The 57,671-nt window shown below is 60.8% G+C and carries 47 protein-coding genes and 4 tRNA genes (1 of these 51 running past the window's edge); 18 read left to right on the top strand and 33 right to left on the bottom strand.

The window, feature by feature from the left end:
- From ACLEJR_RS19665 to rluD, 8 genes are all read right to left on the bottom strand, one after another.
- Positions 1-1,225 carry the 5' portion of a methyl-accepting chemotaxis protein gene (locus ACLEJR_RS19665; protein WP_440815911.1) on the bottom strand. It extends 401 nt beyond the left edge of the window, so the window shows 1,225 of its 1,626 coding nt (coding positions 1-1,225); it begins with the start codon at positions 1,223-1,225; its stop codon lies beyond the left edge, outside the window.
- Between the two features lie 146 nt (positions 1,226-1,371).
- Positions 1,372-1,448: transfer RNA gene (locus ACLEJR_RS19660), tRNA-Pro, on the bottom strand.
- Between the two features lie 94 nt (positions 1,449-1,542).
- Positions 1,543-1,618 (bottom strand) — tRNA-Lys (locus tag ACLEJR_RS19655).
- Between the two features lie 5 nt (positions 1,619-1,623).
- Positions 1,624-1,700, bottom strand: a tRNA-Pro gene (locus ACLEJR_RS19650).
- A gap of 7 nt (positions 1,701-1,707) precedes the next feature.
- Positions 1,708-1,783 (bottom strand) — tRNA-Asn (locus ACLEJR_RS19645).
- Between the two features lie 308 nt (positions 1,784-2,091).
- Positions 2,092-4,656 carry an ATP-dependent chaperone ClpB gene (gene clpB / locus ACLEJR_RS19640; RefSeq protein WP_440815908.1) on the bottom strand — a complete coding sequence of 855 codons (2,565 nt, stop codon included), beginning with the start codon at positions 4,654-4,656 and terminating at the stop codon, positions 2,092-2,094.
- Between the two features lie 336 nt (positions 4,657-4,992).
- Positions 4,993-5,718 carry a peptidoglycan editing factor PgeF gene (pgeF, locus tag ACLEJR_RS19635; RefSeq protein WP_440815906.1) on the bottom strand — a complete coding sequence of 242 codons (726 nt, stop codon included), beginning with the start codon at positions 5,716-5,718 and terminating at the stop codon, positions 4,993-4,995.
- A complete protein-coding gene (gene rluD, locus ACLEJR_RS19630; RefSeq protein ID WP_440815903.1) occupies positions 5,715-6,677 on the bottom strand; it encodes a 23S rRNA pseudouridine(1911/1915/1917) synthase RluD in 963 nt (320 codons plus the stop codon). The genes pgeF and rluD overlap by 4 nt, the downstream gene beginning before the upstream one ends.
- Positions 6,678-6,828: 151 nt before the next feature.
- Here rluD and ACLEJR_RS19625 point away from each other — a divergent pair, with 151 nt between their 5' ends.
- The 4 genes from ACLEJR_RS19625 (at position 6,829) to ACLEJR_RS19610 (ending at position 11,118) form a co-directional block, all read left to right on the top strand.
- Entirely contained in the window at positions 6,829-7,845 is a 1,017-nt protein-coding gene (locus ACLEJR_RS19625) for an outer membrane protein assembly factor BamD (protein WP_440797742.1), read from the top strand.
- A 126-nt stretch (positions 7,846-7,971) separates the two neighbouring features.
- Positions 7,972-8,205 carry a PP0621 family protein gene (locus ACLEJR_RS19620; RefSeq protein ID WP_440815900.1) on the top strand — a complete coding sequence of 78 codons (234 nt, stop codon included), beginning with the start codon at positions 7,972-7,974 and terminating at the stop codon, positions 8,203-8,205.
- Positions 8,195-9,781: a two-component system sensor histidine kinase NtrB gene (locus tag ACLEJR_RS19615; RefSeq protein ID WP_440797746.1), complete on the top strand. Its 1,587-nt coding sequence runs from the start codon at positions 8,195-8,197 to the stop codon at positions 9,779-9,781. Before ACLEJR_RS19620 ends, ACLEJR_RS19615 begins: the two co-directional genes overlap by 11 nt.
- Positions 9,778-11,118 (top strand): sigma-54-dependent transcriptional regulator, encoded by a 1,341-nt coding sequence (locus tag ACLEJR_RS19610; RefSeq protein WP_440815899.1) that lies wholly within the window; start codon positions 9,778-9,780, stop codon positions 11,116-11,118. The genes ACLEJR_RS19615 and ACLEJR_RS19610 overlap by 4 nt, the downstream gene beginning before the upstream one ends.
- 756 nt (positions 11,119-11,874) lie before the next feature.
- Here ACLEJR_RS19610 and thiO read toward each other — a convergent pair.
- From thiO to ACLEJR_RS19575, 7 genes are read right to left on the bottom strand one after another with little or no spacing between them, the layout of a single operon-like run.
- Complete coding sequence (thiO, locus tag ACLEJR_RS19605; protein WP_440797751.1) at positions 11,875-12,975, bottom strand: glycine oxidase ThiO; 1,101 nt, start codon at positions 12,973-12,975, stop codon at positions 11,875-11,877.
- Positions 12,976-13,030: 55 nt separating this feature from the next.
- Positions 13,031-13,432, bottom strand: a complete 402-nt coding sequence (locus ACLEJR_RS19600) for a type IV pilin protein (RefSeq protein WP_440797753.1) — start codon at positions 13,430-13,432, stop codon at positions 13,031-13,033.
- 8 nt (positions 13,433-13,440) lie between these two features.
- Positions 13,441-16,560 (bottom strand): pilus assembly protein, encoded by a 3,120-nt coding sequence (locus tag ACLEJR_RS19595; RefSeq protein WP_440815897.1) that lies wholly within the window; start codon positions 16,558-16,560, stop codon positions 13,441-13,443.
- Positions 16,547-17,026 carry a pilus assembly PilX family protein gene (locus ACLEJR_RS19590; RefSeq protein WP_440815894.1) on the bottom strand — a complete coding sequence of 160 codons (480 nt, stop codon included), beginning with the start codon at positions 17,024-17,026 and terminating at the stop codon, positions 16,547-16,549. The genes ACLEJR_RS19595 and ACLEJR_RS19590 overlap by 14 nt, the downstream gene beginning before the upstream one ends.
- Before the next feature lie 10 nt (positions 17,027-17,036).
- Positions 17,037-17,762 (bottom strand): PilW family protein, encoded by a 726-nt coding sequence (locus tag ACLEJR_RS19585; protein WP_440815891.1) that lies wholly within the window; start codon positions 17,760-17,762, stop codon positions 17,037-17,039.
- Positions 17,759-18,223 carry a type IV pilus modification protein PilV gene (gene pilV, locus ACLEJR_RS19580; protein ID WP_440797761.1) on the bottom strand — a complete coding sequence of 155 codons (465 nt, stop codon included), beginning with the start codon at positions 18,221-18,223 and terminating at the stop codon, positions 17,759-17,761. Before pilV ends, ACLEJR_RS19585 begins: the two co-directional genes overlap by 4 nt.
- The gene (locus tag ACLEJR_RS19575; protein WP_440815889.1) at positions 18,220-18,693 is read right to left on the bottom strand and encodes a GspH/FimT family pseudopilin; all 474 of its coding nucleotides are present in this window, start codon (positions 18,691-18,693) and stop codon (positions 18,220-18,222) included. The genes pilV and ACLEJR_RS19575 overlap by 4 nt, the downstream gene beginning before the upstream one ends.
- 213 nt (positions 18,694-18,906) lie before the next feature.
- On the opposite strand from ACLEJR_RS19575, the gene ACLEJR_RS19570 reads away from it, so the two are divergent.
- Positions 18,907-19,422 carry a GspH/FimT family pseudopilin gene (locus tag ACLEJR_RS19570; RefSeq protein WP_440815887.1) on the top strand — a complete coding sequence of 172 codons (516 nt, stop codon included), beginning with the start codon at positions 18,907-18,909 and terminating at the stop codon, positions 19,420-19,422.
- On the opposite strand, the gene ispH is transcribed toward ACLEJR_RS19570, so the two are convergent.
- The 6 genes from ispH to murJ form a co-directional block, all read right to left on the bottom strand.
- Entirely contained in the window at positions 19,399-20,346 is a 948-nt protein-coding gene (gene ispH, locus ACLEJR_RS19565) for a 4-hydroxy-3-methylbut-2-enyl diphosphate reductase (protein ID WP_440797767.1), read from the bottom strand. The two genes, ACLEJR_RS19570 and ispH, sit on opposite strands and share 24 nt — an antisense overlap.
- Before the next feature lie 169 nt (positions 20,347-20,515).
- Positions 20,516-20,953 (bottom strand): FKBP-type peptidyl-prolyl cis-trans isomerase, encoded by a 438-nt coding sequence (fkpB, locus tag ACLEJR_RS19560; protein ID WP_440797769.1) that lies wholly within the window; start codon positions 20,951-20,953, stop codon positions 20,516-20,518.
- On the bottom strand, positions 20,946-21,458 hold the full coding sequence (gene lspA, locus ACLEJR_RS19555; protein WP_440797771.1) for a signal peptidase II: 513 nt from the start codon (positions 21,456-21,458) through the stop codon (positions 20,946-20,948). The genes fkpB and lspA overlap by 8 nt, the downstream gene beginning before the upstream one ends.
- Positions 21,451-24,282 (bottom strand): isoleucine--tRNA ligase, encoded by a 2,832-nt coding sequence (ileS, locus tag ACLEJR_RS19550; RefSeq protein WP_440797773.1) that lies wholly within the window; start codon positions 24,280-24,282, stop codon positions 21,451-21,453. The genes lspA and ileS overlap by 8 nt, the downstream gene beginning before the upstream one ends.
- A gap of 13 nt (positions 24,283-24,295) precedes the next feature.
- On the bottom strand, positions 24,296-25,234 hold the full coding sequence (ribF, locus tag ACLEJR_RS19545) for a bifunctional riboflavin kinase/FAD synthetase (protein WP_440815885.1): 939 nt from the start codon (positions 25,232-25,234) through the stop codon (positions 24,296-24,298).
- A gap of 129 nt (positions 25,235-25,363) precedes the next feature.
- A complete protein-coding gene (gene murJ / locus ACLEJR_RS19540) occupies positions 25,364-26,902 on the bottom strand; it encodes a murein biosynthesis integral membrane protein MurJ (RefSeq protein WP_440815883.1) in 1,539 nt (512 codons plus the stop codon).
- 253 nt (positions 26,903-27,155) lie between these two features.
- Between murJ and rpsT the strand changes: the two genes are divergently transcribed.
- Positions 27,156-27,434, top strand: coding sequence for a 30S ribosomal protein S20 (rpsT, locus tag ACLEJR_RS19535; protein WP_020798646.1), 279 nt, complete (start codon positions 27,156-27,158; stop codon positions 27,432-27,434).
- A gap of 179 nt (positions 27,435-27,613) precedes the next feature.
- Here the strand turns inward: rpsT and ACLEJR_RS19530 are convergent, their stop codons facing one another.
- The 6 genes from ACLEJR_RS19530 to rplU form a co-directional block, all read right to left on the bottom strand.
- Positions 27,614-29,650: a toxin-antitoxin system YwqK family antitoxin gene (locus ACLEJR_RS19530; protein WP_440815881.1), complete on the bottom strand. Its 2,037-nt coding sequence runs from the start codon at positions 29,648-29,650 to the stop codon at positions 27,614-27,616.
- Between the two features lie 80 nt (positions 29,651-29,730).
- Positions 29,731-30,186 (bottom strand): CreA family protein, encoded by a 456-nt coding sequence (locus ACLEJR_RS19525; protein ID WP_440797780.1) that lies wholly within the window; start codon positions 30,184-30,186, stop codon positions 29,731-29,733.
- Positions 30,187-30,195: 9 nt separating this feature from the next.
- Complete coding sequence (gene proB / locus ACLEJR_RS19520; RefSeq protein WP_440797782.1) at positions 30,196-31,314, bottom strand: glutamate 5-kinase; 1,119 nt, start codon at positions 31,312-31,314, stop codon at positions 30,196-30,198.
- Between the two features lie 275 nt (positions 31,315-31,589).
- The gene (gene cgtA / locus ACLEJR_RS19515) at positions 31,590-32,813 is read right to left on the bottom strand and encodes an Obg family GTPase CgtA (RefSeq protein WP_440815878.1); all 1,224 of its coding nucleotides are present in this window, start codon (positions 32,811-32,813) and stop codon (positions 31,590-31,592) included.
- A 190-nt stretch (positions 32,814-33,003) separates the two neighbouring features.
- Entirely contained in the window at positions 33,004-33,261 is a 258-nt protein-coding gene (gene rpmA / locus ACLEJR_RS19510) for a 50S ribosomal protein L27 (protein WP_003205738.1), read from the bottom strand.
- Positions 33,262-33,296: 35 nt separating this feature from the next.
- Positions 33,297-33,611 carry a 50S ribosomal protein L21 gene (gene rplU, locus ACLEJR_RS19505; protein WP_003176051.1) on the bottom strand — a complete coding sequence of 105 codons (315 nt, stop codon included), beginning with the start codon at positions 33,609-33,611 and terminating at the stop codon, positions 33,297-33,299.
- Positions 33,612-33,850: 239 nt separating this feature from the next.
- Between rplU and ACLEJR_RS19500 the strand changes: the two genes are divergently transcribed.
- The 3 genes from ACLEJR_RS19500 (at position 33,851) to ACLEJR_RS19490 (ending at position 35,817) form a co-directional block, all read left to right on the top strand.
- A complete protein-coding gene (locus ACLEJR_RS19500) occupies positions 33,851-34,819 on the top strand; it encodes a polyprenyl synthetase family protein (RefSeq protein ID WP_440797787.1) in 969 nt (322 codons plus the stop codon).
- 193 nt (positions 34,820-35,012) lie between these two features.
- On the top strand, positions 35,013-35,354 hold the full coding sequence (locus ACLEJR_RS19495) for a zinc ribbon domain-containing protein YjdM (RefSeq protein ID WP_440797789.1): 342 nt from the start codon (positions 35,013-35,015) through the stop codon (positions 35,352-35,354).
- 205 nt (positions 35,355-35,559) lie between these two features.
- On the top strand, positions 35,560-35,817 hold the full coding sequence (locus ACLEJR_RS19490; RefSeq protein WP_440815875.1) for a PA4570 family protein: 258 nt from the start codon (positions 35,560-35,562) through the stop codon (positions 35,815-35,817).
- Positions 35,818-35,952: 135 nt separating this feature from the next.
- Here ACLEJR_RS19490 and ACLEJR_RS19485 read toward each other — a convergent pair whose 3' ends face one another.
- The 4 genes from ACLEJR_RS19485 to ACLEJR_RS19470 form a co-directional block, all read right to left on the bottom strand.
- Complete coding sequence (locus tag ACLEJR_RS19485) at positions 35,953-36,570, bottom strand: FKBP-type peptidyl-prolyl cis-trans isomerase (RefSeq protein WP_042731943.1); 618 nt, start codon at positions 36,568-36,570, stop codon at positions 35,953-35,955.
- A 202-nt stretch (positions 36,571-36,772) separates the two neighbouring features.
- On the bottom strand, positions 36,773-37,261 hold the full coding sequence (locus ACLEJR_RS19480; protein WP_042731944.1) for a TIGR00645 family protein: 489 nt from the start codon (positions 37,259-37,261) through the stop codon (positions 36,773-36,775).
- A 121-nt stretch (positions 37,262-37,382) separates the two neighbouring features.
- Positions 37,383-37,724: a PA4575 family protein gene (locus ACLEJR_RS19475; RefSeq protein ID WP_440797793.1), complete on the bottom strand. Its 342-nt coding sequence runs from the start codon at positions 37,722-37,724 to the stop codon at positions 37,383-37,385.
- Positions 37,725-38,081: 357 nt separating this feature from the next.
- Positions 38,082-40,520, bottom strand: coding sequence for a Lon protease family protein (locus ACLEJR_RS19470; protein ID WP_440797795.1), 2,439 nt, complete (start codon positions 40,518-40,520; stop codon positions 38,082-38,084).
- A 282-nt stretch (positions 40,521-40,802) separates the two neighbouring features.
- Between ACLEJR_RS19470 and ACLEJR_RS19465 the strand changes: the two genes are divergently transcribed.
- The 6 genes from ACLEJR_RS19465 (at position 40,803) to lanM (ending at position 48,067) form a co-directional block, all read left to right on the top strand.
- On the top strand, positions 40,803-41,291 hold the full coding sequence (locus ACLEJR_RS19465) for a DUF3015 domain-containing protein (protein ID WP_440797797.1): 489 nt from the start codon (positions 40,803-40,805) through the stop codon (positions 41,289-41,291).
- Positions 41,292-41,377: 86 nt separating this feature from the next.
- Positions 41,378-43,231, top strand: a complete 1,854-nt coding sequence (locus tag ACLEJR_RS19460; protein WP_440815873.1) for an Lnb N-terminal periplasmic domain-containing protein — start codon at positions 41,378-41,380, stop codon at positions 43,229-43,231.
- 112 nt (positions 43,232-43,343) lie between these two features.
- On the top strand, positions 43,344-43,700 hold the full coding sequence (locus ACLEJR_RS19455; protein WP_440797801.1) for a hypothetical protein: 357 nt from the start codon (positions 43,344-43,346) through the stop codon (positions 43,698-43,700).
- Between the two features lie 70 nt (positions 43,701-43,770).
- On the top strand, positions 43,771-44,262 hold the full coding sequence (locus ACLEJR_RS19450) for a GreA/GreB family elongation factor (protein WP_440797802.1): 492 nt from the start codon (positions 43,771-43,773) through the stop codon (positions 44,260-44,262).
- Positions 44,263-44,738: 476 nt separating this feature from the next.
- Entirely contained in the window at positions 44,739-44,900 is a 162-nt protein-coding gene (locus ACLEJR_RS19445; RefSeq protein WP_440797804.1) for a hypothetical protein, read from the top strand.
- Between the two features lie 83 nt (positions 44,901-44,983).
- Positions 44,984-48,067: a type 2 lanthipeptide synthetase LanM gene (gene lanM / locus ACLEJR_RS19440; RefSeq protein WP_440815870.1), complete on the top strand. Its 3,084-nt coding sequence runs from the start codon at positions 44,984-44,986 to the stop codon at positions 48,065-48,067.
- 196 nt (positions 48,068-48,263) lie between these two features.
- Here lanM and ettA read toward each other — a convergent pair whose 3' ends face one another.
- Positions 48,264-49,928 carry an energy-dependent translational throttle protein EttA gene (gene ettA, locus ACLEJR_RS19435; RefSeq protein WP_440797807.1) on the bottom strand — a complete coding sequence of 555 codons (1,665 nt, stop codon included), beginning with the start codon at positions 49,926-49,928 and terminating at the stop codon, positions 48,264-48,266.
- A gap of 271 nt (positions 49,929-50,199) precedes the next feature.
- Between ettA and ACLEJR_RS19430 the strand changes: the two genes are divergently transcribed.
- From ACLEJR_RS19430 to ACLEJR_RS19420, 3 genes are all read left to right on the top strand, one after another.
- Positions 50,200-54,048, top strand: coding sequence for a sensor domain-containing protein (locus ACLEJR_RS19430; protein WP_440797809.1), 3,849 nt, complete (start codon positions 50,200-50,202; stop codon positions 54,046-54,048).
- A gap of 235 nt (positions 54,049-54,283) precedes the next feature.
- Complete coding sequence (gene glyA / locus ACLEJR_RS19425; RefSeq protein WP_053153674.1) at positions 54,284-55,537, top strand: serine hydroxymethyltransferase; 1,254 nt, start codon at positions 54,284-54,286, stop codon at positions 55,535-55,537.
- A 199-nt stretch (positions 55,538-55,736) separates the two neighbouring features.
- Positions 55,737-56,267 carry a hypothetical protein gene (locus ACLEJR_RS19420; protein ID WP_440815868.1) on the top strand — a complete coding sequence of 177 codons (531 nt, stop codon included), beginning with the start codon at positions 55,737-55,739 and terminating at the stop codon, positions 56,265-56,267.
- 118 nt (positions 56,268-56,385) lie between these two features.
- On the opposite strand, the gene yjiA is transcribed toward ACLEJR_RS19420, so the two are convergent.
- The gene (gene yjiA, locus ACLEJR_RS19415) at positions 56,386-57,354 is read right to left on the bottom strand and encodes a GTPase (protein WP_440815866.1); all 969 of its coding nucleotides are present in this window, start codon (positions 57,352-57,354) and stop codon (positions 56,386-56,388) included.
- Positions 57,355-57,671 lie beyond the last annotated feature (317 nt).

Raw genomic sequence — 57,671 nt, 5'->3', positions numbered from 1 at the left:
CCACCGCAAACCCGCGACCGCTTTCCCCGGCCCGGGCCGCCTCGATGGCGGCGTTGAGGGCCAGCAGATTGGTCTGCTCGGCGATGGCCCGAATCACGTCCAGCACCTTGCCGATATCCTGTGACTGGTTCGCCAGGGACTGCACCAACCCACCCGTCACCTCCACGTCGTTGGCAAGTGCGCCAATTGCGTCCACCGTGTCGCTGACCCGCTGCTGGCCCAGGGACGCCGACTCACTGGATTGACGCGTGGCGTCGGAGGTGGACACCGCGTTGCGCGCCACCTCTTCCACGGCCGTGGTCATTTCGGTGACGGCCGTGGCGGCCTGCTCGATTTCGTTGTTCTGCTGTTGCAGGCTCTGGGTGCTGTCGAGGGTCACGACGTTCAGTTCATCGGCCGCCGTCGCCAGCTGCGTCGCCGACCCGCTGATGCTCTGCAACGTATCGCGCAGATTCTGCTGCATTGTGGCCAGGGCCTTGAGCAAGCGGCTCACTTCGTCGTTGCCATGGGTTTCGATCGGCCGGGTCAGGTCACCTTCAGCCACGCTCTCTGCGGCGTGCAGCGCCTCCCCCAGGGGCTTGACGATGCTGCGGGTCAACAACATCGCCAGGGCCACCGTCGCCAGGGCGGCCAGGACGATGAACAGGCTGACGATCATGCGGGAATTGGCGTAGTGCTCCTGGGACTTCTGGCTCTCGATGGCGACCTGCTTGGAGAACAGCTCCGCCAGATCGTTGAGCTGTTTGCCGGAACCGTCCACCACGGTCTTCATGTCCACCAACAGCAGCTTGATCAGTTCGTCCCGACGCCCCTGTTCCGCGAGGATAAACGATTGAGCGATACCCGCACGGTAGGCAGCGAAGGTCTGCTTGAACTGGTCGTAGAGCGCTTTGCCTTCGGGGGTCACAACGAGTTTTTCGTAATTGGCGATTTTTTCGCTCAGTTCCTTGTCGCGGACGTCCATTTGCCCACGGTAGACCGAGGTATTTTTCGGATCCTGGTCCAGGGCCATGCGCAGGGAGATGGTGCGAATGCGCAGCATCCATTCGCGAATTTCGTCACCGCCACGAATACTCGGCAGCCACTGGGTTTCCACCGCCACTTCGCTGTCGCGGATGCTCGACATCTGCCCCAGCGCAAATACCCCGAGCAAGGCCACCAACAGGGCAATCAAGGCAAAACCCAACGCGGCACGGCGCGCAATATTCAACTGACGGAGAAACATAATGGAATGCCTTTTTATTGTTGGCGTGAAGTGGGTTCGAGGCCCTATCCGCGGTTTATCGGCTAGTTGTACGACAACTTGAAGCCTTGGGCTTTTTCGCAGGCAAAAAAAAATCCCCGTATCTTTCGATACGGGGATCTTCAATATGGTCGGGGTAAGGGGATTCGAACTCCTGACATCCTGCTCCCAAAGCAGGCGCGCTACCGGACTGCGCTATACCCCGGTAAAAAAAAGGCGACCTCTGCAAGTCGCCTTCCTCGATCAGCGCTTTTGGCCTCTGATCTTAAGATTCGATTCCAGCGAACTGGTCTCAAAAATGGTGGGTCGTGTGGGATTCGAACCTACGACCAATTGGTTAAAAGCCAACTGCTCTACCAACTGAGCTAACGACCCAAATATGGTCGGGGTAAGGGGATTCGAACTCCTGACATCCTGCTCCCAAAGCAGGCGCGCTACCGGACTGCGCTATACCCCGATTGAAATGGCTCCGTGACCAGGACTCGAACCTGGGACCCAATGATTAACAGTCATTTGCTCTACCGACTGAGCTATCACGGAACTGATATTTCAAGTTACAACGTTGAAGCTTGTCGAATCTCGCCTCAACCTCTTCGACCCGTCTGCATCGCTGCGTTCGTGTGTCTGAGGCGCGCTATTCTACAATCTTCAAAACCGCTGTCAACCCCCTAAATTGCTTTCAAGACAATGATTTGCAACTTATTTTGGATTGCTTCCCAGTGAGAAGTAACCCTTCGGGTGACTGACTGCGGGGCGCACTTTACAAGCCTTTTCCTTTGAGTTCAACGGCCTGATGAAAAAAATGGCCTCGCAACGCGAGGCCATTTGGTCAGCGCACGTGCAGACCGTCAGTTGAAGACGATTTCGTCGTTTTCCACCGTGCCGGTCACGGTTTCCCCCGGCATGAAACGACCGGACAGAATCAGTTGCGCCAGCGGGTTCTCGATCCAGCGCTGGATCGCCCGTTTCAGCGGCCGGGCGCCATACACCGGGTCGTAGCCCACCGCAATCAGCTTGTCCAAGGCCTCGTCGCTCAATTGCAGCTTGAGCTCGCGCTCGGTGAGACGACTGCGCAGGCGACCCAGCTGAATCTCGGTGATGCCGGCAATCTGATCGCGAGCCAACGGCTCGAAAATCACCACTTCGTCGACCCGGTTGATGAACTCCGGCCGGAAGTGGGTGGAAATCGCATCCATTACCGCAGCACGCTGCGCTTCGCGGTCGCCCACCAGCTCCTGGATCTGCGCCGAGCCGAGGTTGGAGGTCATCACGATCACCGTGTTGCGGAAATCCACCGTACGCCCGTGGCTGTCGGTCAGGCGACCGTCCTCCAGCACTTGCAGCAAGATATTGAACACGTCCGGATGAGCCTTCTCGACCTCGTCGAGCAGGATCACCGAGTATGGCTTGCGACGCACCGCCTCGGTCAGGTAACCGCCCTCTTCGTAACCGACGTAACCCGGTGGTGCACCGATCAGCCTGGCCACGGAGTGTTTCTCCATGAACTCGGACATGTCGATGCGCACCATGGCCTCTTCAGTGTCGAAGAGAAATTCGGCCAGCGCCTTGCACAGCTCGGTTTTACCAACACCGGTCGGGCCGAGGAACATGAACGAGCCGCTCGGACGGTTAGGGTCCGACAAGCCGGCGCGGGACCGGCGCACGGCGTTGGCCACCGCCACTACCGCTTCTTCCTGGCCGATCACGCGCTGGTGCAGCAGGCTTTCCATCTTCAACAGCTTGTCACGCTCGCCTTCGAGCATCTTCGACACCGGGATCCCGGTCCACTTCGAGACCACCTCGGCAATCTCTTCTTCGGTGACCTTGCTGCGCAACAACTGGTTTTCGCTCTTGCCGTGCTGGTCGACCATTTGCAGGCTGCGCTCCAGATCCGGGATCACCCCATACTGCAACTCGGCCATGCGGTTGAGATCACCTTTGCGGCGGGCCGCTTCCAGTTCCTGGCGGGACTGTTCGATCTTCTGCTGGATCTGCGCCGAACCCTGGACTTCGGCCTTTTCCGAGTTCCAGACTTCCTCGAGATCGGAATACTCACGTTCGTGACGAACGATTTCTTCCTGCAACTTCTCAAGACGTTTCTTCGCCGCTTCGTCGCTTTCCTTTTTCAGGGCCTGGGATTCGACCTTGAGTTGAATCAGGCGCCGCTCCAGGCGATCCAGCACTTCGGGCTTGGAGTCGATTTCCATGCGGATGCGGCTGGCGGCCTCGTCGATCAGGTCGATAGCCTTGTCCGGCAACTGACGGTCGGTGATGTAGCGATGACTCAGCTTGGCCGCCGCGATGATCGCACCATCGGTGATCGCCACCTTGTGGTGCACCTCATAGCGCTCTTTCAGGCCGCGCAGGATGGCGATGGTGTCTTCTTCGCTCGGCTCGTCCACCAGCACTTTCTGGAAGCGCCGCTCGAGGGCCGCGTCCTTTTCAATGTACTGGCGGTATTCATTGAGAGTGGTCGCGCCGACGCAGTGCAACTCGCCACGAGCCAGCGCGGGCTTGAGCATGTTGCCGGCGTCCATCGAGCCCTCGCCCTTGCCCGCACCGACCATGGTGTGCAATTCGTCGATGAACAGGATGATCTGTCCTTCCTGCTTCGACAGTTCATTGAGCAGGGCCTTGAGCCGCTCTTCAAACTCGCCACGGTACTTGGCACCGGCAATCAGTGCCCCCATGTCCAGGGACAGCAGGCGCTTACCCTTGAGACCATCCGGCACCTCGCCATTGATGATGCGCTGGGCCAGGCCTTCGGCGATGGCAGTTTTACCCACGCCCGGCTCACCGATCAGCACCGGGTTGTTCTTGGTACGCCGTTGCAATACCTGGATCGTGCGGCGGATTTCGTCGTCACGGCCGATCACCGGGTCGAGCTTGCCCTCTTCGGCGCGCTTGGTCAGGTCGACGGTGTACTTGTCCAGTGCCTGACGGGACTCCTCGTGGTTGGCGTCGTTCACCGCCTCGCCGCCACGCAGATTGTTGATGGCATTTTCCAGGGCCTTCTTGCTCACACCCTGGCCGAGCAACAGTTTGCCCAGCTTGCTGTTCTCGTCCATGGCAGCGAGCAGCACCAGTTCGCTGGAAATGAACTGGTCGCCCTTCTGCTGGGCCAGACGGTCGGCCTGGTTGAGCAGGCGCGCCAGGTCCTGGGACATGTTCACATCGCCAGTGGGGTTCTGGATCTTGGGCAAATGGTCGAGTTCTTTCGCCAGCTCTTTGCGCAGGCTGTTGACGTCAAAGCCCACCTGCATCAGCAGGGGCTTGATGGAACCGCCTTGCTGTTCGAGCATGGCCTGCATCAAATGCGCCGGCTCGATACCGGGGTGGTCCAGGCCGACCGCCAGTGATTGGGCGTCGGACAGGGCCAATTGCAGTTTGCTGGTTAAACGGTCAATACGCATAGGGTCACCTTCCTTTTGAGCAGGCCGGACCTGAAAACCGTCCTGAATGAAGAAACCTGCCAGATACCGTTATAGATGTGGTCGATTCTGGAAGTTTCAAGCGGCGCTCTGTTGACGCAGATCAGTCAGTGAAGACCTGTTGGGCGAACCCACTGCGTCAGGTTGGTAACAGGTTAGCTGACACACCGCGTCGCGAGCAGGCTCGCTCCCACAAGGGATTGCGGCATAGACGAAGGCTCAGTCATCCGGAAACCCGTGGGAGCGAGCCAGCTCGCGATTGCGGTCTTACATTCGATACCACCATCGCTGAAACGGACTGGGTCAGCCGGACAACCTCTATTGCTCGATCCAGACCAGGGATGCGAAGCGACCGGTGCGCGGATTGCGCCGGTAGGAAAAGAAGCGCGGATCGGACACGGTGCACAAACCGCCACCATAGACCGCCGTGACCCCGCGCGCGGCCAGGCGCAGTCGCGCAAGGGCATAGATGTCGGCGAGGAATTTGCCGACGTTGTGGCTGGGCACGAAGGCTTTCGCGGCCTCGGGCTGAACGGCCATGAACGCTTCACGCACCTCGGCGCCAACTTCGAAGGCCTGCGGGCCGATGGCCGGGCCGAGCCAGGCGAGGATTTGATCCGCTGGCATCGCAAGCCTATCGAGGGTGGCCTCCAGCACGCCGTTCACCAGCCCGCGCCAACCGGCATGAGCCGCCGCGACGCGGGTGCCGGCGCGGTTGCAGAACAGCACGGGCAGACAGTCCGCCGTCATCGCCGTGCAAGCGATACCCGGCGTGGCGGTCCAGCTGGCATCGGCGGTCATGACCTGTGCCGGGTCGGCCTCGACCACCTCGATCCCGTGGACCTGTTGCAGCCAGGCCGGACGCATGGCGAATCGGCCAGTAAGCCGGCGGCGGTTTTTAGCGACGGCCTGCGGATCATCGTCCACATGGTTGCCAAGGTTGAGGCTGTCGAACGGCGCCAGGCTGACGCCGCCCGCACGGGTGGTAACGCAGGCCTTGACCCGGTCCGGCGCGGGCCAGTCGGGTATCAGCCAGTCACTCATCCGACGAACGCCTCGCGATCCTGCTTGAGCAATGTCAGCAGCCAGACGAAGTCATCCGGCAAGGGTGATTCCCAGCTCATGCGCTTACCGCTGGTCGGATGATCCAGCTCCAGGAACCGCGCGTGCAGGGCCTGTCGCGGGAAGTTCTTCAGCGATTCGACCATCGTTGCGCTGGCAGCCGGCGGAATGCGGAAACGACCGCCGTAGGCCGGATCGCCCACCAATGGGAAGTTGATATGGGCCATGTGCACGCGGATCTGGTGGGTACGACCGGTTTCCAGCTTGACCCGCACGTGGGTGTGGGAGCGGAAGCGTTCAAGCACGCGGTAATGGCTGACTGCCGGCTTGCCGCCTTCCATCACGGCCATGCGCTGGCGCTGCTGGCCATGACGACCGATCGGCGCGTTGATCTTGCCACCGGCGGTGACCACGCCAATCACGATGCATTCATAGATACGGCTGACGCTGCGGCTTTGCAGTTGTGCAACCAGCTGTGTCTGGGCCTGGATGGTCTTGGCGACCACCATCAGGCCGGTGGTGTCCTTGTCCAGGCGATGGACGATGCCGGCACGTGGGACATTGATGATGTCCGGCACGTGGTGCAGCAAGGCATTCAACAAGGTGCCATCGGCATGGCCGGCGGCCGGGTGCACCACCAGGCCGGCCGGTTTGTTGATGACCAGGATGTCGTCATCTTCGTAGACGATGTCCAGGGCGATGTCCTGGGCAACCCATTCACCCTGGGCCTCCTGCTCGGCGGTCAGCTCGAGGATGGCGCCGCCGTGGACGATGTCGCGCGGGCGCACGACCGCCCCATCCACCGTCAGGCGGCCGTCCTTGATCCAGGCGGAAAGGCGCGAGCGCGAATGCTCGTCGAAGAGTTGGGCGGCGACTTGATCGAGGCGTTGGCCGCCCAATTCGGACGGCACCTCTGCGCGGAGTTCTATTTTATCGGACATGCTCGGACTGGGCGTCGGCACAGCCTTTGGTTTCGGCTGCGCGCTTGTGGTTAAATACGGCGTCTTTTGCCCCGAGGCTTTTCAACGGGGCGCTCATCATAACAGGACGGCCCCGCCCAAGACAGCGGCCGTCATAGGGACGCAAGCCGCCATGCAAGTGAAACACCTGCTGCTGATCGCCATCCTCGCATTGACCGCTGCTTGCTCATCGAAGGAAGTCGTAGACGAAAACCTGAGCGAAGTCGAACTGTACCAACAGGCTCAGAAAGACCTGGACAACAACAGCTACACCAGCGCCACCGCCAAGCTCAAGGCCCTGGAGTCGCGTTATCCGTTCGGTCGCTACGCCGATCAGGCTCAACTGGAGCTGATCTACGCCAACTACAAGAACGCCGAGCCGGAAGCTGCCAAGTCCGCCGCCGAGCGTTTCATTCGTCTACATCCGCAGCACCCGAACGTCGATTACGCTTACTACCTCAAGGGCCTGACCTCCTTCGACCAGGACGTCGGCCTGCTGGCGCGCTTCCTGCCGCTGGACATGACCAAGCGTGACCCGGGCGCCGCGCGCGACTCCTACAATGAGTTCGCCCAGCTGACCAGCCGCTTCCCCAACAGTCGCTACTCGCCGGACGCCAAGCAGCGCATGATCTACCTGCGCAACCTGCTGGCCTCCTACGAGATCCACGTGGCCGACTACTACCTGACCCGTCAGGCCTACGTCGCCGCCGCCAACCGTGGCCGCTACGTAGTGGAAAACTTCCAGGAAACCCCTTCGGTGGGCGACGGCCTGGCGGTGATGACCGAAGCCTACCAGCGCCTGCACCTGGACGACCTGGCGGCCACCAGCCTGGAAACCCTGAAGCTGAACTACCCGGACCACCCATCGCTGGTGGACGGCCAGTTCACGCCGCGGGTCGACGAGGCCGACAACCGCTCGTGGCTGAGCAAGGCGACCCTGGGCCTGATCGAATCCCGTCCACCGCTGCCGCCGGGCGAAACCCGCGCCAACCAGGACGTTCAGCGTCAGTTCCAGGACGCCAAGGAAGCCATTCCGAACGAGCTCAAGCCCAAGGACGAAAACGGCGACGTGATCGAGGAAGAAGAGCCGCAGAACGAGTCCAGCGACCGGTCCTGGTTCAGCCACCTGACCTTCGGCCTGTTCGACTGACGCCGAGGCAGCAGTCATAAAGGGAGACCCGGCGGTCTCCCTTTTTTGTGCCTGTGTTTTATTGCGCTGGGCGCCGTTCCTGTCCTTGGCTAAAATGCCGGATCATCAGCCGAAAAGCCGCCCATCATGCTTCGTTTACTGTTCTGGATCGCCCTGATTGCCGCCGCGGTATGGTTCTGGCGCAAGTACAAGGGCGCGTCCGCCGCCCCTCGCACCTCCCGCGAGCGCGACGCAACGCCGATGGTCCGCTGCGCCCAGTGCGGCGTACACCTGCCCCGCGACCGGGCGCTGGCCCTGGAACAACAGTGGTATTGCAGCCAGGCTCATCTTGAGCAAGGCCCGGATCCTCGTGGCCACTGAGGCTTCGAGCCCGCGCCTCAAACAGACGCAGCGCCTGCTGCGTCTCTATCACCTGTACCGCCTGAGCATCGGCATCACACTGGTGCTGCTGATTTCCAGCAACATGGACAACCGGTTGCTGGAATTCGCCAACGACGACCTGCTGCGCAGTGGCAGCTGGTTGTATCTTGTGCTGAATATCCTGCTGGTGGTGTTCCTCGAAAACACCCGCCACCCTGCCCGTCTGTTCGGCCTGACGCTTGCCGATGTGCTGTTGCTCTCATGGCTGTTCTATGTCGCGGGCGGCGCCCCCAGCGCCATCGGCAACCTGATCATCGTCTCGGTCGCCATCGGCAATACGCTGCTGCGTGGCCGGCTGGGCTTGCTGATCGCGGCCGTGGCGACGCTCGGCATCGTAGGCTCCAGCTTCTTCCTGGGTTTGAGCGACTCGAACCGTCCCAGCAACTATCTACAGGCCGGCACCCTGGGGGCGTTGTGCTTCGCCGCAGCCCTGTTGGTGCAAGGCCTTAACCGACGCCTGGAAGCCAGCGAAACCCTGGCCGAGCGACGGGCCAGCGAAGTGGTCGGCCTGGAAGCGCTCAATGCCTTGATCCTGCAGCGCATGCGCACCGGCATTCTGGTCCTCGATCGTCAGCGCCGGGTGCAACTGGCCAACGAGAGCGCGCTGCACCTGTTGGGCATGCACGACCTGGTCGGCCAGCAGATCGACGACTATTCCAGCGCTCTGGTCGAGCGGCTGCAATTGTGGCTGAACAACCCCAGCCTGCGGCCACCCAGCCTGACCGTCAGCGGCACCGGCCTGACCTTGCAGCCGAGTTTCATTGCCCTGGGGTACGACGACCAGCGCCAGATCCTGGTCTTTCTCGAAGACCAGGCCCAGGTTGCCCAGCAGGCCCAGCAATTGAAACTGGCGTCGCTGGGACGACTCACCGCCGGCATCTCCCATGAAATCCGCAATCCGCTGGGGGCGATCAGCCACGCAGCGCAACTGCTGCGTGAGTCCGAGGAACTGAACGCTGCGGATCGGCGTCTGACGCAGATTATTCAAGATCACTCCCAACGAATGAATCGCGTCATTGAAAATGTCCTGCAACTGTCCCGCCGCCAGACCTCCACGCCCCAGCGCCTGGACCTGCGCACCTGGCTCGAACAATTCGTGCGCCGGACACGCGAGCATGCGGGCGAACAGCAATTGCACCTGAGCATAGACCCAGGCGACTACGTCACGTTGATGGACCCGGACCAACTGACCCAAGTGCTCGACAACCTGCTGCGCAACGCCTGGCGCCACAGCGCGATGCTCCATGAACCGGCCGAGGCCTGGCTGAAACTGTTCATCGACCCCCATAGCCAGTTGTCCACCCTGGACATCATCGACAATGGCCCCGGTGTGACGCCGCAGCAGCAGGCGCACCTGTTCGAACCCTTCTTCACCACCAGCAGCCAGGGCACCGGCCTTGGGCTCTATCTGTCCCGTGAGCTGTGCGAAAGCAACCAGGCCCGCCTAGACTTCAAACCACGCCAAGGCGGCGGTTGCTTTCGCATCACCTTTGCTCACGGACGGAAACAGATTTGATTACTCGCTCCCGGCAACGAATCCTGATCGTCGATGACGAACCGGACATCCGCGAACTCCTGGACATCACCCTGGGAAGGATGAAACTCGACACCCGCAGCGCCAAGAACCTCGCCGAAGCCCAGGGTCTGCTGGCAGACGAGGCATTCGACCTGTGCCTGACCGACATGCGCCTGCCCGACGGCACCGGCCTGGAACTGGTGCAACACATCCAGCAGCGCTACCCGCAATTGCCGGTGGCGATGATCACCGCCTACGGCAGCCTGGAAACCGCCATCGACGCCCTCAAGGCCGGTGCTTTCGACTTCCTGACCAAGCCGGTCGACCTGGCGCGCCTGCGCGAGCTGGTCAACAGCGCCCTGCGCTTGCCGGTCGCAACGCCGACCACGACCATCGAACGTTGTCTGCTGGGCGACTCACCGCCGATGCGCAACGTGCGCAAGCAGATCGAAAAACTCGCCCGCAGCCAGGCACCGGTGTACATCAGCGGGGAATCGGGTTGCGGCAAGGAACTGGTCGCGCGGTTGATCCATGACCAGGGCCCTCGTTCAAGCCAGGCGTTCGTGCCGGTCAACTGTGGGGCGATTCCCACGGAGTTGGTGGAAAGCGAATTCTTTGGTCATCGAAAAGGCAGCTTCAGCGGCGCCATCGAAGACAAACCCGGGTTGTTCCAGGCCGCTCAGGGCGGAACCCTGTTTCTCGATGAAGTGGCCGACCTGCCGTTGGCGATGCAAGTGAAGCTGCTGCGAGCGATCCAGGAAAAGGCCGTGCGCGCCGTCGGCGGCCAGCAGGAGGAAGTGGTGGATGTGCGCATCCTCTGCGCCACCCACAAAGACCTCGACGCCGAAGTCAGCGCCGGGCGCTTCCGCCAGGACCTGTACTACCGACTGAATGTGATCGAACTGCGCGTCCCGCCCCTGCGCGAGCGCCGCGAAGACATCGAACCGCTGGCCAACCATATGCTTCAGCGCCTGGCGACCAACACGGGCAGCCCGGCAGTCAAGCTGCATCCCAAAGCCCTCGAAGCCCTGCTGAACTACCGTTTTCCCGGCAACGTGCGCGAGCTGGAGAACATGCTCGAACGGGCCTACACCCTGTGCGAGTACCAACAGATCGAAGCCGACGACCTGCGCCTGGCCGAGGGCAGCAATGGGGATACAGCCAATCCTGAACTGACTCAGGTCGACAACCTGGAAGACTACCTGGAAAACGTCGAACGCAGACTCATCCTCCAGGCCCTGGAAGAAACCCGCTGGAACCGCACGGCGGCGGCGCAACGCTTGAAACTATCGTTTCGGTCAATGCGGTATCGGTTGAAGAAGTTGGGGTTGGATTAGTGCCGCCCCAAAACTGACCGTCCCCCCGTGGCGAGGGAGCTTTGCTCCCGCTGGGCTGCGAAGCAGACCCGAATCCTCACACCTCGGTGTGCCAGATGGATCTTCGTCGCTGCTCATTGGGGCTGCTGCGCAGCCCAGCGGGAGCAAGCTCCCTCGCCACGGGGTCAGTGTTTGCCCTGGGAATTCGGTGGAGCCGTGTTCCCTAGACTTCAGTCACCAGGACTCCCTCATCCAGCACTCGATTAGCCAGCAATTCGCCCAGTTCAATCAATACGTCGTCGCGAGCCATCCAGATAGGCCGCCTCGCTTTTGCTTTGCTTTTGCTTTTGATCTGGGCGCCCCGTTAACCACAAGGGCCGAACGCAGGTGTTGCGTAGTGGGCATCCCGGCATGGATGCCGGGATAGCCGCGCAGGGCCATGGAGGGCCCATCGCGGCGGGCCCACGGAGCAATGCCGGAGTGAGGGAACACCGAGCGTAAGCGAGGTGCCCAGTGGTGGGGCAAGAGCGTTTTGCTTACTTTTGCGCTTCTCAAAAGTGAGCCGCCGTCAGGGCGGAACCCTAAGCCGCCGTTACCGCAGAAATGGATATGTACTCGGTCAACAGAACCGCGACCGACAATCAGGCCGCCATCGCGAGCAAGCTCGCTCCCACAATTGAATCAGCGTACGACCGAGAGAGATAGGTCAACTGTCTTCGCGAGCAAGCTTTGCTCCCACGGAGTGCTCCCCCAAAGTGAAAGGCCACCCGCCTGCCCCTACAACCGCCCCGCCGGCGCATAAGGCGCAGGATCAATCACCGGCTCCCGCCCCAACATCACATCGACAAACAACTGACACGAAGCCGGCGCCAACACCAACCCATTGCGATAATGCCCGCAATTCAGCCACAAGCCCGCAAACCCCGGCACTTCGCCGATGTACGGAATACCCTCCGGCGATCCGGGTCGCAATCCGGCCCAGTGCCCCACCACCTCAGCCTCGGCCAGCGCCGGGATCAGCTGTTGCGCCGAGGCCTTCAGACTCTCCAGCGCAACATCGGTCGGCGTCTTGTCGAAACCTTCATGCTCCAGGGTGCTACCGACCAGAATATGCCCATCGCGACGCGGTATCGCATAGCGCCCCTTGGCCAGGACCATGCTCGACAGGAAATCCGACGCGCACTTGTACAGAATCATTTGCCCCTTGACCGGTTCGACTGGCAATTTGAGCCCCAACGTCTTGAGCAACTCACCGCTCCAGGCTCCCGCAGCCAGCACCACCTGATCGCCCCGGATTGGTCCTGTCGAACTGTCCACCCCGACCACCCGATCAGCGTCGCGTATGAAGCCACTGACTTCACAGTGCTCATGCAGCGTGACATTGGGCAGGGCTTGCAACGCCGCCTTCAGGGACTTCACCAACCGCGGATTGCGCACGTTGGCAACGTCGGCCATGTAAATCGCCCGAGAAAAGCCCGCGCCCAGCACCGGCACCGCATCATGGACCGCCGAGACATCCACGGCGCGCAGCGGTCGGCCTTCCCGCTCGGCCCAGGCCAGCGCCTCGTCCTGGTCATCCAGGTCCAGCCAATACAGCCCGGTGACATGCACCTGCGGGTCGATGCCGGTGGCGGCGAACAGCCGCTGCCCCAGTTGTGGATAAAAATCCTGCGACCAATGCGCCAGCGCCGTGACCGCCGGGCTGTAGCGCCAGGGGTACAGTGGCGAGACGATTCCACCGCCGGCCCAGGACGCTTCCTGGCCGACGCCGGAGCGCTCCAGCAACACCACGGATTGCCCTTCGGACGCCAGATTGAACGCCGTCAGCAGGCCAATGACTCCGCCGCCGACAATCACCACCTGCTGTTGCTTGGTCATGTTTTGATTCGACTCATAAGACAGAGGACGCAAGACCGCGCCCGAATAAGAAAACTCAGCGACCCCAGCAATCCTTGGTGGTCAGCCCCGCAGCAGCGTTGATCATGCCGCGCGCGCCGGTGTTGTTGAGGGTGAAATCACCGCATTTGTCCGTGGCCATGGACGAGCCACTCTTTCGCACGGCGGTCAGGGTGAAGCTCTGGTCCGCCAGCGTCTGGTTGATGGTGTAGAAGTCGTTCCCGCTACTCAGGCCGGTCGCGTTGGTGTAGACGTTGTTCTTGGAGTAATAACGCTCGAGGATCTGCGCCTGCTCCGACAACAGCCCGGCAATTTCGGTGCGTCGGCCCTTCTTCATGTATTCGGTCAGGCTTGGATAGCCGACGGTGACCAAGATACCGATGATCGCGATCACGATCATGATTTCGATCAAGGTGAAACCCCGGTTGGATCTGCGCATACCTTACCTCACTGTACTTGCCGCCACATGATGCGGCGGCTGCCGCCGACTGTTTTCTCCAGCAGGTTGGTAATGCCGCCGCTGGAGTCGTTCACGATCATGTTGGTGGCCCCGCTGGTATTGACCACCGCACTCAAGGTCGGGATACCGCCGCTGAACACCACGCCCGCCGAAATCGTGTCGAGGTTGCTGAGCGTGCCGTCTCCATTGGTGTCGAGCACTGCGTAGTTGAGCATCTTACCGTTGAACGCATCCAATTCGATCAGTTTGCCGGTACCGAAGGCAGCACAAGGGTCGGTGGTGTCCACTGCGGCGGTGGTAAAGACCACGCGCCCAAGCACCAGATTGGCCGGGTTGATCACCCGCTCGCCGGTCAGCACATTGTTATAGATCAGGGGCAGGTACCAGCCTTTCTTGGCAGGGTACGTCACGTCAGTCTGGCTGGTGGTCACGAACTGCCCGGTGCTGCCGGAAAACACACCGGTGATCGATTGGGCCTGCAAGCTCGACACGGTGATCTGCCCAGCACCACCCGTGGCGTCCCAGATCGAGTAGAACGCCTGCAGATCCTTGGTGAGTTTGTCGGTCGCCTCATTGAATTTACCGGTGCCGAAAAACACCTGGGTGCCGCCCTGGGGGTTGTCCGCCAGCAGCGGCTGCACGGTGATCGGCTGGGTGGCACCGCCGGGTGCGGTGAACAATGGCTGGCCGGCAAACGCCAGCCCCCAGGCGGCCGGGGAAGTGCCGCTGAGGTCGAACTTCCACATCCGTCCCTTCAGGTCGCCACCGTAAGCGGCTTGCACCACGTTCTGCGAGTTGACCCGAAGCTTGACCGAGGACAGCCCGTTATCGGTTTCGCTACTGTTGATGACGATCTTGCGGATCAACGAACCGTCCCGGATATCCACCACGTATAGCGCCGCCACACCACTGTTGCTGCCGTATCCGTTGGCAATGAACGCCGCCCAACGACCGTCCGCCAGGCGTGCGACTTCCGGACGAGCGTAGGCATAACCCAGGTCGTTGAACGTGTTGGCGGTGCTGGCCACCGCCGGTGCGCCGATTTCCCACAAGGCCCGGAGCACATTGCCTGCCGCCGCATCGAACAACTGCACCGCATAGAAAGTCCTTCCGCCTGCCCCTGTCCCGCCCAGGGCCAAGGTCTTCCAGACGCTGCCTGCCTGCGCATCAAAGACGCCGACCTGGCCGTCCACCAGGAACTGGTGTCCCACCCCATTGATGTAAGTGGGTTCCGCGATACTTTCCAGGGAAGGCAATACGCTCGATGGCATATAGGCGTAACGCCGCGTGCCGTTGGCGCTGTTGATGACACTGAAGAAACCATCGTTGGCGTTTACCACCAGGCTGGCGCTCATGTTCGTTGCCTTGGTCGCCAGGTAGGTGCTGTAGCTGGTGTCGTTGAGCAGGTCTGCGGCGGTCTGGTCGTTGGGCGATGCTTGCACCAGCGGCGAATTGATGATGTCCCCCAGCAACGCGCTGCGTACCTTCAAACCGGTCTTGTTGACGCCCTTGCTCCACTCCACCAGGTCATTGCCGGTAACACCCGTGGGCAGGTTCTGGTTGAGGATGGCCTGCTGGGTGGGCGAGAAGTTGCCATAGGCCAAGGTCACCGGGGCATTGGTCGCAGTGTTCCAGGATTGGTAGATGGGGGCGGTGGCACCGGGCACGATGGCGGTGTCGGTGGTCCACTGCACCGCTGCGGTGTTGACAGTACCGGTGGTGTTGAAACCAAACGCCCGGATGGTCCCGCGCCAGTCCTTGGGATCGTAGGTGGTCTGGTAGAAGCTTGAGGTACTGGATAACGAAGCGCCGTTGGTGGCGCCACCGCCCCCCGACCCGGCCTTGGAGGTAATGTCACTCAGGGCCGAAGACAAGGCCGAACTCAGGCCCTCGCTGTCGCTTGCCTGGTAGTACCGACCGGCGCCATAGCGGGCGGCGTCGGACAACATCTGGTTGGTGGCGGTGAAACCCACGGTATAAGTGTTGAGGTACTGGCGAGGGAAATCCCCTGAGTTCCAGCTTTTGCCGGTGGCGTCGTTGCCAGTGGAGCGCATGTCGATGTCGAAGGCGAACTTGGCGATGTCGTCCAGGTAAAGCGTATCGCCCTCCCCGTCGCCGTTGGGATTGCCGCCATCGTTGCTGCTGATCCCATCCCAGTTCGGCAAGCGGGCACCGCCCGCCGGGGTGCCCTGCGGATCATTGGTGGGGAAGGTCCGGTCATAGGTGGGCAGACCGTCGGTGATCACCACGCCGAAGTTCTTCTGGCAACGGTACTGGATCGGACTGGTGTAGGTGGCTGGCGTGCCGTTGTAGTAGGGCGCGATGCCCCGGAAATATCGTGTGACCTCGTAGTAGCTTTCGGCGAGCGGGGTATTCGCCACGGCCCCCAGCCCGTTAATGGCATTGATCAGCGCGGTGTAGTTGGCATTGGCCTGGGTCTGGGTCACGCTGCCGCTGACGGGAGCCAGGTCACTGACCGCCCGGGCGATATAGCCCCCCGGACCGGAGTTGGTGCTGCTGGGAGGGTTGAAGGTGGCCAGGCCAATGCGCAACGCGCGGTTGCTGGTCACCAGGTCCGTGGAAACATCCCGCGCCACGTTGATCCGATAGTCGTTGGGGATCGTGCCGGTGGTGAAATCGCGGCTCGTGCCGTTGGCGAGCGTCAACAGATACGACAGGTAGTTTGCCGAATAGCGGGTGTTGCCACCGCCCACCGGGTCCGGCAGCCTCAGGCAGACCCGCCCGAGATTGCTGCGATAAAACCCGTACCAGTTGCCAGCGGTCGAACAGCCCCCACGCAACAGACTCCCCAGCAACACGTTGCTGTTTTCCATATCCATCTCGGCGATGCTGTTGCAGCTTGTGCTGGACTCACAGGTGTACACAGTGGGTCGCGCCACCGTCGGGTCGAACCCTGATGCCCAGATGATGTTGTTCATGCTTCCCGAGTCATCGATCAGCAACATCACGTTTGGCGTAACCGCACCCGCACTCAGCAATGGCGAATCCGAGGGCGTGAATGCGTAGGCCGGAGCCGTCAGATAAAGGCTGAGCAACGCGCCCAGGATCATCTGCTTCCAGCTGCGGCGCGCCTCAGTATTTCGCATAAATGCTCTCCACTACGCTGCGCTGGTTATTGCCTATCACCGCTACCGCCGTGATCCGGTAAAGCGTCGCCGATGTATTGCTGGGGACGTTGACCGCCGTGAGGGTAGTGCCGATGTTCTGCACGCCATAGAACCCGCCAGGGACGGCCACCCAGGTAACGCCGGAAGTAGAGTTGCGCCCGGCTGCCGTCAGGGTCGCCGACTCGGCAGGCGGTGCACATTGAATCGCGGTGGAACAGACCGGCAGGGAATAGGTCTCGACCTGTACGGCGCTCTCGCCCATCCGCAGCGCCGCCTCGGCAAGCTGGAAGGACTGGTTGCGCTGCATGACGCTGCTGGTCATTTTTTCCTGGAGTGTGGCGCTCTGCATCGACGACAGGCCGATCAGCGTCAGCAACAACAGGAACACCAGGCTGACCAACAAGGCCATGCCACGCTGCTTGGATCTCTGAGGCGTCGGGTTCATGACAAGCCCCTCACAACAGCCGGTTGCGCAACGCGGCAACCACGCTGTAGGTCTGATCGCGCACGGCGTTCTTCGGATCGAAGAGCGTCAACGTCAAGCGCACGCTGCGGATCAGTGCAGGGTCGGACGGGTTGCTGTTGTAGCTCGACGCTGCGATGTCCGTGGCACTGCTCGCCACGCCGAACATCACGTTGAAGGATCGGACGTTATCCACCAGCACAGCCATGGTCGGGTTGGCAGGCCCGCCGGGTGTCTGTACGCCCATCAGCAGCTGGTTATTGCTGAAACTGTAGATCAGTCGCCTGATCGGAAAGGCCATCTGCCCGGCCGCCGGCGCCCTAACGCCGGTATAGGCAGTGGCCGAGGTGCGACAATCGGAAACCACGGTCCAGGTGGGCGTCCCGCCACTGTTGCCTACATCCGCTGCCACCAGGGTCAGTTTGAGGTTGGCATTGTCCCAACGGATCGGGGTGATCTGGCTGGCGTTGAAATCCCCCGCCGAGGAGGCGTCGGTGATGTTTGCCAGGCAGCCGAACATGCCCACCATGCGCAGCTCCTGGAGCATCTTGCTCAGGGCGAACCGGGCATCTTCCTGCATCACCGCTGCGGCGCCCTGGCTGACATAAGTGTTCTTGGCAGCGATGAAAACCTGCACGACGCCCAGTACGACAATCAGGCTGAGTACCAGCGCGATCATCAGTTCGATCAGGCCGAACCCCCGGCTGCGCCTGTTCATGGCGACGGCGCCGCGATCGGGTCGACGGCAACGCGACTGGTCAGCACAAAGCTGCGTCGCGCATCGGCCGCATTAGTGGTATTGGCCGCTCGCGCATCATCCCAGGAAATGGTGATGGTGTAGACCCGCTGGTTCAAGGCAACGGTGCCGGTGGCCGTGGCACCGCCAAAGGCAATGATGTTGGTCTTGAAATCGTAGAGGTCCTGGTCCCTTGCCACGTTGAGATTGGGCGAACCGGGCGGCGTGATAGTGTAGTCGGCGCCGGAATTGGCGCGAATGCGGTCCAGCAGGTCGTAGGCGATGAAACTGGCCTGGCTGGTCATGCGCGAGCTGTCGGTGTATTTGAGCGCATTGAGCTGGATCATCGCCGCCCCCAGCAGCCCCACGCCGAGGATCAGCACGGCCACCAGCACCTCGATCAGCGTCATGCCTTCCTGTGCCTTTTTACTGCAATCCGTCATCCGCAACTTCCACCCAATACGATTCTTCCATTGAGGCAAACACTCAGCGTCCTGCTTTGCGCCCCGCGCACGTAATTGAAGCTCACCGCAGTGGACGGCGCCGATAAGCCGCCCAGGTTGTTGAAATCAATGCTGGTCACATCAGAGGTTAGCGTCAGAGTCACGCCGCTGCCCATCGCTGGAACAACCCGCAATACATTGGCCGGCGTGCCAGTACTGTCGTAGACCGACAATTCGCCGCTCCAGACACCGCCCAGGGTCGTGGGGCGTATGCGGATGGTGGTGCCTCGGTCGATCGCTTCCATTCGTGCAAAATTCAGCGCCCGCCGCAGATCGCCAATCTCGGTATCGGCCTTGGTGCCTTGCATCGAGCCGGTAAACGCCGGCACCGCCAGGGTGATCAGGATCAGCAGCACGCCGATCGCCACCAGCACCTCGATCAGCGTGAAACCTTTTGTACGAAGATCCATCGATGCCCTCCGTTGCCGTCGGCTATACCTGCTTTTACAACGCTAGAACAAACCGGTGCCTGTGGCGAGCAAGCCCGCTCCCGCTCGGCGGCTGGCGGCTGTTCTTTTTGGGCTGCTGCGCAGCCAGCGGGAGCAAGCTCCCTCGCCACAGAAGCTCTGCGCCACAATTGCTCGCACATCTCGCCGTTTCACGCTCTCCAGGGAGGAGACATCATGCACCAACAGGGTTTCAGCCTGATCGAACTGCTCATGGGACTGGCGATTGCCACGATTGTTCTGTCATGGGCGGGATCCAGTTATAAGACACTCATCGAATCCATCGAGCGCAAAGACGCCGCCCGGCTGCTGGCCAGCGGCTTGCGCACCGCGCGAAGCGAAGCCATCACGCGCAACCGGACGGTGGCATTCAGAGGGATAGACAACGATTGGAGCCAAGGGTGGCAAATCATCCTGGACGGTGATGACCAGGCGTTGCTGACACAGCGCAGCAGCGGCGCTCGTATCATTGGCAACTGGGCAATGAAGCGTTCGGTCAGGTTCGCCAGCCATGGTCAGGCAGTATGGCGCAGTGGCGCCTTTCACTCGGGAACGCTCCATGTTTGTGAAAAACAGGGTCCGATCAGCCACCATCAAGTCGTACTGGCACCCACCGGGCGCGTCAGCCTGCGCAGCCATGCAGCCGAGCAGGCCTTGTGCGAAAAAGGCTTAAAGCAGCGAGCGGACCCGTAGTTCCTTGGGCATGGAGAACGTGATGTTTTCCTCACGTCCGGCCAGCTCATCGGCACCGGTCGCGCCCCAGGCCTGCAATTGCTGGATGACCCCGCGCACCAGCACTTCCGGCGCTGACGCACCGGCGGTGATGCCGATCCGCTCGACGCCATCGAACCAGCTGCGTTGCATGTCTTCGGCGCCGTCGATCAGGTAGGCCGGGGTGGACATGCGCTCGGCCAGCTCACGCAGGCGGTTGGAGTTGGAGCTGTTCGGGCTACCGACCACCAGGACCACATCGCATTCATTGGCCAGTTGTTTGACCGCGTCCTGGCGATTCTGCGTGGCATAGCAGATATCGTCCTTGCGTGGTCCGCCGATGGCCGGGAAACGCGCACGCAAGGCGTCGATCACCCGGCTGGTGTCGTCCATGGACAAGGTGGTCTGGGTGACAAAGGCCAGGCTCTCGGGATTACGTACCTGCAGGGCCGCAACGTCTTCCTCGTCCTCGACCAGGTAGATCGCGCCACCGTTACTGGCGTCGTACTGGCCCATGGTGCCTTCGACTTCCGGGTGCCCTTCGTGGCCGATCAGGATGCACTCGCGACCGTCACGACTATAGCGCGCCACCTCAATGTGCACCTTGGTCACCAATGGGCAGGTCGCGTCGAACACCTTCAGGCCACGCCCGGCGGCTTCGGTACGCACCGCCTGGGAAACGCCATGGGCGCTGAATATCACGATGACGTCGTCCGGCACCTGGTCCAGTTCCTCGACGAAAATAGCCCCGCGACTGCGCAGGTCCTCGACGACGAATTTGTTGTGGACCACTTCGTGACGCACATAGATCGGCGGCCCGAAGACTTCCAGGGCGCGGTTGACGATTTCGATCGCCCGGTCCACACCGGCGCAGAAGCCACGGGGGTTGGCGAGTTTGATTTGCATGCTGTGCCTCGTGTCTGGCCTGTTGATCGAACGAAGGGCTCGAACACAATGGAAATACCTTGTGGGAGCGGGCTTGCTCGCGAAGAGGACCTGACATCCAACAATGATGTTGGCTGACAGACCGTATTCGCGAGCAAGCCCGCTCCCACACTTGACCGCATTCGGCCAGTTACAGAGCCTTGACCTCAAGAATCTCCACTTCGAAATTCAAGGTCTTGCCCGCCAGTGGATGGTTGAAATCCACGGTCACCTGAGCGTCGTCGAACGCCTTCACCACACCCGGCAATTCAGTGTTGGCCGCATCGTTGAAGATCACCAGCAACCCTTCGGACAGTTCCATGTCCTGGAATTGGGAGCGTGGCATGGTCTGCACGTTTTGCGGGTTGGGCTGACCAAAGGCATTTTCCGGCGGTACGACCACGGTGCGCTTGTCGCCGGCCTTGAAACCGAAGATCGCCGCCTCGAAGCCTGGCAACAGGTTACCGTCGCCCACCTTGAACACCGCCGGCGCCTTGTCGAAGGTGCTGTCGACGGTGTCACCGTTTTCCAGGTGCAGGGCGAAGTGCAGCTTCACTTCGGTGTTTTGAGCGATACGCTGCTCAGTCATGGACGGCCTCTCCGGTTTTCTTGCTCTTGAACATGTCCAGGGCGAGCATCACGGCGCCCACGGTAATAGCGCTGTCGGCAAAGTTGAACGCCGGGAAATACCAGCGGTTCTGCCAGTGCACCAGGATGAAATCGATCACATGACCCAGGGCGATGCGGTCGTACAGATTGCCCAGCGCGCCACCGAGCACCAGCGCCAGCGCCACGGCCAGCCAGGTCTCGTTGCGCCCCAAGCGCTTGAGCCAGACCACCAGCACGCCGCTGACGACGATGGCGATCAGCGCGAACAACCAGCGCTGCCAGCCGGAACTGTCGGCCAGGAAGCTGAACGCCGCGCCGGTGTTGTAGGCCAGCGTCCAGCTGAAGTAATCAGGGATGATCACAATCTGCTGGTACATCGTCAGCGAGTTCTCGAAGTAGAACTTGCTGGCCTGGTCGATGACCAGTACCAGCACGCTCAACCAGAGCCAGCCCAGCCGTCCGAAACGACCCGCTGCGTTAGGCATAGTGGCGAACCTCGCCGCTGCCGCTGATGTTGTCGACGCAGCGACCGCAGATTTCCGGATGCTCCGGGTTCACGCCGACGTCTTCACGGCAGTGCCAGCAACGGGCGCACTTGACGAAACTCGACTTGACCACCTTGAGTTTCAGGCCGGCCACTTCGGTCACCACCGCATCGGCCGGCGCCTGCACCAACGGCGCGACACTGGCAGTGGAGGTGATCAGCACGAAGCGCAGCTCGTTGCCCAGTTTCGCCAGGTCGGCGCTCAGGGCCTCTTCGGCATAAAGGGTTACTTCAGCCTGCAGGTTGCCACCGACAGCCTTGGCCGCGCGCTGGATCTCCATTTCCTTGTTGACTGCCGCCTTGACCGCCATGATCCGGTCCCAGTATGCACGGTCCAGCTCGAAACCTTGCGGCAACTCGGTCAGGCCTTCGTACCAGGTGTTGAGCATCACCGACTCGTTGCGCTCGCCCGGCAGGTACTCCCACAGTTCGTCGGCGGTGAACGCCAGGATCGGCGCGATCCAGCGCACCAGCGCCTCGCTGATGTGGAACAGCGCGCTCTGGCAGGAGCGGCGTGCCTGGCTGTTGGCACCGGTGGTGTACTGGCGATCCTTGATGATGTCGAGGTAGAAACCACCCAGCTCCTGCACGCAGAAATTGTGGATCTTGGAGTAGACGTTCCAGAAGCGATATTCGCCGTAATGCTCCTGCAACTCGCGTTGCAGCAACAGGGTACGGTCCACGGCCCAACGGTCCAGCGCGAGCATGTCCTCGGCCGGCAGCAGGTCCGTGGCTGGGTTGAAACCGGTCAGGTTCGAGAGCAGGAAGCGCGCAGTGTTACGGATACGCCGATAGGCATCCGCGCTGCGTTGCAGGATCTGCTCGGAAACGGCCATTTCGCCAGAGTAGTCGGTGGACGCGACCCACAGGCGCATGATGTCGGCGCCCAGGGTGTCGTTGACCTTCTGCGGCGCAATCACGTTGCCCAGGGACTTGGACATCTTGCGACCGGCCTCGTCGACGGTAAAACCGTGGGTCAGCAACTCGCGGTACGGCGCGTGGTCGTCGATGGCGCAACCGGTCAGCAAGGACGAATGGAACCAGCCGCGGTGCTGGTCCGAACCTTCAAGGTACAGGTCGGCACGCGGGCCGGTCTCGTGGCCCATCGGGTGCGAGCCGCGCAGCACGTGCCAGTGGGTGGTGCCGGAATCGAACCAGACGTCCAGGGTGTCGCTGATCTTGTCGTACAGCGGCGCTTCGTCGCCCAGCAGCTCGGCGGCGTCCATCTTGAACCAGGCTTCGATGCCTTCGACTTCGACGCGTTTGGCGACCTCTTCCATCAGCTCGACAGTGCGCGGGTGCAGCTCACCGCTTTCCTTGTTCAGGAAGAACGGGATCGGCACGCCCCAGTTGCGCTGGCGGGAGATGCACCAGTCCGGACGGTTGGCGATCATCGAGTGCAGGCGCGCCTGGCCCCAGGCCGGGACGAACTTGGTGTCTTCGATGGCCTTGAGCGAGCGTTGGCGCAGGGTGTCGCCATTGGCGGGCTGCTTGTCCATGCCGATGAACCACTGTGCGGTGGCGCGGTAGATCAGCGGGGTCTTGTGGCGCCAGCAGTGCATGTAGCTGTGTTCGATGACGGTGGTGTGCAGCAGCGCACCGACTTCGGTCAGCTTGTCGACGATGGCCGGGTTGGCTTTCCAGATGAACTGGCCGCCGAAGAATTCCAGCGATGGCACGTACACGCCATTGCTTTGCACCGGGTTGAGGATGTCGTCGTTGACCATGCCGTATTTCTTGCAGGTCACGAAGTCGTCCACGCCATAGGCCGGTGCGGAGTGAACCACGCCGGTGCCGGCGCCCAGTTCCACGTAGTCGGCCAGGTAGACCGGCGACAGGCGGTCATAGAACGGGTGACGGAAATTGATCAGTTCCAGCGCCGAGCCGGGAGCGGTGGCCAGCACCGAGCCTTCCAGACCGTAGCGGGACAGGCAGGATTCGACCAGTTCTTCGGCCAGCACCAGCAGCTTGTCGCCCACATCGACCAGAGCGTAGTTGAACTCCGGATGAACGTTCAGCGCCTGGTTGGCCGGAATGGTCCATGGAGTGGTGGTCCAGATCACGATGGAGGCCGGCTTGCCCAACTTGCCCAGGCCGAACGCGGCGGCCAGCTTGTCTTCATCGGCGATCGGGAAGGCCACATCGATGGTCGAGGACTTCTTATTCTCGTACTCGACTTCCGCCTCGGCCAGGGCCGAACCGCAATCGAAGCACCAGTTCACCGGCTTGAGGCCCTTGAACACGAAACCACCCTCGACGATCTTCGCCAAGGCACGGATTTCGCCAGCTTCGTTCTTGAAATCCATGGTCTTGTACGGGTTGGCGAAGTCGCCCAGCACGCCGAGACGGATGAACTCGGACTTCTGCCCCTCGATCTGCTCGGTGGCGTAGGCACGGCACAGTTCGCGGGTCTTGTCCGCGCCCAGGTTCTTGCCGTGGGTGACTTCCACCTTGTGCTCGATCGGCAGGCCATGGCAGTCCCAGCCCGGAACATAAGGCGCGTCAAAACCCGACAGGGTCTTGGAGCGGATGATCATGTCCTTGAGAATCTTGTTCAGCGCGTGACCGATATGAATGGTGCCGTTGGCATACGGAGGGCCGTCGTGCAGGACGAACTTCGGACGATCCTTGCCAATTTCGCGCAACTTACCGTACAGGCCAATGCTGTCCCAACGCTGCAGAATCTGTGGTTCGCGCTGAGGCAGGCCGGCCTTCATAGGGAAGGCGGTGTCCGGAAGGTTTAGCGTGGCTTTATAGTCGGTCATTTAAGGCTCTTCATTAGCGATTGGCGCTGGTTGCGACAAGGGCACGGGCGGCGGCGATATCTGCATGGATCGCCGTCTTGAGCGCCTCCAGAGAGGCAAAACGCTGCTCTTCACGCAGCTTCTGGTGGAAAACCACCGTCAAACGCCGGTCATACAGATCGCCGGCAAAATCCAGAACATGTACTTCGAGGTGCGCCTTGCCGTCTCCCTGGACGGTAGGCCGTACGCCGATATTAGCGACTCCGGGCCAGGCCTTGCCGTCGATTTCGACACTCACCAGGAAAACCCCGGTCAGCGGCACACGACGGCGCTTGAGCTGCACGTTGGCCGTCGGCGTGCCCAATTGGCGCGCCAGTTTCTGCCCGTGCAGGATCCGTCCGGCAATCCGGTACGGGCGGCCCAGCAAGCGCTCGGCCAGGTCGAAGTCGGCAGCCGCCAGGGCATTGCGGACCTGCGTGCTGCTGACGCGCAGGCCGTCCATTTCCACGGTCTGCGCCGCTTCGACGGTAAAGCCCTTGGCGGCGCCGGCCTGTTGCAGGTAGACGAAGTCCCCTGCCCGGTCGCAGCCGAAACGGAAATCATCGCCGACTTCGAGGTGTTTCACTCCGAGACCATCCACCAGGATGGTCTCGACGAATTCGGCGGCACTGAGCTTGCTCAGGCGTTGGTTAAAGGCGAGGCACAAGACACGGTCGACGCCTTCGGCTGCCAGCAGGTTCAGCTTGTCCCGCAGCCGAGCCAGGCGGGCCGGAGCGGTGTCCGGGGCGAAAAACTCCCGCGGCTGCGGCTCGAAAATCACCACGCAGCTGGGCACGCCCAACTCCCGCGCACGCTCGCGCAGCCGCGCCAGGATAGCCTGGTGACCACGGTGAACACCGTCAAAGTTGCCAATGGTGGCGACGCAGCCCCGATGCTGGGGGCGCAGGTTGTGAAGGCCTCGAACCAGCTGCATAACGCGCTTCTTGCTCATAAAGTGGCCGATTATAACCACACCCGGCGGCCGACGACAGGCAACACCGTAACCCAAAGTGCTCGAACCGACAAAACCGCCGCCCAGCCCTGGGTTATCCGGGACCGGGCGTCAGCTCAAAGCCTTGCGATTGAAGTCGCGCAGACGGAAACCCATCAGCAGCAACATGCCGAAATATGCCACCACGCCAGCCACCACCAGCACGCCCAGGCGCAGGAAACGCTCGAGCATCTGCCCCTCACCCCAGGCCGGCATGAAATGCATGGCCCCCAGCAGCACCGCCGACATCATGGCCACGGCCACCAATAGCTTCAAGGCGAACCTGGCCCAGCCCGGCTGCGGCTGATACATCTTTTGCTTGCGCAACTGATAGAACAGCAATCCGGCGTTGAGGCAGGCACCGGCACTGATCGCCAGGGCCAGGCCGGCGTGGGCCAGCGGGCCGATCAGCAAAAGGTTGAACAATTGGGTCATCACCAGGGTGAAAATGGCGATCTTCACCGGCGTACGGATGTTCTGCTGGGCGTAGAAACCCGGGGCCAGCACCTTGATCACGATGATTGCGAGCAGGCCCACCGAGTAGGCGATCAGCGCCCGCTGGGTCATCAGGGCATCGAACGCGTTGAAACGACCGTACTGGAACAGCGAAACGGTCAGGGGCTCGGCCAGGATTCCCAGCGCGAGGGCGCACGGTAAAACCAGCAGGAAGCACAGCCGCAGCCCCCAGTCGAGAATGCGCGAATACTCATGGCGATCCTGGTTGGCGTAGGTCTTGGCCAGGGTCGGCAACAGGATCGTGCCCAGGGCCACACCCAGCACACCGGACGGCAGCTCCATCAGACGGTCGGCGTAATACATCCACGACACGGAGCCGGCCTCCAGGAACGAGGCAAATATGGTGTTGATGATCAAGGAGATCTGGCTGACCGAAACCCCGAGGATCGCCGGCAGCATCTGTTTGAGCACCCGCCACACGCCGCTGTCACGCAGGTTCAGGCGTGGCAGCACCAGCATGCCGATCTTTTTCAGGTGCGGCAGCTGATAGAGCAATTGCGCCAGGCCGCCCACCAGAACCGCCCAACCCAAGGCCATCACCGGCGGGTCGAAGTATGGCGTCAGAAACACCGCGAACACGATCATGCTGACATTGAGCAGGGTCGGCACGAAGGCCGGCACGGAAAAGCGGTTCCAGGTATTGAGGATCGCTCCGGCCAGGGAGGACAGGGAAATCAACAATATATAAGGAAAGGTCACCCGCAACAGGTCAGTGGTGAGCTGGAATTTTTCCGGGGTATCGGTGAACCCCGGCGCCGTGGCCCAGATCACCCAGGGCGCGGCAAGGATGCCGGCAGCCGTGACCAGCGCCAGCACCAGCGTCAGCAGGCCCGTGACATAGGCAATGAAGGTGCGGGTCGCTTCGTCGCCCTTCTGGCTTTTATATTCCGCCAGGATCGGCACGAAGGCCTGGGAAAATGCCCCTTCAGCGAAGATCCGCCGCAGCAGGTTGGGCAATTTGAAAGCAATGAAGAAGGCGTCGGTGGCCATTCCGGCGCCGAATATCCGCGCGATCAGGGTGTCACGGACGAACCCCAGGACGCGGGAGAGCATCGTGATAGAGCTGACGGCAGCCAACGATTTGAGCAGGTTCATGAAAAGAGTTTTGCCTGTCGATGAACAGCAGGCGAACAACGCGCCCACTTGTGCGATACTGCGCGCCGCTAAACAGCACCGCGCCAAAACCCGCGAGTTTACAGGTCGCACGCCGGAAAGAAATCCTCCGGTGCATTGCGGCTGCCATTCAGCGGAATGCATTGCCCGCCCTTGACAACCCGTCAACTCATCGGCATGATTCGCGGCCTATTTTGTTTGCTATTTCCTAAAAAGTCTTTCGAGGAGCTCGACGGTGGCCAACTCACCTTCCGCCAAAAAACGTGCAAAACAGGCTGAGAAGCGTCGCAGCCACAACGCCAGCCTGCGTTCCATGGTCCGCACCTACATCAAGAATGTAGTCAAGGCCATCGACGCAAAAGACGCTGAAAAAGCCCAAGCTGCTTACGTTCTGGCTGTGCCAGTTATCGACCGCATGGCCGATAAAGGCATCATCCACAAGAACAAGGCTGCTCGCCATAAGAGCCGCCTGAATGGCCATGTAAAGGCCCTGAACGTTGCCGCTGCTGCCTAAGCGACGCGCTCATTAAAAAACCGACCCCAGGGTCGGTTTTTTATTGCCTGTGATTTCGCAAACGCCCTATAACCCCCCAACCCCCGCAGAAACGAGCCTGCTCGCGAAGCATGATGCCAGGCGACCGAGCAGATGCTGTCCTCCGCTTGCACCGTTGAGTTACATCACAGCAAGCGCCATCACTCCCCAAAATTGAACACCACCGGCTTGCGCGGCGGACAACCGCCCGGGGGTGGAAAATTCTGGATGCCGTTCTCGTCGTAACCGGTGTAGCAGCCTACGATCTTGTCATCCTTGAAGCTCATGCGCCGCTCAACCACGCCCGTAGGGTAATAGTAGACGGCCTCCCCTTCGCGCCGGGCGTACGAGTAATCCTTGTAGCTGCGCCCCTCGACCGTGATCAATCGGAAACCCTGCCTGGCTTCAGAGGATTTCAACTGGCCGTTGGGGTAGTACTCGTTTCTCGTCACGCGATCATCAGGCCCCAGCAACACTTCGCGCACTGTGCGCCCATCCCGGACGAGACGAGCACTTTGCTCGTTACCGAAGAGGTAATCGCTCTCGTAGTCGAACTGGCCGTTATTAAATGCCCCACGCTGCCTGCCGCAGGGCTGAATGCGAGTGGACTGGCCATCCGGCACGTGGCAATAGTTGCGGTCAGCGATCAACACCCCGCTTGCATCAAACGACTGCAGATTGCCGATAGGTTCATCCGCCTCATAGGTCGCCACCGTATCCGGCTGTCCGTTGGGGTGGTAGAGACGAAACACCCCTTCTTTCACACCATGGCGCCACGTGATATCGGAACGCAGCACCGCACCGTCATCGCTGTAGGTGAGCGCGCGCCCGTCAACCTGACCATTGGCATAACTGGCCGAATAAGTGAGTTTGCCATTCGCCGCGTAAGTTTGCCTCACCCCGTCCAATACACCCGCACGGTAGTGCTCGACGAGCCGCAGCACACCCGCGGCGTCTACCTCACGCAGCTCACCCTGCATCTTGTCGGCCACGAAATCCACGACCTGGACATGACCATCGCCCACTTTCAGCGTCCAACGACCCTCGCGCACACCCCGCTCGTAACGCCCCTTACCCCAGGGCATTATCCAATCGCCGTGCTGCTGCCCCGCGACGAACTCGCCACGCTGGACCACCTCGCCATTTTTCACACGCTCGGAGGGACCGTCATAATCACCCCGCTTGTAGGTATCGAAGCCCGAAACCTGCCCATCGTCGTCATTCGACTCTATCGTCCAGCGCCCTTCGTAGTAATCGTCGACAATCATGCCGCTGGAGACACCTTGGCGATCACGAACGATCCAGACTCCCTGCCGCAAGCCGTTCTCATAGGCGCCGACGGACGCGTTGCCCCACTCGTCGAACTCAGTCCACTGACCGGATCTTTTGCCCTGCACATAATCGCCCAGCGCCAAAAGCCGCTCGCCCGCAAGGGCCGCCCACGGCCCCTCTTCAGACCCCCGGTACAATGTCGGGTCGCGCTCCCAGGCCATCCTGGCGACCCGGTAGGCGGAGCCGACGTCCTCCTCCCGAGGAGGCACGCGCTCGTAGGTCAGCGTGAGCCAGCGTCCTTCGCGCTGCTGGAAGGTCTTTTTATAGGTGTCACGGTGAGGATCTTCCGCGGGCTGGCCAACTGAAGCCGGCACCCCGTCGACACCGAAGTAACCCACGAGCGTGCCGTCGGCCGGGTCAAGCGCATCGAATTCGGCAACACCGGTGCGAGGCAGCGTGACGCTATAGTCATAGGGCGGCCATTCGCCCAGAGCCTTTTGCACGAGCGCAGCGTTGAGCACTTTGTGACGAGCGGCGATGCGATCGAGCACCGGCTGGAGCGTTTCGAGCCGCCGGTACTCACCCGTCGAGGGAACAAAGCGGTAACCGCGCAATGCATACTGCCCCTTCGCCCGGGACAGCACGATCAGCGTCTGGAGACGGCTGTCGAGATTGGCATAGAACACCGACTCGATACTGGCATCACCATACCGGTCGAGCACTGTCGGCGCCCCATCCGGCGAATCGCACAGGCACGAATAGCCGACGATACCCTGCGCTTCACGGATAAAGGCCAGCGTCGCACCGCTCTCCTGGGAGGTTTTTATCACCGGATGGGCCAACGGCTTGTCTGCGTAGAACGGCTCGGCCCATGCCGCGATGGATACCGAACACCCCAAGACCCACACCATCAAAAACGAACGCATACCAATCCCTTCGCGCCAGAAGCACAGCACATCCATGACAGAAGAAAGCGAGCCGCTCTGCTCGCTCCATTACTCGAGATTCAGCGCCAAGGCAGGATCGGAATCGCCGTGACCGCATTCTGCGGGCTACCTTCGATCACACGATCGCTGTAGACCAGGTACACCAGCGTGTTGCGCTTCTTGTCGAGAAAACGCACCACCTGCATGGTCTTGAACACCAGGGAAGTGCGCTCCCTGAACACCTCTTCGCCATCCTTGAGCTCACCCTTGAAGTTGATCGGCCCCACCTGGCGACAGGCGATGGAGGCCTCGGCACGGTCTTCAGCCAGGCCCAGGCCACCCTTGACACCACCGGTCTTGGCCCGCGACAGGTAACAGGTCACACCATCGACCTTGGGATCATCGAACGCCTCGACCACGATCCGATCGTTCGGCCCGACAAATTTGAACACCGTCGATACCTGGCCAATTTCCTCGGCCGAGGCCAGCAGTGGCAACGCCAACAACAGGCCAATCAATCCTTTTGCCAAACCCATGATTTTTCCTTAGACGAGGATAAGGTTGTCACGGTGAACCAATTCAGGCTCCGCCATGTACCCCAACAGACCGACAATCGCATCAGACGACTGACCGATGATTTTCTGCGCCTCCAGCGCGCTGTAGTTGGCCAGCCCACGAGCGATTTCACGCCCGTCCGGTGCCACGCAAACCACCATTTCGCCGCGACGGAAACTGCCTTGCACCAACTTCACACCCACCGGCAACAGGCTTTTGTTGCCCTGGGACAAGGCCGACACGGCACCCGCATCCAACACCAGCGTGCCGCGTGTCTGCAGGTGCCCGGCCAACCATTGCTTGCGTGCCGCCAACATGCCGCGTTCAGGAGAGAGCAGCGTACCGATGCGCTCGCCCGCCTTCAGGCGATCCAGCACGCGCTCCAGGCGGCCGCCGACAATGATGGTATGAGCGCCGGAACGCGCCGCCAGCCGCGCCGCGCGCAACTTGGTTTGCATGCCGCCACGCCCCAGGGCGCCGCCGGTGCCGCCCGCCACGGCGTCCAGCGCTGGGTCGTCGGCGCGAGCTTCGTAAATCAGCTTGGCATCGGGGTTGCTGCGCGGATCGGCATCGAACATGCCATCGCGATCGGTGAGAATCACCAGCAGGTCCGCTTCCACCAGGTTCGCCACCAGCGCGGCCAGGGTGTCGTTATCGCCGAAGCGGATTTCGTCGGTGACCACCGTGTCGTTTTCGTTGATGACAGGGATGACCTTGAGCTCCACCAGCGCCCGCAGGGTACTACGGGCATTGAGGTAACGCTTGCGATCGGACAGGTCGTCATGGGTCAGCAGGATCTGCGCCGTGTGGCGACCGTGCTCGGCAAAGCTCGACTCCCAGGCCTGCACCAGGCCCATCTGGCCGATGGCGGCAGCGGCTTGCAATTCATGCATCGCGCTGGGTCGCGACGTCCAGCCCAGGCGGCTCATACCTGCGGCCACAGCCCCGGACGAGACCAATACCAGCTCGACGCCAGCCTCATGCAAGGCCACCATCTGCTCGACCCACACTGCCATGGCCTTGCGATCCAGGCCTTTGCCATCCGCCGTCAGCAGTGCGCTGCCGATCTTCACGACCCAGCGCTGCGCACCCGTCACCTTGCTCCGCATTATCTTCAACCTTTGCCAGCGAACGGCGCGACCCAGCGCCGCCCATGGATTATTCGTATTTGCGTTTTGCAGACACCAAAACGCCGCTCGAATGAGCGGCGCCCTGGAAACCGGCCGGCTGCGATGATAACACCGCGCCGACCCACTTAAACCTGTGGGAGCGAGCCCGCCCGCGAAAGCGCTGGATCAGCAGCATAGACACTGGCCGAGATAACGCATTCGCGAGCAGGCTCGCTCCCACAGGATTTGCAGCCTAACTGACGAACATTTCAGGATCAGTCGCGAACGTAGATGATTTCCGGACCATCTTCGTCGTCCACATCTTCTTCATCCCAATCATCGTCACCGATGTCATGGACCGACTTCACGCCACTGCGACGCAGGGCACGCTGGTCATCCAGCGCCTGCAGCTGGGCACGAGCCTCGTCTTCGATGCGCTGGTCGAGCTCGGCCAACTCTTCCTTGTAGGCCGGGTCATTGGCCAGGCGATCGGCGCGATCTTCCAGGTAACGCATGATGTCGTGGCACAGGCGCTCGGTGCCTTCTTTGGCAATGGCCGAGATCACGTAGACCGGACCTTCCCACTCCAGGCGATCGACGATTTCCTTGACCCGCTCTTCATGCTCTTCTTCGAGGATCTGGTCGCACTTGTTCAGCACCAGCCAGCGATCACGCTCGACCAGGGCCGGGCTGAACTTGGCCAGCTCGCTGACGATGACTTCGGCAGCGTCGGCAGGGTTGCTTTCATCCAGCGGCGCCATGTCTACGAGGTGCAGCAACAGACGGGTACGGGACAAGTGCTTGAGAAAGCGAATCCCCAGGCCGGCGCCATCGGAAGCGCCTTCGATCAGCCCCGGGATGTCGGCAATCACGAAGCTCTTCCAGCGGTCGACGCTGACCACGCCCAGGTTCGGCACCAGGGTCGTGAACGGGTAGTCGGCGACTTTCGGCTTGGCCGCCGACACCGAACGGATGAAGGTACTTTTACCGGCATTCGGCAGGCCCAGCAGACCCACATCGGCCAGCACTTTCATTTCCAGCTTCAGGTCACGCTGCTCGCCCGGCTTGCCTGGCGTGGTCTGGCGCGGAGCACGGTTGGTACTGGATTTGAACCGGGTGTTGCCCAGGCCATGCCAACCGCCATGAGCAACCAACAGGCGCTGGCCAGGCTTGGTCAGGTCGCCGATCACTTCCTGGGTGGCCGAGTCGATCACCGTGGTGCCGACGGGCACGCGCAGGATCAGGTCCTCGCCCTTTTTGCCAGTGCAGTCGGTGCTACCGCCGTTGGAGCCACGCTCGGCATCGAAGTGCCGGGTGTAGCGGTAGTCCACCAAGGTGTTGAGGTTTTCGTCGGCGAGCATGTAGATCGAGCCGCCGTCACCGCCGTCACCACCGTTCGGGCCGCCGTTTTCAATGAATTTTTCCCGACGAAAACTCATGCAGCCATTGCCGCCGTCGCCGGCCTTTACTCGAATCGATACTTCATCAACAAACTTCATGACACACGCCTCTCGCCATACGGACGAGCCGAAAAAAACAAGACATAAGACTCTTGCAAAAATGCACGCTGTGACCCGACCAAGCGCCCGGTTGCTGCGCCGCCAGCCCACACAAACAGCTTTGCAAGAGACTCACCCCACAAACGAAAAAGCCCCGTCGCAAGACAGGGCTTCTCCAGCGGTCTCGCAATTAAGCTGCGATAACGCTTACGTAACGACGACCGAAGGCGCCTTTTACTTCAAACTTGATCACGCCTTCGACTTTAGCGAAGAGGGTGTGATCCTTACCCATGCCTACGCCGTAGCCAGCGTGGAATTGGGTGCCGCGCTGACGCACGATGATGTTGCCCGCTTTGATAGCCTGGCCGCCATACATCTTCACGCCAAGGCGTTTGGCTTCTGAGTCGCGACCGTTACGGGTACTACCACCAGCTTTTTTGTGTGCCATGAGTTCAATTCTCCTAGTGAGGAATTAGGCTGAAATTAAGCCTGAATACCGGTGATTTTGATCTCGGTGTACCACTGGCGGTGGCCCATGCGCTTCATGTGGTGCTTACGGCGACGGAACTTGATGATGCGGACTTTATCGTGACGACCTTGGGAGATCACTTCAGCCACAACGGTAGCGCCAGCAACGACTGGAGCGCCGATATTCACGTCATCGCCATTGGCGACCAACAGAACGCGATCAAAAGTCACGGATTCGCCGGTAGCGATTTCCAGTTTCTCGATCTTCAGGTATTCACCTGGGGCGACCTTGTATTGCTTGCCACCAGTAACAATTACTGCGTACGACATGGTATTTCTCCGATAATCCTGCTCACCCAGCGCTTTATAAGAAGAGGTATTGGCTGGCATGGCTGCATGGGCTGGAAGGCCCGGATGCAATTGCGTAAGGCAGGTGCTGCCCAGGAAGTTCAGGGTGCGCGATTGTACGCAAGCCAACGAAGCCTTGCAAGTAGCCGTCTATCGTGCCTTGACAGCCCCGGACATGGGTCCTAGCATGCCGCGCAACCCTTCTGGAGCGCCTGTCGCTGATGCAACCCCAAGCTTTCTACCGCGCAGTGGCGGACGATTTCAATGCCGTCGACGGCATCATCAAGAAGCAACTGACTTCCCGAGTACCGTTGGTCTCGAAAATCGGTGACTACATCACCTCGGCCGGTGGCAAGCGCCTGCGTCCTTTATTGGTGCTCCTGTGTGGCAAGGCCCTGGGCCGCGAAGGCGACGACATGCGCCTGCTGGCCGCCACCATCGAATTCCTGCACACCGCGACCTTGCTGCATGACGACGTAGTCGACATGTCCGGCATGCGCCGTGGCCGCTCGACCGCGAACGCGATGTGGGGCAATGCGCCGAGCGTGCTGGTGGGCGACTTCCTGTATTCGCGCTCGTTCGAAATGATGGTCGAGCTGGGCTCGATGCCGGTGATGAAGATCCTGTCCCAGGCCACCCGCATCATCGCCGAGGGCGAAGTGCTGCAGTTGTCCAAGGTACGCGACGCCAGCACCACGGAAGAGACCTACATGGAAGTCATCCGCGGCAAGACTGCGATGCTCTTCGAAGCCTCCACCCACAGCGCCGCCGCCCTGGCCGGTGCCAGCGCCGAGCAGAGCGAAGCACTGCGCACCTTCGGTGACCACCTGGGCGTGGCCTTCCAGCTGGTGGACGACTTGCTGGACTACAAGGGCGATGCCGAGACCCTGGGCAAGAACGTCGGCGACGACCTGGCCGAAGGCAAGCCGACCCTGCCGCTGATCTACACCATGCGCGAAGGCACGCCCGAACAGGCGGCCCTGGTGCGCCAGGCGATCCAGAAAGGTGGGATCGAGGATCTGGAAAGCATCCGCCAGGCGGTTGAAGCCTCTGGCTCGCTGGAGTACACCGCGAAACTGGCCCGGGACTATGTCGCCCGCGCCATCCGGTGCCTGGAGGCCCTGCCGGCCAGCGAATACCGCGATGCGCTGGTTGAACTGAGCGAGTTTGCAGTGGCGCGTACTCACTGATCCGAGCGAGATCATAAAAAGCTTTTGTGGCGAGGGAGCTTGCTCCCGCTGGGCTGCGCAGCGGCCCTCGCTTTGAGACGGCTGTTTCGCAACCGGGCGGGAGCAAGCTCCCTCACCACAGAGCCATCCCCCTCCCGACGTAAAACCCTATACAATGTGCGCCCTTTTGCCCTCCTGATACCAAGGAACTCTAGTGAGCACGTTGCCTCCCTGCCCGAAATGCAATTCCGAATACACCTACGAAGACGGCACCCAACTGGTCTGCCCGGAGTGTGCCCACGAATGGTCCGCCAGCGGCGAAGCTGAGGCGGCCTCCGATGACATCGTCAAGAAAGATTCGGTCGGCAACGTCCTGCAGGACGGCGACACCATTACCGTGATCAAGGACCTCAAGGTCAAGGGCACGTCGTTGGTGGTCAAGGTGGGCACCAAGGTCAAGAACATCCGCCTGTGCGACGGCGACCACGACATCGATTGCAAGATTGACGGCATCGGCCCGATGAAGCTCAAATCCGAGTTCGTCAGAAAAGTCTGAGCTTGCCGTACTCCATCCCGCGCCCCGCGTGGGATGGTTCCCCGCCCTCCCCCGCTTACCCCCGTCGTTCCGGGCACTGGCCAGACGCCAGTCGTCTCAAGCTTCCCCAACCCGCCGTCTGAAAAGAAATCCACGCGCCAATTGAGACTTGCTATTTAGCGAATAAGAATTATTCTCATCGAAACCCATCAAGGAGATGAGAACCATGACTTATCTGATCGATGCCTGGCTGGATCGCCCGCATCCATACCTACGGATTCTGCATCGGGAAACCGGGCAAGTCTGCGCAGTGATAGAAGAAGATGCTCTGAACGAGTTGCAGGACCAGGGGGATCTGGACCTCCACAGCCTCAACTCCAGCGAACCATTGGTGCTCAAGGAGCTGGTGCGCAATCTGTTCCTGTTCTGCTACGCCCGGGCGTTGCGCCCCAGTGGCGATTTCAATGGCAGGTTTCACGGGTGAAGCACCTGACCCTGTGGGAGCGAGCTTGCTCGCGATGGCGGCATGTCAGTAACGAAAATGTCGACTGACTGTACGCTTTCGCGAGCAAGCTCGCTCCCACAGTTTTTTGTCCGGCTGTAAAAACCGGACAGGGTTTTACAGAACGTCCAACAGCTCGACGTCAAACACCAACACGCTGTGCGGCGGGATGCTGCCAACGCCCTGGGCGCCGTAAGCCAGTTCGCTTGGTACGTAGAGGCGCCATTTGCTGCCGGCATTCATCAATTGCAGCGCTTCGGTCCAGCCTGGGATCACGCCGCCGACCGGGAATTCGGCAGGCTGGCCACGATCGTAGGAGCTGTCGAACACAGTCCCGTCGATCAGGGTGCCGTGGTAATGGGTGCGCACTTGGTCTTCACGGGTCGGCTTGGCGCCTTCACCCTGGGTCAGCACTTCAAATTGCAGGCCCGAAGCCAGGGTCGTAATGCCTTCACGCTTGGCGTTTTCCGCCAGGAACGCACGGCCTTCGCCTGCTGCGGCTTCAGCCTTGGCAGCGGCTTCGGCTTGCATGATTTCGCGGATCACTTTGAAGCTGGCGGACATTTCTTCCTGGCCCACGCGGCTCGGCTTGCCGGCGAACGCGTCGGTCAGGCCGGCGAGGATCGCGTCCAGGCTGACGCCTGGTGGCGGGTTGTCGCGCAGTTGGTCGCCCAACTGACGGCCAATACCGTAGCTGACGCGGGTTTCGTCGGTGGACAGGTTAACTTCGGACATGGTGCTGCTCCGCTGTGCGGACGGCTCGGGAAGTGGCCGTGCATGCCACAGCGCCTCCCGGAGCGCCCGGAACCAAAAGGGCGAGCAGACTAGCACAGAAGTCATGACCGATGACGAGTCCCACTCGCAAAGCGCTTGCCGGAAACGACAACGCCCGCCTGCTTCGACCAGGCGGGCGTTGCGTCAGCAGGATGAACGGACCTCAGTGCTTGGTCAGTTTGTCCAGGTAGCCCATGGCGAACGCCGAGACCACGAAGGTCATGTGGATGATCACGTACCACATCAGGTGCTCGGGATCGACGTTCTTGGCGTCCATGAAAATGCGCAGCAGGTGGATCGAGGAAATCGCCACGATGGAGGCCGCGACTTTCATCTTCAGCGATGAAGAGTCCATGGTGCCCAGCCAGTTGAGCTTTTCCTTGTCGGAATCGATGTCCAGTTGCGAGACGAAGTTCTCGTAGCCGGAAATCATCACCATCACCAGCAGGCCGCCTACCAGCGCCATGTCGATCAGCGACAGCAGCACCAGGATCAGGTCGGACTCGGCCATGGAAAACACGTTGGGGATGACGTGAAAGACTTCCTGGAAGAATTTCAGCGCCAGGGCCAGCAAGCCCAGGGACAGCCCGAAATAGATCGGCGCCAGCAGCCAACGGGAGGCGTACATTGCATTTTCGATAAAGCGTTCCATTGAATCTCACACCAGGGCTGAAAAAACGCGGCGAGTATATCAGCCACCAACAGCCCCACAAACGCCCGGCCCGTCCCTGCCCCCTGCCGCCGTGACAAAATTTTACTGGCGTGGACACCCGTCAATGCAACGGCCGGAACTCGAAACCACCGACGTTGCGACAACGGCCACCATTGATCTCACGCAGCTGGGCCTGCATGTGCAGGCACCAGATCTGCGGGTCATTGGCCACCTCATAGCCGTGCAGAGTCAGGCTCTGGACGATGGTATCGAGGATGGATTCGGCAGCGTTCGGACCGGCAAACGGGCCCTGGGCCTTGATGGCTGACGGTTGTTCACCGGCCATTCCGGCGGCGAAGAGCAAGGTCCACATACCGGTATCACCCGCCAGCGGGCGGACAGCGCATTCGATACGGGTGACAAGGCCCAGGCATTGGCGAGTGAGGCAAAGGTTGCGCGACATGGCGGCGCCCCTCGGTAGATCCGGTATTCAGCCCCGGAATGAGGCTGTTTCGATCCGATGATGGCTCTCGTTATCCTTGAGCTGAGGATAGAAGATAAGTTCCGGTCCCATGGGATTTCGAGACCAGAATGCGCCGAGTGGTCATAGTGTGAATATTGGCGCCAGGGTAGTGGCATTTTGTCCAAGAACACACCGTAAAAACTATTGTGCAATGTTACTTATGACAGCACTAAACCCCGTGCCGAGGGAGCTTGCTCCCGCTTGAGCGCGAAGCGTTCATAAAGAAGGCTGCTTCGCAGCCCAGCGGGAGCAAGCTCCCTCGCCACAGTGATTTGGCTCCCAGCGATCAGACGTCCATCAAGCCGGCTTGGCCTCGGCCAATGCCTGCTGCGCCAGTTCCTTTTCCGCTTCCTTGATATCGTCTTCGCTGATCATTTCCGCAATGACTCGCAACCGCTCCACCACCCGGGCGTTGACGCTGCCCTCCGGAAAGTCACCGTTTTCATCCGGCTCCCCGGCAGGCTCGCCCACCAGCAGACTCAAGGCTTCGTCGGCCTGGCGCACGGCATAGACGTGGAACTGCCCGGCACGCACCGCGGCCAGCACTTTCTCGTCCAGCATCAACGTGGCGACGTTGGCCTGCGGGATGATTGCGCCCTGCTCGCCGGTCAGCCCACGGGCCTCGCAAAGGCGGAAGAAGCCTTCGATCTTCTCGTTGACCCCACCCACCGCCTGCACTTCACCGAACTGGTTGATCGAACCGGTGATGGCGAAGCACTGCTTCAACGGCGTCTTCGACAGCGCCGAGATCAGCGTACACGCCTCGCCAAGGGACGCACTGTCGCCGTCCACATACCCATAGGATTGCTCCAGGGCGATACTGGCCGAGATCGCCAGCGGGAATTCCTGGGCATACCGGCTGCCCAGGTAACCGGTGAGAATCATCACGCCCTTGGAGTGGATCGGCTGGCCGAGGTTGACCTCACGCTCGATGTCGACAATGCCGCTGCCGCCCGGGTACACCGTGGCAGAAATCCGCGCCGGCACGCCAAACGCCGAGTCACCGACCTCCAGCACCGTCAGCCCGTTGCATTTGCCCACGGCGGCGCCGTCCGTATCGATCAGGATGATCCCGGCCAGCATGTCGTCGAGGATTCGCGCCGAGACGCGCCCGGTGCGGGTGGCCTTGGCCTTGAGGGCGCGTTCGATGTGGCCGGCGTCGGTCATCTCGTCACCGGCCAGCTGGCGAATGAAATCCGCTTCGCTGACCAACTGGAACAGGTCGCCGATACGTGCCGACAGCCGTCCCTGATGTTCGGCCAGGCGTGCGCTGTAGGTCGCCAGGCGCGCCACCGCATCGGCGGTCAGTGGCGCCATGCCCTCTTCCGAAGTACGGGTCTTGAGCAACTGGGCGAACTGCTCCAGGCTCTCGTCGCCCATGGGGATGTCTTCGTCGAAGTCCACCAGCACGCGGAACATCTCCTGGAAGTCCGGATCCAGGTCCTGCAAGGCGTAGTAAAGCTGGCGGGCGCCGATGATCACCACCTTGACCTGCAACGGGATGTGTTGCGGCGTGAGGGTCACCGTGGCCAGTCGCCCCAGCTCGCCCAACGGCGATTCCATTTTCAGCTTGCGCGATTGCAGGGCGCGCTTGAGCGCATCCCACACGAACGGCTCGCCGAGCATTTTTTCCGCTTCCAGGATCAGGAAGCCGCCGTTGGCCCGGTGCAAGGCACCCGGACGCAACTGCCGATAGGTGGTGTAGAGCGCGCCCTGGTCGGTGCTGTACTCGATGCGTCCGAACAGGTTGTCGTAGGTCGGGTGCGGCTCGAACACCACCGGCGCGCCGCCACTGGACGGATGGCCCACCACCAGGCTCGGGGCATACTGCTCTTCCAGCAGTTTGCGGGCGACGGCGTCGGTCTTGCTGTCGTCCACCAACTGCTCGACCACGGTCCTGAGCAAATTGACCTGCATCGCCTGCAAGTAACCGCAGACCGCCGCGTTCTCTGCGTATTTTTCCGACAACGGCGCGAGCAAGGGTTGCAGGGCCAGGGTGATGGTTTCTTCGTTGAGCTGGCGCAACTGGTTGTTGGACTCGCGCTTCCACTGCGGCAGGCTGGCCAGTTCTTCGTTCAAGCGCTCTTCCAGGCTCGAGATGTCCTCATGGAAACGCTCGCGCTCGGACTCCGGCAACTGGGCGAATTCCGCCTCATCCAGGGCCTTGCCATCGCTCATCGGGGTGAAGGCGATGTTGCTGCTGTCGCGGTACAGCGCGACGTCCTTTTCCAGCGCCAGGCGTTCGATCACATCCAGGGCGCGGTCGTAGCGCTGGTTGAAGGCACGGTCGATGGCGCTTTTCTTCTGTTGGTAGGACGGATGCTCGAACACGGCCGGAAATGTCGCCAGCAGGTTGTCGATCAGACCGTTGATGTCGGCGATGAAGGCACCGGCGGCGCCCGACGGCAACTCCAGGGCACGGGGCTCGCGAGGCTCATCGAAATTGTTGACGTAGACCCAGTCAGCCGGGGTCTGCAGGCGCTTGCCTTCGGCCTTGAGGTAGCGTTTGACGAACGAGAACCGGCCGGTGCCGGGCTCGCCCATGACAAATACGTTGTAGCCGGGGCGTGGCATGGCCACGCCGAACTGCAAGGCTTCGACCGCACGTTCCTGGCCGAGCACACCGCGGAAGGGCTCCAGATCATTGGTGGTAGAGAAGCTGAACTGTTCAGCGGAAAACGGACGGGTCAGCGCTTCAGGCGCTAGACGCAAGCTGGCAGCAACAGGATCAGGCATCGGGCTTCCTTACATCAGGCGGGGCAGATAGCGGCATTCTGGCGCTGCCTGTACCTGACTGGCAAGGAGCGCCTCAGGCCAAAGCATAGCCCAGGAACCACCCGGACCCAGGCCAGCAGGCCCGCGGCGTGCACGATAGTTTTTGCAAAAAGTCACGGAACCCTCGGATCGTGCCTAAACTCCAAATTGCGCGGCTGGAACAATAACCGGCCCACTGGCACCTGGCCCCACAGGCACGGGCCAGACCCTGTCCATTGGTATGCACATAAAGAGAACATAGCTATGAAACGGATTCTTCTCGGTACTCTCTTCACCGCTGTTTCCATCAACGCCATGGCTCAGGCCCCGGGCGGCCCGGACTGCGGTTGGGGCAACATGCTGTTCGAAGGCCAGCGTGGCACCCCGGCGCACTTCCTGGCATCCACCACCAACGGCACCTCCGGTAACGCCACCTTCGGCATGACCTCCGGCACCAACGGTTGCTCGACCAACGCCGCACTGACCTACGGCGGCAAGTCCTGGCTGGCCATGAATGGCATGATGAACGAGCTGTCCGAAGACATGGCCAAGGGTCAGGGCGAGGCGCTGACCACCTACGCCGTGGTACTGGGCGTGGCGCCGGAAGACCGTGCGCACTTCTCTGCCGTCACCCACGAGCACTTCCAGCAGATCTTCAGCAAGGCTGACGTGACCGCTGAAGACGTGCATGCCAACACCCTGGCCGTGCTGAAAAGCGATCCTCGTCTGGCCAAGTACGCAACTCAAGCCTAAGCTCGCCACACTCGCTCCCTCCGGGGAGCGGGTTTTTCTTTTCTGGGCCCTTTTGGTCTTTTTTTCGACTTTCCAAGTAGCCGACTATGCTCAAACGCCTTGCCTGGCTGGCGCTCTGTGTGTGCGCCCCGCTGTCCGCCGCGCCCCATGTCGATCCCCAACGTTTGCAGCAACTGGCCAATGACCGCTTCTGGATTTCCCTCGGTCACTACGAAGCCGCCAAGCTGGGTGGCTGGCGCAGCTATATCAGCGACAAGAAATTTTTCCTCGCCTCCGACGGCAATGCACATCCCGACCGCGAACTGACCGCCACGCTGCAAGCCTTGTATGGCCCGGCCAGCGCCGGGCAGCAGCATGCTCAATGCGTGTACCCGGCACGTACCCGCTGGCTCAAGGCACAGCTCAACCTGACGGACCTGCCAGCGGTCGATTGCAGCGAATTCACCCAGTGGTTCAAGGACGTGTCGCCCCACAGCGCAGTGATGATTTTCCCCGCCGCCTATCTCAACAGCCCCTCCTCGATGTTCGGCCACACGCTGCTGCGCATCGACCAGGCCGACGTGCAGAGTGACAAGACCGCCCTGCTCAGTTACGCAATCAATTTCGGCGCCTACATCGAAGGCTCCGACAACAGCATTCTCTATGCCTGGAAAGGCCTGATGGGCGGCTATCCGGGCCTGTTTGCCCTGGTGCCCTACCAGGAAAAACTCTCCGAGTACCGTAGCCTGGAGAACCGCGACCTGTGGGAATACCGCCTCAACCTGAGCCAGGCGGAAACCGAACGCATGGTCGAGCACGTCTGGGAACTCAAGCAGATCCAGTTCGATTATTTCTTCTTTGACGAAAACTGCTCTTACCGCCTGCTCGAACTGCTTCAGGTCGCCCGCCCGAGCCTGCGCCTGACAGAACAGTTCCCGCTGACGGCAATCCCCACCGACACGGTCAAGGCGGTGAAAGACGCCGGGCTTGTGGAAAGCATCCAGTATCGACCGTCCCGCGAACGAGAGCTGCTCAGCCGCGCCGAACCGCTGAGCAACGACGAACAACAATGGGTACTGAAAGTCAGTGCCGACCAGCAGCAACTGCAAACACCCGAATTCAAGGCGCTGCCACGCAAGCGCCAGGCACTGATCGTCGATGCGGCCTATCGACTGGAGCGCTACCGGGCCAACGGCCAGGAACGCGATCCGCAACGCGCCCAGCGCAGCTTCGAACTGTTGCGGGCGATCAACCGCAATCCGGCGCCGGAACTCGACATCCCGCAGCCGGGTCTGCCGGAGGACGGTCATCAGTCACGTACCTGGCAGGCAGGCCTCGGTACCCGCGGCGACCGGGCATTCGGCGAGTATGGCCTGCGCATGGCCTACCACGACCTCAATGACAACGCCGAGAGTTTTCCCCTAGGGGCACAGATCGAAATTCTCCAACTGAAGCTACGCCAGTACGAAGGTAATGAATGGCAGGTGCAGCAACTGGACCTGGCGACCATTCGCTCCCTGACCCCGCGCAACGAGCTGTTGCAGCCGCTGTCCTGGCAAGTGACCGGCGGGCTGGAGCGGGTGCCCGGCAAGCACGACGATGAAAACCTGGTCAGCCACGTCAACGGCGGCGCGGGGGGAACGTGGGCGTTGGGCGACGACATGCTGGGCTTTGCCCTGGGCACGGTGCGGGTAGAGCACAACAATGATTTCGCCCAGTTCATCTCCCCCGCCGCCGGCTTCAACAGCGGCGTGCTGTGGAAGAACCCGCTGGGCAACCTGAGCCTGGAAGCCAAGGGCGACTATTTCGTCAACGGTGAAGTGCGCCGTAGCCTGAGTCTGAACCAGCAATGGGAACTGTCGCGCAACCTCGGCCTGCGCTTGAGTGCCCAGCGTGAATTCAGCCACCTGGCCACGCCCCAGAACGAGGTGATGCTTGAGGTGAAGTGGTATCACTACTGAGCATCGATAGCCTACCCCTCGACAGGGCAAACGGATTAATCACAGGGCTTTCACACCGGCCTGACGAATCCGCTTCTAGACTTATCGTATAAGTGGAGGCGGAAGGCAGGACATGAGGCGCGCGATAGCGGTACTGGCGGTATTGATGATGCTTGGCGGTTGTGAAACCACCCACGAAGACCTGATTGCCCGCGGGTTTCCAGCGGCGTTTGCCGACGGCTATGACGACGGTTGCAGCAGTGGCCGGCAAGCGGCCGGGGCGATCACCGGCCAGTTCCGCAAGGACGTGCCGCGCTACCTCAAGGATCCACGCTACGCCGAGGGGTGGAGCGACGGGTTCCGCCAATGCCAGGCCATGCGCGAAAGCCAGGAACGCGACGCCTACCGTGAGCGCCATTGGGACGAGCGCGAACGTGCCTGGCAACAGGAAAAGGACCGGGACGCCGCCCGGGCGTATCGCTCGCAATGAGTCGCGCATAGACATCCCGCGAAACCAAATGCCTGCGACCATGGCCCAAACTCCAACAGAGGAGAACACCATGAGCCGCGCCTTCGTCAACGAAGACAACGCCGCTGCCCAAGCCGACCAGCCGGTCGAACGCCAGGTCAGCGCGCAACCCAACTACGTCACGCCCGCCGGGCTCGCCCAATTGCAGGCCCGGGTTGCCCACTTGCAGACGCTGCACGCTCAGCAAGTCGCCAGGGCGGATCAGGCGGACAAGCAGCGTATTGCCGATCTTGAACGCGACCTGCGCTATTTCAATCAGCGCGTGCAAAGCGCTCAAGTGGTGGCGCCTACATCCTCCGAGCAAGTGCGGATCGGACACTGGGTGACTTTCGTCGACGAACAGGACCGCCAACAGCGGGTGCAATTGGTGGGTGAAGACCAGGCCGACGCGGCCACCGGGCTGATCAACTGGGGCTCGCCATTAGGGCGAGCGCTGCTGGGAACGAAGGTAGGCGACGAAGTAGTGTGGCAGCGACCGATAGGAGATCTCGCCATTGAAATAGTTGCCATAGAACTTGATTAGCTCAACGACCGCATCTTAATCGCACTAACAACCAACTAAAAAAATCACTATTGCGCCTGTAGCAATATGTAACTGCAACATGAAGTCATAACGCAAAGTTGGTGTCGATACGGCAGCGTGGTACTGTTTTTCCCGCACATGAATCGGTGCAAAAAAACCAAGAGGACGATACACAATGAGCGAACGACTACTTGCAATGTCAGGTAACTTCGACAGTGACTTCAACTCCTACCAACAGCTAAACAGTCCCGGTAGCGAATCAGCAATGCTGACCATTGTCGAGTGCGGCACCATAAACTGCACCGCTACTTTGTGCTGATTCCTACCTATCGAAGCGCCTGCCCAACAGGACTTTGAGACTCCCTGATCCCTACCCATGAACGCGTCATTAACATCCTGCAATCCGGGTGCGCTTAGTAGCGCCCGAACGACCACTGGGTCATTGCAATGGATTTATAACTGATGAGGAAAACACGATGAGCGAACAAATCCTGAACATGTCCGGCGACTTCTATTCCGAGTTCGATGCCTATCAAGCGCCTGCCAACAACAATATCGGGGCCATTCTGGCAACGACACTGGAGTGCAACACCTTCGGAACCTGCACTAACCTGGAATGTTCGACCGTCATGTGCTGATCGCCCTGATCGTTAGTTGAACCAGCAACACCGATAAACATAGAGCAGGCATCGCCTGCTCTATCCATGTCAGGAACCACGACATGCTCGTTAACTCATTGAAGTTGAATCAGCGCGGCCAGTGCAGATTCGCCTCAGCCTCCGACATCACCCTGTTTGAAAACAACCTGACCCGCCTGCATGGTGACGACCAGGCCTTGTTGAGTCACTTTGGACTGGATAGGGAGCAGTTGACTTCGTACATCAACGACCCCGCCAATACCCAGCCCTTGCCCCACGATGGCGAAACCGCCCTGCAGGCCTTGAAGGAAAAGCTTGTCCGGCTTGATCGCCAGTACATCGATACGAAAGCGGTCGGCAGCAACGACGAGAATTTTTATTGGTTTGGCTATCGTTTTTTTCTTTATTTCCTCGATTCGTTCAAGACGGACCCACGCTACGGCCATGCGTCCAGGTACATCGACGAACCGGCAGTGTTTGCCAGCCTTGAGCGTTATGTCCTGGCTCGGGTCGGACGCACGGCGGAACAGAGTCTGGTCCATTATCTGAACACGCGGATCGCCAGTGGCGACGACACTGACTTGAGCCGCTTCAATGAACGCCTGCGAACTTTGCCGCTGTTGAAACTCTTCGAGTCTTATCCCGTGCTGGCGACCCTGTTGCTGGGGATGCTGGAGGACACGATCAACTATCTGTACGCGGTCGTTCTGAACTTTGCCGACGATGTGGACCGGTTGGAGCATGCATTTGCGATCCCGTCGCGCAAAATCGATGCCATTGAACTTGGGCTAGGTGATCCCCACGGTCGGGGCGAAACGGTCTGCCAGGTTAAAGTTGCCACGACTTACCTGGTGTACAAGCCCAGGGCAAGCCGCGAAGCGCTTTTTTACAACGGGCTTATCGGGCAATTGCACGAGTGGACGCAAGCCGAATGTTTTTCCATTCACGCGCCACGAATTCTCAGTCGCGAGCGTCATAGCTGGGTCGAGAAAATCGATAACGTGCCGTGCGCAAGCGAAGCGGACGTTGAGCTGTTTTATCAAAAGATGGGCGCACAGATTGCCGTTATCCACGCACTGAACGGCATCGACTTCCATTATGAAAACATCATTGCGCATGGAAGCAGCCCGGTCATGATCGACCTGGAATGCCTGTTCACCGCGTCAACGAGCGAAGTACTGTTGGATTTGCCGGCTGGCTGCGCGTTGTCCAATACGTATAAGGTGATCCAACAGTCGGTCTGCTCCAGCGGCTTCGTGCCCTTCTCACAAAAATCCAGCAACGACCAGAGCGGCCTGACACGACAGGAGCTGTTCATCTCCACCCGGCACTCGCTGGTTTTCGATGACGGCTTCTATCATCTACGCAGGATCAGATTCGAACATCAATTGGCGCAAAAGCATCTGCCGTTGCTACTGGGTGAACGCAAAGGGCTGGAAACTTACAGGACCTCGTTCTTCCAGGGTTTTGAATATGCTTATGACCAGTTGATAAGCCATCGCCATAGCCTGATGCAAATGCTTGAACAATCGGCGAACCAACTCTCCACCCGGGTCCTGCTGAAAAACTCCCAGCGCTACGCCGACTTCATCGGCCTGAGCCGCCACCCACGCTTCATGCAAAACATGCTGGATCGGGAACTTCTGCTGGCCACCTTCTGGAGAGACGTGAAAGAGCCTTACCGGGAAAAAGACATCCCCCGCCATGAAATAGCCGACCTGCAACGATCCGCCATTCCCTGTTTCACTATGCCCCTCGACACGAGCCGCATGACCAGCGCACAAGGTGTCACCATTGACCTGGCACAAGTGGAGCCGCCGCTAACCAGCTGCTTGCAAAAGATCGCCGGCCTGTCCCAGGCAGACAAGGCACTGCAACGCACACTGCTGGAACTCTGTCTGTTTCCAGAACAGAGCCCACGCCCGGCCTTACCGGCGCGGCAAACCGGTGGGAAGCCGGAAAAGCCGTCCCAGGCGAACCGACTCGATGCGGTCCTGAAGATCGGCGCTCGCCTGGAGGAGCTTGCAGTCAAGGGATCGGCAACGGACGTCAGGTGGTTGTCTTTTCATCTGCACCCCTCGACCCAGGGAAAATACCCCTCCCCCATGGATCACGGCGTGTATTCCGGCATCGCTGGTCTCGGGCTGTTTTACCTGAGCCTGTTCAAGGTGAGCGGCAAGCCTCACTGTCTGTCGCTCCTGGATCAGATCCTGCGCTCACTGGAGCAACACTTCGGCTTTTTCAAAAGCGACCTGAGCATCAGCGCGTATCACGGGCTGGGGGCCTATCTGTATCTCTTGATCAATCGTCGCCAGATCACCGCAGACGGAACACATGACGAAAAGATCGCCAGCCTGTTGCAGCAGCTGCTTGACGTACCGCCCGAGCAGTATGACTTCGACTTCCTGGGTGGCTGCTGTGGCGCGGTGACGCTGCTGGCCAACATCCATGAGCTGTCTGCCCGTGAGGATGTGCTCTCAGCCATCGGACGCATGGTCGACTACATCAAGGATCAACTACTGATTGAAGAAGGCCAGTTGCTGCGACGCGATGATCGATCCGTCATCCTGACTGGCTTGTCCCATGGCCTATCGGGCGTCATCCACGGGTTGTGCAGGGCCTATGACGTCACCGGCGATGCAGCGCTGGTGGCCCTCGCCGTCCAGGTGCTCGAAGGCGAAAACCGCTTGAGCCGGGACGGCTTCTGGCTCGACCTGCGCAACCATGGGCATGTGCAGCATTCGACCAAGTGGTGCCACGGCGACGGTGGCATCCTCATTGCCCGACGACAGCTGATGAAATCCATGGGAGACGTCCTGGACGAAACGACCCGGCAAACCGTGCTCGACGACATACAGCGATGCGAGGACAACCTCTGGCAACACGGGTTTGGCGACGGCTACAACCTTTGTCACGGGGATCTGGGCAATCTGATCTGTCTGTTCGACGGGTATCGGCGCTCGGGCAATTGCGAAGGCATCCTGAGAGTCCAACAAGCCATTGACCAGGTCATCCGGCAGTTCTTTGAAGGGCCTTTCATGGACAGCGACCGGGTTCCCGATGTCAGCCTGCTGACCGGTATTGCCGGGGCGGGTTATGCACTGCTGTACGCGATGGATCAGACGATTCCCAATGTGCTTACCCTGGATTTCGCGGCGCGGGCCTAGGCCTATCGGACAACACAATATCCTGCGTGGGAGCGGGCTTGCCCGCGAATGCGGCTTATCAGCTAGCGTTGATAGTGAATGTGCCATCGCTTTCTCGAGCAAGCCCGCTCCCACAGGGATCATTCACTTCCTACAGGAATTGCGCCCATGAAAAACGGAGCCCGAGGGCTCCGTTTTTTTCATGCAACCAACCAAATCAGGCCAGTTTCTTGTGCCGTACGCGATGGGGCTGGGCAGCCGCTTCGCCGAGGCGTTTCTTGCGATCGGCTTCGTACTCGGTGTAGTTGCCTTCGAAGAACACCGCCTGCGAATCGTCCTCATAGGCCAGGATGTGGGTCGCCACGCGGTCAAGGAACCACCGATCGTGGGAGATCACAATGGCGGCGCCCGGGAAGTCCAGCAGGGCTTCTTCCAGGGAACGCAGGGTTTCGACGTCGAGGTCGTTGGACGGTTCGTCGAGCAGCAAGACGTTGCCGCCCTCCTTCAACGTCAACGCCAGGTGCAGGCGGCCACGTTCACCACCGGAGAGGTCCTTGACGAACTTCTGCTGGTCGCCGCCCTTGAAGTTGAAGCGCCCCACGTAGGTACGCGACGGGATTTCGTAGTTACCGATGCGGATCTGGTCGGAACCGTCGGAGATCTGCTGGAACACGGTCTTGCTGCCGTCCAGGTCTTCACGGCTCTGGTCGACGCACGCCAGTTGCACGGTTTCACCGATTTCGATGCTGCCCGAATCCGGAGTTTCCTTGCCCATCAGCATGCGGAACAGCGTCGACTTACCTGCGCCGTTACCGCCGATCACACCGACGATGGCGCCTTTAGGCATGGAGAACGACAGGTTGTCGATCAGCACGCGGTCGCCATAGCCCTTGGTGACGTTCTTGAATTCAATGACCTTGTCACCCAGGCGCGGACCGGCCGGGATGTAGATCTCGTTGGTTTCGCTGCGTTTCTGGAATTCCTGGGACTGCATTTCCTCGAAACGTTGCAGACGGGCCTTGGATTTGGATTGGCGGGCCTTGGCGCCTTTGCGCACCCATTCCAGCTCTTCCTTCATGGCTTTTTCATGGGCCGACTGCTGCTTGGATTCCTGGGCCAGACGCTCGGACTTGGCTTCCAGCCAGCCCGAATAGTTGCCCTCGTACGGAATGCCTGCGCCGCGGTCGAGTTCCAGGATCCAGCCGGCAACGTTGTCCAGGAAGTAACGGTCGTGCGTGATCGCGACCACGGTGCCCGGGAAGTCGTGCAGGAAGTGTTCGAGCCAGGCGACGGAGTCGGCGTCCAGGTGGTTGGTCGGCTCGTCGAGCAGCAGCATGTCCGGGGCGGACAGCAGCAAGCGGCACAGGGCAACCCGGCGTTTTTCACCACCGGAGAGGTGTTCGACCTTCGCTTCCCAGGCCGGCAGGCGCAGCGCATCGGCGGCGACTTCCAGCTGGCGCTCCAGGTTGTGACCATCGCTGGCCTGCAGGATCGCCTCGAGCTTGGCCTGTTCGGCGGCCAGCTTGTCGAAATCGGCGTCCGGGTCGGCGTAGGCGGCGTAGACCTCGTCCAGGCGGGCCTGGGCGTCCTTGATGACGCTGACCGCTTCCTCGACCACTTCACGCACGGTCTTGGTCGGGTCCAGCTGAGGCTCCTGGGGCAGGTAGCCGATATTCAGGTCCGGCATCGGACGGGCTTCGCCGTCGAACTCGGTATCGACGCCGGCCATGATTTTCAGCAGCGTGGATTTACCCGAACCGTTGAGGCCCAGCACGCCGATCTTGGCGCCGGGGAAAAACGACAGCGAGATGTTTTTCAGGATTTCCCGCTTCGGCGGAACGACTTTGCTCAGCCGATGCATGGTGAAGACGTATTGAGCCATGGAGAACCTAGCGTCAGTGACAGGTGAAAAGAACAAGCCAGGCCATGCGCAGCGCCGGCACTTGACGGTCATCAATGCCTGCGGGCGGATAGAGCCTGGGAATCTGGAGCTGGAACGCTCTTGTCTGACCGGCAAAGCTACCTCAACCGTCGGTCAAGGTCCAGCCGCGAAGGACTGGCACTTTGCCACAAGTCAAGGCATGCTAGCCGCCCTTCGGGCGTCCGGCTTATAGTGCGTGTCGCGCCAGTCCAGCAAACCGCAGGATTACAGCTTGTCCAACGTCACGCCGCCCCCGTCCCCCCGCGCACCGACCGCAGTGCCCGGCTCGCCCCTGCGCGGGACTCTGAAGGGTGCCCTGGCGACGCTGGTCCTGCTGTTGTTGGGACTGCTCTTCTGGCAATTGATCGACCAACTGCGCGAAAACCAACAGCACCAGCGTCAATACACCATCGACTACACCGCCGACCTGGCCGCCCAAGTCAGCCTGAACATGGCGTTGAACGCGCAGATCGCCCTCAATCTGCTACCGATCGTCGAACAACCGCAAACCGCCGACGAACAGCAGGCACTGGTACGCAAGCTCCAACAGTCGTTGCCGGAGGTGCGCAGCCTGGCGCTGCTGAGCCCATCCGGCCGGGTGCTCAGCGACAGCGATGTCGACAGCGAGGATGCCGATTACCTGGCTGAGCTGGTGCGGCGCAGTCGTGCCCAGGCCCATTATTTCAGCAATGCCGAAGACGGCTCCGTGGTGCATCTGTTGCTGCATCAGGCCAGCGGCAGCAGCCGAGGCTACTGGGCCCTGCGCCTGACGCCGAACTTTTTCACCACGCTGACCAAACAGGCCGATGTCGGCCTGCGTCCGCTGTGGCTGGTGGAGAACCGCCTCAACCAACAGGTCATCAGCCGCGATGAGAGCCTGCCGTCGTCCGAGACTGCCCGCCTGTCGGTCGATGATCTGGAAAATACCGTCCTGACCGTGCCCCTGAGCAGCAGCGACTGGCAACTGCGGGGCCTTTTCGACCGGCGCCAGGTGATCGAGCAACTGCTGCCGGCATTCATTGGCAAATGCCTGTTGGGCCTGGCGTTTTCATTGCTGCCAGTGATTGCACTGTTGAACATGCGCCGGCGCCAGCGGCAGTTGCACGAAGGTCGTCGGCGCTACCAGGATATTTTCGAAGGCACCGGTGTGGCCCTGTGCGTGCTGGATCTGTCGGGACTCAAGGCATTCTTCGCCAGGAATGGCCTGCACAACGGCGATCAGTTGCGCGCCTGGCTGGAAGTCCCGCACCAGCTCGAGCAGTTGCAGCAGGAAGTGATCGTCACCGAGGTCAACCAGATGGCGTTGAAGTTGCTCAACGTCGACTCCTGTGAGCAGGCCTGGCAACTGCTGGTGGGCAATGGCGTGCAGGACACCAACCCGGTTGGCTACAGGTTGCTCCAGGCACTGCTCGACCCGCACAAACAGCTGGAACTGGAGATCAGGCTGCAGGATGCCCACGGTCGTGACCAGCACCTGTGGCTGGTGCTGCGCTTGCCGGAACACCAGGATGACTACAACGCCGTCATCCTGAGCATCAGCGACATCACCAGCCGCAAGCTGGTGGAGCTGTCGTTGCTCGAGCGCGAGGGTTTCTGGTCCGACGTGGTGCGCACGGTGCCGGACCATCTCTATGTGCAGGACGTCATCAGCCAGCGGATGATTTTCAGCAACCATCACCTGGGCCAGACGCTGGGGTACGACCGCACCGAGCTGCACCAGATGGGCGAGTATTTCTGGGAAATCCTGTTGCACAGCGAAGACGCCGATCACTACCACCAATTGCGCCAGGAACAACGCCGGGGCGGTTATACGCAACTGCTGCAATGCCAGTTGCGCTTTCGCCATCGCAATGGCAAATGGCGACGTTTCGAGGTTCGCGAACAAGCGCTGGCTCGCGACCGGCATGACCAGGTGACCCGGATCATTGGCGTGGCCAAGGACATCACCGAGCAGATCGAGGCCAGCGAATCGCTGCGCGACAGCGAACAGCGCTACCGGATGCTCGCCGAAAGCATCAGCGATGTGATCTTCTCCACCGACAGCAAACTCTCGCTCAACTACGTCAGCCCGTCGGTGCAGGCCGTGCTGGGCTACGACGCCGACTGGATCTTCCAGAACGGCTGGCAGTCGATCATTGCCAACCCGCAGCAACTGACCGGTATCTACAGCCTGATGGACCGGGTCAGCAAGGCCCTCGACAAGCCCGAGCAACTGTCCGAGCTGCGCAACCAGATGCAGACCCAGCTGTTCCTGTTCGACTGCCTTCGGGCCGACGGGCGCAAGATCCCCATCGAGTTGCGGCTGGTGCTGGTATGGGACGATCACGGCGCGTTCGAAGGCGTGCTGGGCGTAGGCCGCGACATCAGCCAGCAACGGCGCGCCGAAAAAGACCTGCGCATGGCCGCCACGGTATTCGAACACTCGACCTCGGCCATTCTGATCACCGACCCGGCCGGCTACATCGTCCAGGCCAACGAAGCGTTCAGCCGCGTCAGCGGGTACGCCGTCTCGCAAGTGCTGGACCAATTGCCCAACATGCTGACGGTAGACGAGCAGCAGGAAGCCCACCTGCGCTACGTGCTCAAGCAATTGCAACAGCACAGCACCTGGGAAGGCGAAGTCTGGCTCAAGCGGCGCAATGGCGAACACTATCCGGCCTGGGTCGGCATCACCGCCGTGCTCGATGACGAGGGCGACCTGGCCAGCTATGTGTGCTTTTTCAGCGACATCAGCGAACGCAAGGCCAGCGAGCAGCGCATCCACCGCCTGGCCTACTACGATGCCCTGACCCACCTGCCCAACCGCACGCTGTTCCAGGATCGCCTGCACACCGCCCTGCAATCGGCCGACCGGCAGAAGACCTGGGTGGTGCTGATGTTCCTCGACCTGGACCGCTTCAAGCCGATCAACGACTCCCTGGGCCACGCCGCCGGCGACCGGATGCTCAAGGAAATGGCCACGCGCCTGCTCGGGTGCGTGGCTGATGACGACACCGTGGCACGCATGGGGGGCGATGAATTCACCTTGCTGCTGCAACCGCGCGCCAGTCGCGAAATGGCGCTGAACCGGGCGATTACCGTGGCCGAGCAGATCCTTGCCAGCCTGGTCCGGCCTTTCGTGCTCGAAGGCCGGGAGTTCTTCGTCACCGCCAGTATCGGCATCGCCTTGAGTCCCCAGGACGGCAACGAACTGAGCCAGTTGATGAAAAACGCCGACACCGCCATGTACCACGCCAAGGAGCGCGGCAAGAACAACTTCCAGTTTTACCAGGCCGACATGAACGCCAGTGCCCTGGAGCGCCTGGAACTGGAAAGCGACCTGCGCCATGCCCTGGAGCAGAACGAGTTCGTGCTGTATTACCAGCCGCAGTTCAGCGGCGACGGCAAGCGCCTGACCGGCGCCGAGGCCCTGCTACGCTGGCGTCACCCGCGCCGTGGGCTGGTGCCGCCGGGAGACTTCATTCCGGTGCTCGAGGAGCTCGGGCTGGTGGTGGACGTGGGCGACTGGGTCATCGACGAAGCCTGCCGACAGCTCAAGACCTGGCACCAGGCCAAGGTCCGGGTGCCCAAGGTCTCGGTCAACATTTCCGCCCGGCAGTTCTCCGACGGTCAGCTCGGCACCCGCATTGCCAATATCCTGCGCAGCACCGGCCTGCCGCCGGCCTGCCTGGAGCTGGAACTGACCGAGAGTATCCTGATGCGCGAGGTCAGCGAGGCGATGCAGATCCTTGCCGGGCTGAAGAACCTGGGCCTGAGCATCGCCGTGGATGACTTCGGCACCGGGTATTCATCCCTCAACTACCTGAAACAATTCCCCATCGACGTGTTGAAAATCGACCGCACCTTCGTCGACGGCCTGCCGTCCGGCGAGCAGGATGCGCAGATCGCCCGGGCGATCATCGCCATGGCCCACAGCCTCAACCTGGCGGTGATCGCCGAGGGCGTCGAGACTCACGAGCAATTGGACTTCCTGCGTGAACACGGCTGCGATGAAGTCCAGGGCTACCTGTTCGGCCGCCCGATGCCGGCCAACCGGTTCGAGGCGCAGTTCAGCAATGATGCGCTGTTCATGCTCGACTGAGGCTTTGTGGTGCCTGGGCTGGCCTCATCGCGAGCAGGCTCGCTCCCACAGGAACTGTGGTGTAAGTAAATCCAGGGACACCCAAGGATCACTGTGGGAGCGAGCCTGCTCGCGATGAGGCCCGCAAAGGCTGGGTGAATCCCATTCGTCCGCGACATGACGTCCTTTCATATGCCTTCCAAAAGCGGTTGGGTTAGAATGCCCCCCTTTTCTGCCCCGATCCTTGAGGACCGCCATGTTCAGCCGTGATTTGACTATTGCCAAGTACGACGCCGATCTCTTTGCCGCCATGGAGCAAGAAGCTCAGCGCCAGGAAGAGCACATTGAGCTGATCGCTTCGGAAAACTACACCAGCCCTGCGGTGATGGAAGCTCAAGGTTCGGTACTGACCAACAAGTACGCCGAAGGCTACCCGGGCAAGCGCTACTACGGTGGTTGCGAGTACGTCGACGTGGTCGAGCAACTGGCTATCGACCGCGCCAAGCAACTGTTCGGCGCCGACTACGCCAACGTCCAGCCACACGCCGGTTCCCAGGCCAACGCCGCCGTGTACCTGGCGCTGCTGTCGGCCGGTGACACCATTCTGGGCATGAGCCTGGCCCACGGCGGTCACCTGACCCACGGCGCCAGCGTCTCCTCCTCCGGCAAGCTGTACAACGCCATCCAGTACGGCATCGACGGCAACGGCCTGATCGACTACGACGAAGTCGAGCGCCTGGCCCTGGAACACAAGCCGAAGATGATCGTGGCCGGTTTCTCCGCCTACTCCCAAGTGCTCGATTTCGCACGTTTCCGCGAAATCGCCGACAAGGTCGGTGCCTATCTGTTCGTAGACATGGCTCACGTGGCAGGTCTGGTCGCCGCTGGCGTCTACCCGAACCCCGTGCCGTTCGCCGACGTGGTGACCACCACCACCCACAAGACCCTGCGCGGCCCACGTGGCGGCCTGATCCTGGCTCGCGCCAATGCCGACATCGAGAAGAAACTCAACTCCGCTGTGTTCCCAGGCGCCCAAGGCGGCCCGCTGGAGCACGTGATCGCGGCCAAGGCGATCTGCTTCAAGGAAGCGCTGCAGCCTGAGTTCAAGGCTTACCAGCAGCAAGTCGTGAAGAATGCCAAGGCCATGGCCGGCGTGTTCATCGAGCGCGGCTTCGACGTCGTATCCGGTGGTACGGAAAATCACCTGTTCCTGCTGTCGCTGATCAAGCAGGACATCTCCGGCAAAGATGCCGACGCGGCGCTGGGCAAGGCGTTCATCACCGTCAACAAGAACTCGGTGCCAAACGACCCACGCTCCCCGTTCGTGACTTCCGGACTGCGCTTCGGCACCCCGGCCGTGACCACCCGTGGCTTCAAGGAAGCCGAGTGCAAGGAACTGGCCGGCTGGATCTGCGACATCCTGGCTGACCTGAACAACGAAGCGGTCATCGACGCCGTTCGTGAGAAGGTCAAGGCCATCTGCAAGAAGCTGCCGGTATACGGCGCTTAATTCTCCCGACGCAATGCACTAAGAAAGGCCCGCCTCGAAAGAGGCGGGCCTTTCTTATGGCCCCATCTAAAACAACTGACAACTTATTTAAATCCCAACTTGATTGTATTGCCCTGCAATACATCCAATCCCACAACTTGACAACAAATCCATAACATCGAGTCCGCTTCAGTCAATTAACAAACAAGGACTCATCAACATGGACAGTCACTCATCTTTTACCGCAACACTTAGAATGCACGAAGCCCGTATCAATCTACTTGAGCACCTGCATGGCAAGCCTGCGATGGCAACCATCCGTTCGTTCAGTGGTGGTTTTTTTACCGGTCAGCCCCAACCCCATGATCACTCCAGCCTGCTCGGGATGTACCCGAACGCCCGGGATACCGACAGCCCGCCCTTGCGCCTGCATTTTCGACATACCGCAGATGGCTACATCCTGAGCATCAAAAACCCCGGTGAATACTACGACAAGCTCATCAGCCGGAGTTGGCTGGAAGTGTTGGGGGCCCAACATCCAAACACCCGAAACCCAACGCTTTTCAATCTCGTCGATCATCGACGAAATATTATTACGCGCAAAGACATCTCTTCTATCCACTTGCCTGTCTCGCTCATGACGACCAACAGAAAATATGTGGGTGGATTAAAGATACCGGGCTCGCCTTATATCTACCTCGCCAAGACAGAAGAGAAATCAAGGATAACGTTCATCTTGAGTATTCATTAAGGGCGTCGTAGGAGAACTCCGGTGGAGAGCAGCAATATTGCCGAAGCCACGCGCCTGATGGATGAGCACCTGGGCCATCTTGAGCAACAGCTGTCGATGGCCGCAGGTACCGGGGGCGTCAGGCCAGGATGGCTTCGAAGCCGGCGCGAATTTTTTCCTCGGGCAGCTCGTCGGCTATGAACACGATCACGCTTTCCCGGACATCGCCTGGGGCCCACTCGGTGTCCCAGTCGAAACCGTAGAGTTTGAGCACGCCCTGGAACACCAATCGACGCGGTTCGCCGGCAATGTTCAGCACGCCTTTGTAGCGCAGCAATTGCTTGCCATGCGCCTCCAGCAACTCGTTCATGAACCCGCTGAGCCGGTCGATATCCAGCGCCTTGTCGGTGCGCAGCACCAGGCTGCTGATGCGATCAGCGCTGGTCGACGGTACGACCGGCCGCAAGCTGAACCCCGCGCCCATGTCGGCGTTGAGGTTGAAGCCACGGATGTCGAGCAGTTCGGCCAGATCAATGTTGCCGTGCTCCACCACCCGGATCGGCGCCCGCCGGTTGATACGCGTCAGCCGCTCGCCCAAGGCCTGGACATGGGCCGCGTCCACCAGGTCGGTCTTGCTCAAGAGCAGGCGGTCGGCGAATCCGACCTGGGCCTGTGCGATGGCCTGGGTCAGGTGCAGCTCGGCGTGGGCGGCATCCACCAAGGTCAGGATACCGTCGAGGATATAACGCTCGCGCAAGTCCTCGTCGATGAAAAACGTCTGCGCCACCGGCGCCGGATCGGCCAGGCCGGTGCATTCGATCACCAGGCGGTCGAATGCGATCTCACCGCTGTCGAGCCGTTCGAGCAGCAGGTACAGAGCCTTGGTCAAGTCAGTGTGAATGGTGCAGCACACACAGCCATTGGCCAGGGTCATGACCTGCACCGGCTCGTCGCCCAGCAGCTGGGTATCGATACCGGCGTCGCTGAATTCATTCTCGATCACAGCGATTTTCAAGCCGTGCTCGGCCTTGAGCAGATGACGCAACAGCGTGGTCTTGCCAGCGCCTAGAAAGCCACTGAGGATGGTGACCGGGATGGGAGAGGACAACGTGATTCTCCTGCTGCGAAATAAAAAGAAAGCACACAGTACAACTGTGGGAGCGGGCTTGCTCGCGAAAGCGATCTACCGGTCGACATCTTCGCCAACTGATCCACCGCCTTCGCGGGCAAGCCCGCTCCCACAGGGATTTGTGGTGGATGCAAATCCCGAGACCACAAAAAAACAATGTGGGAGCGAGCTTGCTCGCGAAAGCGATCTATCAGCCGACCTCTTCACTGACTGACCCACCGCCTTCGCGGGCAAGCCCGCTCCCACACAGGCTCACTCCCACAAGGGTTAATTCAACCCGGACAGTGCCTCAACAG

The organism is Pseudomonas sp. SMN5 (genome assembly GCF_052041925.1).
GTDB lineage: Bacteria > Pseudomonadota > Gammaproteobacteria > Pseudomonadales > Pseudomonadaceae > Aquipseudomonas.
Note: the sequence above shows the minus strand (reverse complement) of the source record. Positions and strands in the feature narration are given on the sequence as shown.

Excerpts from the sequence above, each read along its gene's own strand:
- fkpB (WP_440797769.1), bottom strand. The coding sequence starts at position 20,953 with ATGACTGAGCAGCGTATCGCTCAAAACACCGAAGTGAAGCTGCACTTC.
- clpB (WP_440815908.1), bottom strand. The coding sequence starts at position 4,656 with ATGCGTATTGACCGTTTAACCAGCAAACTGCAATTGGCCCTGTCCGAC.
- pilV (WP_440797761.1), bottom strand. The coding sequence starts at position 18,223 with ATGACGGATTGCAGTAAAAAGGCACAGGAAGGCATGACGCTGATCGAG.
- ACLEJR_RS19625 (WP_440797742.1), top strand. The coding sequence starts at position 6,829 with ATGCAAGTGAAACACCTGCTGCTGATCGCCATCCTCGCATTGACCGCT.
- ACLEJR_RS19590 (WP_440815894.1), bottom strand. The coding sequence starts at position 17,026 with ATGAACCCGACGCCTCAGAGATCCAAGCAGCGTGGCATGGCCTTGTTG.
- ribF (WP_440815885.1), bottom strand. The coding sequence starts at position 25,234 with ATGCAGCTGGTTCGAGGCCTTCACAACCTGCGCCCCCAGCATCGGGGC.
- ispH (WP_440797767.1), bottom strand. The coding sequence starts at position 20,346 with ATGCAAATCAAACTCGCCAACCCCCGTGGCTTCTGCGCCGGTGTGGAC.
- ACLEJR_RS19470 (WP_440797795.1), bottom strand. The coding sequence starts at position 40,520 with ATGCCTGATCCTGTTGCTGCCAGCTTGCGTCTAGCGCCTGAAGCGCTG.
- ACLEJR_RS19600 (WP_440797753.1), bottom strand. The coding sequence starts at position 13,432 with ATGCGCAGATCCAACCGGGGTTTCACCTTGATCGAAATCATGATCGTG.
- ACLEJR_RS19585 (WP_440815891.1), bottom strand. The coding sequence starts at position 17,762 with ATGAACAGGCGCAGCCGGGGGTTCGGCCTGATCGAACTGATGATCGCG.
- lspA (WP_440797771.1), bottom strand. The coding sequence starts at position 21,458 with ATGCCTAACGCAGCGGGTCGTTTCGGACGGCTGGGCTGGCTCTGGTTG.
- ACLEJR_RS19575 (WP_440815889.1), bottom strand. The coding sequence starts at position 18,693 with ATGGATCTTCGTACAAAAGGTTTCACGCTGATCGAGGTGCTGGTGGCG.
- ACLEJR_RS19485 (WP_042731943.1), bottom strand. The coding sequence starts at position 36,570 with ATGTCCGAAGTTAACCTGTCCACCGACGAAACCCGCGTCAGCTACGGT.
- ACLEJR_RS19500 (WP_440797787.1), top strand. The coding sequence starts at position 33,851 with ATGCAACCCCAAGCTTTCTACCGCGCAGTGGCGGACGATTTCAATGCC.
- rpmA (WP_003205738.1), bottom strand. The coding sequence starts at position 33,261 with ATGGCACACAAAAAAGCTGGTGGTAGTACCCGTAACGGTCGCGACTCA.
- thiO (WP_440797751.1), bottom strand. The coding sequence starts at position 12,975 with ATGACCAAGCAACAGCAGGTGGTGATTGTCGGCGGCGGAGTCATTGGC.
- rluD (WP_440815903.1), bottom strand. The coding sequence starts at position 6,677 with ATGTCCGATAAAATAGAACTCCGCGCAGAGGTGCCGTCCGAATTGGGC.
- glyA (WP_053153674.1), top strand. The coding sequence starts at position 54,284 with ATGTTCAGCCGTGATTTGACTATTGCCAAGTACGACGCCGATCTCTTT.
- proB (WP_440797782.1), bottom strand. The coding sequence starts at position 31,314 with ATGCGGAGCAAGGTGACGGGTGCGCAGCGCTGGGTCGTGAAGATCGGC.
- ACLEJR_RS19450 (WP_440797802.1), top strand. The coding sequence starts at position 43,771 with ATGAGCCGCGCCTTCGTCAACGAAGACAACGCCGCTGCCCAAGCCGAC.
- ACLEJR_RS19620 (WP_440815900.1), top strand. The coding sequence starts at position 7,972 with ATGCTTCGTTTACTGTTCTGGATCGCCCTGATTGCCGCCGCGGTATGG.
- ACLEJR_RS19475 (WP_440797793.1), bottom strand. The coding sequence starts at position 37,724 with ATGTCGCGCAACCTTTGCCTCACTCGCCAATGCCTGGGCCTTGTCACC.
- ACLEJR_RS19570 (WP_440815887.1), top strand. The coding sequence starts at position 18,907 with ATGCACCAACAGGGTTTCAGCCTGATCGAACTGCTCATGGGACTGGCG.
- murJ (WP_440815883.1), bottom strand. The coding sequence starts at position 26,902 with ATGAACCTGCTCAAATCGTTGGCTGCCGTCAGCTCTATCACGATGCTC.
- ACLEJR_RS19525 (WP_440797780.1), bottom strand. The coding sequence starts at position 30,186 with ATGGGTTTGGCAAAAGGATTGATTGGCCTGTTGTTGGCGTTGCCACTG.
- ACLEJR_RS19445 (WP_440797804.1), top strand. The coding sequence starts at position 44,739 with ATGAGCGAACAAATCCTGAACATGTCCGGCGACTTCTATTCCGAGTTC.
- ACLEJR_RS19530 (WP_440815881.1), bottom strand. The coding sequence starts at position 29,650 with ATGCGTTCGTTTTTGATGGTGTGGGTCTTGGGGTGTTCGGTATCCATC.
- pgeF (WP_440815906.1), bottom strand. The coding sequence starts at position 5,718 with ATGAGTGACTGGCTGATACCCGACTGGCCCGCGCCGGACCGGGTCAAG.
- ACLEJR_RS19460 (WP_440815873.1), top strand. The coding sequence starts at position 41,378 with ATGCTCAAACGCCTTGCCTGGCTGGCGCTCTGTGTGTGCGCCCCGCTG.
- ACLEJR_RS19595 (WP_440815897.1), bottom strand. The coding sequence starts at position 16,560 with ATGCGAAATACTGAGGCGCGCCGCAGCTGGAAGCAGATGATCCTGGGC.
- lanM (WP_440815870.1), top strand. The coding sequence starts at position 44,984 with ATGCTCGTTAACTCATTGAAGTTGAATCAGCGCGGCCAGTGCAGATTC.
- ACLEJR_RS19455 (WP_440797801.1), top strand. The coding sequence starts at position 43,344 with ATGAGGCGCGCGATAGCGGTACTGGCGGTATTGATGATGCTTGGCGGT.
- ileS (WP_440797773.1), bottom strand. The coding sequence starts at position 24,282 with ATGACCGACTATAAAGCCACGCTAAACCTTCCGGACACCGCCTTCCCT.
- ACLEJR_RS19490 (WP_440815875.1), top strand. The coding sequence starts at position 35,560 with ATGACTTATCTGATCGATGCCTGGCTGGATCGCCCGCATCCATACCTA.
- ACLEJR_RS19420 (WP_440815868.1), top strand. The coding sequence starts at position 55,737 with ATGGACAGTCACTCATCTTTTACCGCAACACTTAGAATGCACGAAGCC.
- rplU (WP_003176051.1), bottom strand. The coding sequence starts at position 33,611 with ATGTCGTACGCAGTAATTGTTACTGGTGGCAAGCAATACAAGGTCGCC.
- ACLEJR_RS19465 (WP_440797797.1), top strand. The coding sequence starts at position 40,803 with ATGAAACGGATTCTTCTCGGTACTCTCTTCACCGCTGTTTCCATCAAC.
- cgtA (WP_440815878.1), bottom strand. The coding sequence starts at position 32,813 with ATGAAGTTTGTTGATGAAGTATCGATTCGAGTAAAGGCCGGCGACGGC.
- ettA (WP_440797807.1), bottom strand. The coding sequence starts at position 49,928 with ATGGCTCAATACGTCTTCACCATGCATCGGCTGAGCAAAGTCGTTCCG.
- ACLEJR_RS19480 (WP_042731944.1), bottom strand. The coding sequence starts at position 37,261 with ATGGAACGCTTTATCGAAAATGCAATGTACGCCTCCCGTTGGCTGCTG.